Raw genomic sequence first — 47,173 nt, forward strand, 5'->3', positions numbered from 1 at the left:
GAAAAATACTTTAAAGATATTTCTCAAAACCAATGGAAGACTCTTGGAGAAGATATGATCTGGATGAGGGAAGATATATTTTGGGATTTTATGGATTATACTCATCAGCATCTAGACCCTCGGCATGTGCGGGCTGTAGAAGCCAAGCAGCGGAGCCCGTTTGAAAACCTGCGGCGTATGGAGCCAATCACCGCTTTCCAAAAAATGAAAGATGCCTTGTGGATTGATGAGCTGATTGAAGACAAGCGAATTTGCTCGTATTATCAGCCGATTGTATCGGTTGATCATGAATGCGTGCATATCGTTGGCCACGAAATTTTATCAAGAGGATTAGAAGAAGACGGAAGTATTATACCTCCTTTTAAAATGTTTGAAGCTGCTCAAATAAGAAATAAAACCTTCGCTCTTGACCGAGCCTGCCGCTTAGAAGCTGTAAAAAATGCTAGTATTATTGATCATCAGCTGATTTTTATTAACTTTATTCCTACAGCAATATATAACCCTGAGCATTGCTTAGCATCTACATTTACGTTAATTAAAGAATTGAATATAAAGCCCGAGCAAATTGTGTTTGAAGTGATTGAAACGGAGGATGTTCAAGATATTGAGCATTTAAAAAACATTTTGAATTATTATCGCTCCCACGGATTTAAATATGCTTTAGATGACGTAGGAGTTGGCTATAATACGCTGAATCGGCTTTTAGAAGTGGAGCCTGACGTCGTGAAATTGGCATTTGAATTCACAAACGGAGTCAGTAAGAATGAGAAGCAGAAAAAAGTGGCCCAAGAGATGTTAGCTATCACCCATAAAATGGGGGCACAGGCTCTTGCAGAAGGGATAGAAACAGAAGCAGATTTAAAATGCCTGATAGAGATGGGTTATGATTTGTTTCAAGGGTATTATTTTGCAAAGCCTAATCCTAAACCGTTAAAAGAGATTCATTCTATTTACGTTTAGCAGCAAAAAGCAGAAGAACAGAAACTTCTGCTTTTTGTATGAACGAAAGTAAGAATACTCAAAAAATAAACAATTCACTTTCATTTTGCTAAATAGTTTACAGAGAAAGAGAAGTGCTATAAGATGATAAATATTAATTCTTAGTATTTCTATCAGAAAAGGAGTGGATGATGTGGCACAAACGTTGCACTCATCATATAAATCAAAGCCAACTACTGTTGTAACAGAATTAAGCCCTATGCAAAAGCCGTTATTTGCAGGAGGGGTTATAGCAGCGGTTATTTTACTTCTAGCGATTGTGCTAACGACTGATTGGACGCAAGGTGTGTTATTTATTATCGGTCTAGCACTAGGAATGACGCTTCTGTACGCACGTTTTGGCTTTACATCAGCATTTCGCCGACTCGTATCTGTCGGCAACGTTCAAGGCTTGCAAGCGCATATGCTTATGCTAGCGATTGCGTCAACGCTGTTTGCTATTATTTTAAGTACAGGCTTTAGCTTTACAGGGGTAACGCCAAAAGGATATGTTTCACCTGTAGGAGTCAGCGTGATAGTTGGTTCGTTTATGTTTGGAATTGGCATGCAGTTAGGAAATGGATGTGCCTCAGGAACGCTGTATTCGTTAGGCGGTGGCTCTTCTTCCATGATTTTAACGCTTTTAGCCTTTATTATAGGCTCTATGTTCGGGGCGTATCATTTGCCATTTTGGCAAAAACAACCTTCGCTTCCTCCTATTTCATTAGCTGAATCGACAGGCCTTGGTTATTTTGGTGCTTGGATTGTACAGCTTATCGCGTTTGCAGCGATTTACTGGATTACGATTCAAATTGCCAAAAAGAAAAATCCGCCTATGATGAAGCAGCTTCCTACGACAAAAGGATGGAAAAAGATCATTCGCGGCTCTTGGCCTCTATTCACTGCAGCGATTGTACTGGCTGTATTAAATGCATTAACGCTGGCTGTGAGAGGAAATCCTTGGGGTATTACTTCTGCCTTTGCTTTATGGGGCGGAAAAGCAATGATGGCAGCTGGAATAGATGTATCAAGCTGGGGATTTTTCCAAGGTGCAAATGGAGAAGCGCTAACGCAAAGTGTGCTGGCAGACTCTACCAGCGTATTGAATTTTGGGATCATACTAGGCGCTTTCATTTCAGCGACGGCTCAAGGAACGTTCAAACCAGGAAAGATTAAACCTGGCGTTGCAGGAGCAGCTGTTGTTGGAGGCCTTTTAATGGGATATGGTGCGCGTCTTGCTTTTGGCTGTAATATTGGCGCTTACTTTGGCGGCATTGCTTCATTTAGTCTTCACGGATGGGTATGGATGGTTATGGCGATGCTAGGCACAGGCTTAGCACTATTTATCCGCCCGTTATTTGGACTCAAAAATCCTAAATCTAATGATTCGATTTGTTAAGTTTAAATAAAACCTTCTTTGCATGAGCAAAGGAGGTTTTTATTTTAGGTGATGTTTGGAATCGCTCTGCTATTTTGTGAATCACTTGAAGTTTAGTACAGCTCATCGGCTTTCTGCGCATCGTTTCCGCTACTTTTCTCTTAGCTAAAATCTCTTGTTCTAACCCAAAAAGAATATAAAAACTTCCTTTTTTTATAAAAACTTCACTGATTTTGCCGATAAAACAGGAAGATTGTATGTATTTGGCGAAATGTACATTAAACACCATGTCCAAACACAGTTATTAAAACGTAAAAAGGGGTTTTAACGTTACATGAACAAGTATTTAAAAAAAGCTGTTATTTATGGAAGTTTGTGTTTTTTATTGGGAGCGTGCGGAGGAGCAGGAGAACAAACCTCTTCTGAGCCGCAGAAAAAAGAAGAAACAGTAAAGTCTAAAGAAGAAGCTAGTAAAAAAGAGAAAAAAGACGCAATCAATACAACCATTAAAGTTAGCGCAGCAGGAGATTTTACCTTAGGAAACGATGAAAGCTTTGGGTACGATTCTACTTTTAACGACGTAGCAGCAAGAAATGGCCTGCCGTATTTTACGCAAAATGTAAAATCGATCTTTGAGCAAGATGACTTAACAACGGTTAATTTAGAAACAACGCTGACAACTGCGACGGAAAAAGCAAGTAAAACATTTCGTTTTAAAGGTGATCCTTCGTTTGTAAATATTTTAAAACAAGGAAGTATTGAAACCGTTAACTTAGCTAATAATCATACTCGTGATTATTTACAGCAAGGATATGATGATACACGAGAAAACTTAAAGAAAAGCGGAATAGGCTATTTTGGCTATGAAGATACATATATCACAACGGTAAAAGGAGTCAAAGTAGGATTGCTTGGATATCCGGGCTGGGATGACACAAAAGAAGTAAGAAGTCAGATTAAAGATGGAATTAAGTCTTTAAAAGAGAAAGGCGCCAAAATTATCATTGTGCATTTCCACTGGGGATCTGAACGACACTATGTTCCTGATGCAGCGCAGCAGGCATTGGCAAAGTATACAATTGATAACGGAGCAGATTTAATTTTAGGTCATCACCCTCACGTTGTTCAAGGAATTGAAGAGTACAAAAATAAATTTATTGTCTATAGCTTAGGAAACTTTATGTTTGGCGGAAACAAAAACCCAAGTGATAAGGACACATTTGTATTTCAGCAGACGTTTACGATTAAAGATGGAAAGCTAACGACAAACAAAGACATCAATGTGATTCCATTCCGCATTTCTTCCACAACGGCGCGAAACGACTACCGACCTACGCCTTTAACAGGAGCAGAAAAGGACCGGGTGAAAAATAAACTGATTGATGTTTCCAATCAAATCAAACAGGGAAAGTGGACGGTTTACGACGAAGATAGTAAATGAAGCTCTCGGTAGTGAGGGCTTTTTTTTATAAAATAAAGCGATATACATCCAAATAAATGATATAATGTAAAAAAATAGATTAAAGGTGGAACTATGGTTAATATAGGTGATATTATTTTTCAAATTCTTATGCTGCTGATCCTTATAGGAGGAGCAGGGATAATTATTGCATTTATTATAGGCTTAAAAAGGTTGATTCAAAAGCAGGGGGCAAATGAAAAAAGGCTTCAGAGAATGGAGCAAAAGTTAGATGATATGCTGAAAAATAAAGAGTCATGACTATACAGAAGCACTGTTAACACATCAGTGCTTCTGAACTTGACATTTTATAAAAAAGCAGTAAGATATGTATACATCGTTTATATAGGGAGGAAGTTACATGGCAAAGTCAAAAGCAAAAAAAATGCGTGATAAAATGACGCGTGAAGGAAAACGAAATCCAGAATTAAACCGCAGCCTGTTTATATTTGCAGACATGGAAACGCGCAAAACCAAAACAAAGAAGGAAAAACTTCAGCATCAGCATACAAAACATAAAAAACGATTATCAGACGGAGCGTACAGTACCGGAGATGATCGTTTTTTATTGCGTTTCAGACATCTACAAAATGAAAAAAGAGCTTTTTGACTATCTATCTTCACTTTGCCTCAAACATTTTTACTGTAAACTTTCACAAAAAACCCTTATGATAGGAAAAGAAGGAGATGAACTAAGAATGCTTACGATTGAAAAAGTACCTAAAAGCCAAGCGGGCGTTTTGCAAAATTTGTATTCTCTTTATCTCCATGATTTATCTGCGTATACACCTTCTTTAGATATTCGCGAAGATGGAGCTTTTCATTTTGAAGAGCTGCCCTTGTTTTGGAAAGTAGAAGGCCTCTCGCCATACTTTATTAAAGTAGATGATAAGCTGACGGGCTTTTTTTTACTTCTTGAACAGCCCGCACTTCAGCAAGAAGCAGATTACTGCATCAATGATTTTTTTATCTTAAACAAATACCGAAAGCAGGGTATTGCTTCTGAAACGGTAAAAGACATTTTCTCTCATCGAAAAGGAACGTATATGATTATTGAGCTTGCAGGCAATAAGCGGGCTATTTCATTTTGGAAACATATTTATGAAAGCTTACATATTTCCTTTCAAGAAAAGAAAATTGAACTTGACGGAGAGCCAACTCTTATTCAAACGTTTAGTGTGTAAAACCTTTCTGGAAAACAGAAGGGTTTTTTATTTAAACTAAATATTAACAATTTTCAACAAATTATGTATAATTAAAGATGCTTGTCGACATTCATTCACAGGAGCATTCCTGTAAAGGAGGAGTAAAATGAAAGCGTTATCTAATTTCTTCACGGCGCTTGTTCAGCGCTTTTTACCTGATCCGTTTGTATTTGCTTTAATCCTGACGCTGATTTTATTTGTATCAGGTATTGTTTTTACTCCTCACGGGCCGATTGAGATGGTTCAGTTTTGGGGAAGCGGCTTTTGGAATCTTCTTGCATTTGCGATGCAAATGAGCTTAGTGCTTGTCACAGGACATGCGCTTGCTAGCTCGCCGCTTGTAAAGAAGTGGCTTGTGAACATAGCACTGTTAGCCAAAACTCCGGCGCAAGGGGTAATTCTGGTCACGCTCGGCGCAGCTATGGCTTGTATGATTAACTGGGGGTTTGGCTTAATTGTAGGGGCGCTGTTTGCGAAAGAAGTAGCGAAGCGTGTGCCGGGGTCTGATTATCGATTTTTAATTGCCTGTGCTTACATAGGTTTTTTAACATGGCACGGAGGCTTGTCAGGTTCGATTCCTCTTGTCGCTGCTACACCTGGAAACCCAATGGAAAAAGCGGCTGGACTTATTCCGCTGTCAGACACGATTTTTACAGGGTACAACTTATTTATTACTCTCGGATTATTAATTGTCCTTCCTATTATGACAAGACTGATGATGCCGACGGGAAAAGAAGTGGTAGAAATTGATCCAAGACTTTTGGCAGAAGATGAAATGGCTCCGGCTACAGTTGTTGAGACAACTTCTTCTAAGCCAACATTTGCTGTACGCATGGAAAACAGCAGGTTTTTAAGTCTAACAATTGCACTTCTTGGGTATTCATATTTAATTTATTATTTTGCTACAAACGGTTTTAAAATGGATATCAACACAGTGAATTTATTGTTTTTTACGACGGGTATTTTACTTCACCGCACGCCTTTATCCTATATGAATGCCGTTTCCAATGCTGCGAAAGGAACCGCTGGGATTGTGATTCAGTTTCCGTTTTATGCAGGTATACAAGGCATGATGGAGCTATCAGGCTTGGGCGGGAAGCTAACGAACGCATTTATCTCGATTTCAAATGAAACGACATTTCCGTTTCTTGCGTTTTTAAGTTCTGGCGTTGTGAACTTTTTTGTTCCGTCAGGAGGAGGACACTGGGTTGTACAAGGACCTTTTATTATGCCGGCAGCTGAACAGCTCGGCGTAGATCCGGGAGTCGCTGCGATGGCCATTGCTTACGGAGAAGCATGGATGAATATGGCGCAGCCGTTTTGGGCACTACCTGCACTAGCTATCGCAGGGCTCGGAGCACGCGATATAATGGGCTACTGCGTGACGACCTTAATTGTATCAGGCTTTATTTTTGCTATAGGACTAACGTTTTTTTAATACGAAAAGGTCAGCTGAAAAGCTGACCTTTTTTCATTACTTTTTTCTTTCCCAAGCGTATCTATCTACTTTATAAACCAACTTCGCGCGCACTCCAGTCCCAAAATTCTTCTGCAAGCCGTCCATTTTTTGCTCTTGAAGAAGGAGGAGTCACGCGTTTTTTATAAAAATAAGCGCCGCTAATATGCGTCACTTCAGGACTGTCTGCTAAATAAATAGCTGTTTCGGCACCTTGAAGAGGCGTTAAAAAGAAAGGGCGAAGCACGGCGTGAACGCTTTTTCCAAAACCCGTTTGACGATTAACGCCGATAGCGGTAGACACGGCTCCGGGGTGAAGGCAATTTACGGTTACAGAGGTGTCTTTTAACTTTTTACTTAAATGAACCGTAAATAAGTTATTTGCTAATTTAGACTGAGAGTATCCTCGCCATATTCCGAATCCCGTTGTTAAATGAGGGTTGGTGAGGTCTATTTTTCCCGCTTTATGAGCACCGGAGCCAACGTTTATAATGCGTCCCTGTTGAGCTTTTTTCAGCGGATCTAAAAGCAAATTAGTTAATAAAAAGTGACCCAAATGATTGACACCAAGCATCATTTCAAATCCGTCTTGTGTTATTTCCCGCTTAATTGTCACGACGCCCGCGTTATTAATCAGCACATCAAGTACACTGTAGCGAGACGTAAAGTCTTCACTGAAAGCCCGGATACTGTCAAGAGAACCTAGGTCACAGGTCATAAGAGATATGGAATCCGATCCGCTTTGGCGCTTAGCTTCTTCTAAAGCGGCATTTCCTCTTTCTTCATTTCGGCATATCATAATGACTTCGAATCCTTTTTTAGCTAGTTCAATCGTTGTGGCCAGCCCCATTCCTGAATTGGCACCTGTAATTAGCGCTCGTTTTGCTGTCATGCGTATGTTCCTCCCAACTACATCTTTTTTCTAGTGTATAAGATAAGAAGATATGTCGTCCACTTCTAGCTTTTTCTTTTATTTCTTTCATGCTTTAGAAAAGTATGTAAAATGTGCACAGGGGAGAAAATGTTGCACAAAGGTCAATATTTTACACCCTACTCGTCAATTAAAGCGGTTTCATAAATAGCGGATTTCGCTAAAATAAGACATAGGGAGGTGCTAGTAAGATGAATAGCCAAAGTAAATTACAGGAGACAGAATATGTTCCTTTAGAGCAAGAACTTAAAAGAGAACCATCCATTAATACGAAAAAACGTAAAAATTTGAAAAATGTAGGTTTATTTGCTCTATTTGTAGGACCCGCACTTTTAGCGTTTTGTGTGATTGTACTTATACCATTTTTTACAGGGATTTATTACTCATTTACAGACTGGAACGGAGTAAACGGCACGATTAACTGGGTGGGGCTTGATAACTTTAAGTACTTGTTCACCGAAGATAAGCAGTTTCAGCAGTCGTTTTGGATCACAACAAAATATACGGTCGTTGCGATTATCTTAACGAATGTGGTTGGGTTCGTGTTAGCAATCCTTGTTACTCAAATGTTAAAAACACGAAACATTTTACGTACGGTTTTCTTTATGCCGAATTTAATTGGCGGACTTTTACTAGGATTTGTATGGCAGTTCATTTTCGTAAAAGGATTTGCATCTATCGGACAAATCACGGGAATCTCGCTTTTTGAACTTCCTTGGTTGGGAGACGCAAAAACAGCATTTTGGGGCATCGTGATTGTAAGTGTATGGCAAGGAGCAGGTTATATCATGCTTATTTACACAGCAGCACTGCAAAACGTACCGCAAGAGCTGATTGAAGCAGCAAAAATTGACGGAGCAAGCAGATGGCAAATTCTTCGTCACATTACAATTCCAATGGTAGCGCCGGCAGTAACGGTTTGTTTATTCTTAACGATTTCATGGTCATTTAAAGTATTTGATGTCAACTTATCATTAACAAACGGTGGTCCATTCAAATCAACAGAAATGTTAGCGCTTAACATTTATACAGAAGCATTTGTGAATAACAGATACGGTCTAGGTGAAGCAAAAGCCTTAATTTTCTTCATCGTCGTAGCAGCGATTACGATTATTCAAGTAACATACACCAAGAAGAAGGAGGTTGAATCGTAATGGGAAACAAATATACGAGCAAAACCTTTATTGTTGAAATTTTAGCGGTCCTGCTTGGACTGGTGTTCTTGGTTCCCTTTTATTACGTGCTTTCAAACTCACTGAAGTCATTTGCAGAAATTTTATCAAACACATCGGCACTGCCAACAACGATTCAGTTTCAAAACTTTGTTAATGCATTTAACCAAATGAACTACTTAAAAGTGCTTAGCAACTCGCTAATCATTACAGTCATCAGTAACGCAGTTCTAGTCACCTTCTGTTCAATGGCAGCTTACATGCTGGTTCGAACAAAGAAAAAAATCAGCAGCATTATCTTTATGGCATTCGTAGCGGCAATGGTTATTCCATTTCAATCCATCATGATTCCACTTGTAAAAGTAGCAGGAAACTTAAATCTGTTAAACAGCATTTGGGGTATTGTGATCATGTACTTAGGCTTCGGTTCAGGTATGACGATTTTCTTATACCACGGATTTATTAAAGGAATTCCAGTTGAGCTAGAAGAAGCGGCAATCATCGACGGATGCTCACGTCTAGGCGTATTCTGGAGAATTGTATTCCCGTTATTAAAGCCAATTACAGTAACTGTCGTCATCTTAAACAGCCTATGGATTTGGAATGACTTCTTACTTCCGTCTCTTGTTCTGCAAGATCCTGAGCTAAGAACGATTCCGCTTGCGACATTCTTCTTCTTTGGTCAGTATACAAAGCAGTGGGATTTAGCACTAGCAGCACTTGTAATCAGTATTATCCCGCTATTAATCTTCTTCTTTGCAATGCAAAAACACATTGTTAAAGGAATTACAAGCGGTTCAATTAAATAATAGAAGCGGCAACAGGGCTGGTTTTGAGGCTGAGGCATCAAAACCAGCAGCAAATAGGGAGGAACAGAAAATGGCATTCAAAATGAAAAAATGGCCTTTAGCAGTAGGTGTTTTATCGGCTACGCTTTTATTTTCAACCGCATGTTCAAACGAAAGCGCATCTGGTAATAAAAAAAGCGGCGGAGATCAAGTAGTAGTGGATGTATTTCAAGGAAAAGTAGAAATTGCAGACCAGCTAAAAGCTCTAACTGATCAATATACAAAAGAACATCCAAATGTGAAGTTCAATATCCAAACGGTTGGTGGAGGAGCTGACGGTGCAGCAGCTTTAAAAGCGCAGTTTGCGTCGGGAAATGCACCTGACCTTTTCACAAACGGCGGATATCAAGAGGCAAAAACGTGGAAAAATAAATTAGAAGATTTATCGGATCAGCCTTGGATTGATGATGCGTACGAAAACACACTTACTCCAATGACGATGGACGGTAAAGTATATGGACAGCCGATCAGTCTTGAAGGCTATGGATTTACATATAACAAAAAACTGTTCAAAAAAGCAGGCATTAAAGAACTTCCAAAAACATATTCGGAATTAGAAGCAGCGGCTAAAAACCTAAAAGCTGCCGGTATTACGCCATTTTCTATCGGCTACGGCGAGTGGTGGGTGCTTGGAAACCACGGCTTAAACATTCCATTTGCCAGTCAAAAAGATCCGGATGCATTTATTAAAGGATTAAATGATGGCAGTACGAAAATTGCAGGAAACGAGCAGTTCAAACAGTATGTAAAGCTGCTTGATTTAACAGTGAAATATGGAAACAAAAATCCGTTAACGACGGACTATAACACGCAAGTAACGAAATTTGCGAACGGTGAAGCAGCGATGATTCAGCAAGGAAACTGGATTCAGCCAATGCTTGATAAAATTACGCCGAACATGGATGTAGGGATTCTACCTATGCCGCTAAGCGACGATGCAGCTGCATCTGACAAGCTTGCAATTGACGTTCCAAGCAACTGGGTTATTCACAAACAAGCACCAGCGGCAGATAAAAAAGCAGCAAAAGACTTCTTAAACTGGATGGTTACATCTAAAGAAGGTCAAAAAGCGCTAGTAGAAGACTTCAAGTACATTCCAGCCTTTAAGTCAATCGAAGCAAAAGACATCGGACCTTTAGGTGAAGAACTTCTTAAATACTCTAAGGAGCAAAAAACGCTTCCTTGGGAATGGACAAAATTCCCTGAAGGCGTAACGCAAAAATTTGGAGCAGATGTACAAGAATACATCGGCGGCCAAACATCTGAAGATGAGCTATTAAAATCATTAGATAAAAGATGGGCTGAGTTGAAGTAATGGAAAAGACAACCTTTGGGTTGTCTTTTTTTGCAATCAAAAGCCTAATACTTCTAGGTTTGTATCTTTATGGTAGAATTAATTGTGCATAAAAGGTTATATATTCCTATTCGGATAGAACAGTGGAAATTTTATAATGGATACACTTCCTATATAGAAACTAGAGGTGTTGTTTATGAAAATATGGAAATTAAGTACAAGTTTAGAAAGTGAGCAAATAGCCGCTGCTAACAAGGAAGATGACGAAACACTATTTAAAAATCTGCTGCAGCAAGGAGAGTATCTACATAGTAAAACAAATCTTCCAGTTGAAACATATGAAAAAGGAGAGTTAAATAACCTTTTAACTTATAAAGGTTTTGCAACTCCTCCAATTATCGATGGATATGCTGTTCAGAGCTTAGAAAAACTAATTTCTGAGTTTGTAGAATTTGTTCCTCTTACTCACCCTGAATACAAGTGCTACGCTGTTAATATTGTTAATGTGATAAACGAATGTGTGAACTATTCAGAATCAATACCTGATGATTTTGGAGGATTTGACAAGCTATCCTTTATAGAGGATAAGGTAAAGAGACAGCCAATTTTTCGAATAAAGTATACCGAACATAGTCTAGGAGATTTTCCTATTATCTCTCCAGAAATTTATGTTTCTGATGCATTTCGAGAGGTAGTGTTTGAGAACAGGCTAACCGGTTTTACTTTCTATGAAGTATGGTCATCACAGGAAGCAGAAGCTTCAGTTGAAGAGTTAAATCAATTTGTTCGGGAATCGCTCGATGAGGATGTGGAAGCTCACTTACAATCATATTATGGGCCAATTATCCGCCGTGTTGAAGCAGAATCAGCTGAGGTGACAGAGGCAGGTTTTTATGAAATGGCTCCTACAGAATCAGTGCCGTTTTATACGGTCGCAACACATGGTTATAGTACGCTTCGCCTGCCGGCACCCCCTGGATTAGACAGCGCGTACGTTGAACTGGTGATGCATGCAGATCAAGATCCGTTTGAAGATGAAAAGTACAGCTGGATTCCTCAAGTCATGCATCAAGTAGGAAGCTTTGCAGTTAACAATATGAATTGGATTGGTCAGTGGATGGTGTTTCCAAATCAAGAGCTGGATCGCTACGTGGATACCTATGAACGAACGTTAACAGGTGAAAAAGTGAAGCTGCCATTACACGTTCAACCGTATTCACCAGAAAGCGGCTTTTGTGGTGTTATGGTCGTGCCTCCTTTGCCGCAGTGCCAAGAGGCATTTATGATGCCGTATCTTGAAAACGGAAAAGAAACCCACGGAGAGTGGCCAGTCTATTTCCATACGCTTCTCCCTTTGTATGAAGAAGAAATGGAGTACTATTTCCAGCATGGACAAGAAGCTTTGCTAGAAAAGATGATGGAAAATGGTATCGAACACTTATTTAACTTACATAGACCTAATACGTTTAAGGAAAAAAGAAAAGGCTCTTTCGGCAGATTCAACAAGTGATAAATAAAAAGAGGCTGGGAAAAAAGTATGTTAGACGAAGTGAAAAACGAACCATTTATCAACCATGTTGATGAGTAGTTCGTTTTTTTGTTAGGGTAAACGTAGGTTTCACCTGTTTAGATTCTTCTAGCCGTTGATTGGAGGGCAAGACGAAGACTCCTGCGGGAAAAGCGGAACAGCTGAGACCCCGCAGGAGCGTAAGCGACGAGGAGGCTCAGCGTCCGCCCGCGGAAAGCGAAGTCTTGCACGGAAATCAACGGCGGTGTCTCAAGCGGTTCAGCTCATGTCTCTCATTTGTTCGTCTTTAGATTGGATTCAACTCGTTATGTCCTAGCCTCTTTTTATTTTGCTTCTTCTTACAAAAAGGGAGAAAACGCGCTCCTTTCTGTGTGATTACTTAACTTCTTGGCCAAAGCATAACCGCTACGCCAATCAGACACACAAGTCCGCCAAGCCAATCGTATGTATCGGGCATTTTTTTATCAACCCACCATGCCCAAAACAGGCTTAAAACAATAAAAATACCGCCGTAAGCTGCATATACACGTCCAAAGTCGGGGAACGACTGCCACGTAGCAATGACGCCGTACAGCACCAAAGCAATACCGCCCAGAAGTCCTAACCAGCTTGATGCTCCTTCGCGCAACCACTGCCAAATCAAATAGCCTCCGCCAATTTCAGCAAGACCTGCTAAGATAAAAAGAAAAATCGCTTTAATCATAACCTATACTCCTTATATCATCATTTCGTCTCTTTATTCTATCTTACTTTTTTCGTTTGATGAACCATTCGTTTGCTTTAAATAAGTACACTGGAAAGCATTCCTTTATCAATTTGTCTTCAAACCTGCTAAACTATTAATAGTATGAGTTTATGTGACTGTTTGTACGAGTGCAAAGAGCTATGTAATGACTGCTGCTCAGAGTACTTTTACAGGTAGACGTTAGCAGGAAATTGACTAATTAAAAGAATAAGACGTTTAACAGTATAAAAAAGTAAAAAGAATGCAGATATAGGGGTTTGGTAAAATGAGTTTAGATCATAAAGTGATACGCATTGAACTGCCTACGCCATTTCCAATTGGACCAGTGAATGTGTTTTTATTAAAAGCAGACAAGTTAACGTTAATTGATGCAGGTATGAAAACCAAAGAAGCGTGGAGCGTTTTTGAAGAGGCGCTTCGTAAAGAAGGATATAAAGTAACAGATATTGAACAAGTTATTCTGACTCACCAGCATCCAGATCACACTGGATTTTTAGAATGGCTGCCGAGTGATATACCGGTTTACGGTCATAAGCTTGTGGAGCCTTGGATTTTCCAAGATGAAGAGTTTGTTCAGCAGCATAATGAGCTATATCGTAATTTCCTTATGGAGTTTGGAGTCAGTGATGATGTAATGGAAGAATGGCTTCGTAAAGCAACGGCTGCAATTCAAGTATATTCACCTAAAGGGCAGAAGCTAACGGGTTATTTAAAAGAAGGCGATACACTTCCGTATGCGAGTGAGTGGGAAGTGATTGAAGCGCCGGGACATTCGTTAAGTCAGCTGATGTTTTACAATCGCAAAGAAAAAGTTGCGTTTGGCGGAGATCATATTTTGCCAAAAGTACCGTCAAACCCGTATTTAGAGCCAACCATTCAAAATCCTAAGCCAACGCCGCTATTGGACTACTTGGCGTCTCTTGAAAAAACGTTGAACTACGACATTGATTTGATTTATAGCGGACATGGTGAACCGCTTAGTGACATTCATTCTTTAATTATGGAACGTATTCAAAAGCAGCATAAATGGGCGCTGCGCGTGTTACAAGCGATGGGGCAAGGAAAGAAAACAACGCTTGAAGTCAGCGCTGCTTTTTTCCCGGATATGTATCAAAAAGCACCTGACTTTATTTTCTCAGAAGTGTACGGCCAGCTTACGTATCTAGAAAAAGAAGGCTACGTGGAATTAACAAAAAATGAAGACGGCGTCTTGCTGTGGGAAGCTGCACGCGTGCTTGCTCCTCAGTCATAACATAAAAAAACAGCTTCCATAAAGAAGCTGGTTTCTTTTGCTTATAGTGAATGCAAGCGCTCAATGCGTTTTTCAAGCGGCGGATGAGTAGAAAATAAGCGTGAGAATTTTTCTTTACCGCTAATTTTAAAAGCGGCAATTGATTTTTGACGGTCATCTACTAATGAAGTAGTATGACGAAGCGATTCTAACGCATAAATCATTTTTTCCTTGCCGCCGAGTTTAGCTGCAAGCTCATCGGCTTTGAATTCACGTCTTCTTGAATGCCAGAAAATAATTGGACTGCTTAAGATACTAAAGAGAATCTCAAATACAATCGATGTAAGGAAATAAACAACCATCGCAAACTCTTCTCGCACGAAGTTTGACACCGCTTTGGCTACTAAACGAGAGAAGAAAATAACGAATGTGTTTAATACTCCTTGCAGTAGCGTAGTTGTGACCATATCACCGCTTTTAATATGCGCTATTTCGTGGGCGATAACGCCGCTGATGGCATCGCGGTCCATTCGTTCAAGCATTCCGCTTGAAACAGCAACAAGCGAGCGTCCTTTACTTGGACCCGTTGCAAACGCGTTAACTTCCGCTGAATGATAAATTCCGACCTGCGGCATTTTTCTTAATCCTGCCACAGATGCAAGTCGGTGCGTTTCTTCTAAAACAAATCGTTCGTATTCACCTTGAGGAGAACGTTCATCAATAACTTGAACACCCATCATCCACTTTGCCATTAAGCGTGACATCATAAGAGAAATAATCGCGCCGCTGAAGCCGGCAATGACGCTAAATGCCAGCAGGCCGCCGTAACCGCCGCTTCCCATATAGCTTTGAACACCTAATAAAGATGTAATCGTTGTGATTGTAATTAATACTAAAATATTAACGAAAATAAACAGTGAAATTCGTTTTAGCACAAGTCTTCCTCCTTTAACTAATACGTGCATGATAGGTATACGGTTAGTGGAGAGGAAAGGTTTCATTTATTTATTCAAATTTACTAAAAAGATTACTATGTTAAGTGGTTTAATAAAAAAAGTAAATAAATGGTTGAATACTTACCATAAATAGGTTATTATGAGTGATGTAAAGCTATCTTGTCTTGCAAGGTAGCTTTACTTTAAAAATGTATCTTGTATAACAAGATAGTGAAAAGGAAGAAATCGATATGTCTTTGAGAAGTCAATTGTTAAAAGGAATTTTAGAAGGGTGTATCTTATCAATCATTCAAAAAGAAACGGTTTATGGCTATGAGCTATCCCAGAAGCTTCAACAATATGGATTAAATGATGTGAGTGAAGGTTCGATTTACCCCATTTTACTACGTCTTCAAAAGGAGGGATTAATAAAGGGAGAAATGAAAGCATCGCCTTCGGGTCCTAAACGAAAGTACTATCATCTTACGGCATCTGGCGAGAGCGCATTATGTGAAATCCAAGAGGAATGGATCAACATTCAAAACCCTGTAAATAAATTGTTGAATAGGAGTTTTTACGATGAACGCTAAGGAGTTAATTAAATTAAATAATAAGAAGCGAAAAGAGCTGACCAAGGAAAATGAAGAGTACTATGATAATATGCTTGTTTACATTCGAACGAGTGTGTCAGTTTCTGAACAGCAGGCTGAAGAGTTATTGATGGAGCTTTTAGATCACCTTATTGACGCACAAGCGGAAGGGAAGCGTGCTGAAGAGGTGTTTGGAGAGAACCTTAAGACGTACTGTGATGAAATGATTAAACAGTTACCTAAAGAACCCTTAAAAAGCACTGCTTTTTTTATAAGCTTTTTATTGTTACAGCTTGCAAGCTTGATGGCTATAGTAAGCGGGATAGGAAATATTGTTGTACATTATGTTAAGGATAGCAGCCAGACTGTTTATATCGGAACGGCAATCGTCACTTTTGTTATTGTTGCAGCTATTATTTCTCTTGATGTTTTTCTGCTTTTGAAATGGATACAAAAATCTGTTTACAAAATTACGAATAAGATTAAGGACTTTTTTCTACTCTTTGTCTTAATTTTTATTTCTCTTGCAGGGATGGTTTTTTTACCAAAGCTTATTCCACCTTTTGGGTATGTAATAGAAGTTGGAGGCTTCTTATATTTAGCAGCTGGTGCCGTAACACTCATCGTTTTAAGGTGGTTAAATAGTAAATATCAAATTACAAAATGAGATATAGGAAGCAGTAAAGTGTATTGTTTACTCTATAATCAAGAGCATTTTTAAAGAAATTTCATAATTTACGTCTATCTTGGGACAAGACGTACTAAAATAATAAAAAAGGTGTTCAACTCATGAACACCTTTTTGGCAACATCATTTAAAGATTACTAACTTTAGTACGCTTAAAAATTAACTTTAGGTTCTGTACCCAATTTAATTCGTTTGAAGTTTTTAATATGCTTCCATGTAATGAAAACAAAAATAACGGCTGCAAATACGATTAGTACAACATCACCTACATAAATTGATGCCAAAAAGGCAACCAATGCGCCAATAGGTGAAGATAAGGATACGTATTTAGAAATTTTGAGAGAAATTAAAAAAGCAAGAATCCCTAGAATGAAAGCTAATGGTGAAAATGCAAGGAATACACCAGCGGCAGTCGCTACAGATTTTCCTCCTTTAAACTTTGCAAAAACCGGATAGCTATGCCCAAGAATAGCAATAAATCCAGGGACAAGCATATGCAAGTGACTATTCATCATAAGCGGTAAACAGACGGCTAGCGAGCCTTTTGCTATATCGCCGATCAATACTATAATACCTGCTTTCTTTCCTAAAGTGCGAAAGGTATTAGTAGCTCCTAAGTTACCGCTTCCGTGCTTACGAACATCGGTTTTGTAAAAGCCCTTTCCAATCACTAAAGCAAAAGGAATTGACCCAATTAAATAAGCTAATAAGATAATTATAGCGTTTGTTAGTACGTTCATTGTTGGCACCTCAAATTGTGTTGTTAGTATTCATTAAAATATAAATGCAGTAAAAGTAGTCTTTTGTATGGCTAAAGGCTTCTAGTTTTTTCGGTGGAGTTTTTGTAAATTCGACTGGCTTTCTAGTGGGACAACCCAATGCTTTTTAGTATGTTAAGATATTTTTGAACTTTTAAACCTTGATACGTATTAGTATAGATTGATATGTCTATTATGAATATGTAAAAAGAAGAAAAGAGGAGAAACGAAAAGGCAAAAACAAAAAACTTGTAATACAATTTTAAAAATATACCATAAATATTTAAAGGTTAAAAGATATTTTGGGTATATTGTAGTGGAAAAAAGCGTTTTGATCATTTTTTTATGAAAAACAAGACAAAAAAATTAACAAATCCAAAAAAATATAATAAAATGTAAAACAGTGTTTCGAAATATTAACTTCTTAAAATTGAAAGGGGTTCTGCACTTGTTGTGGACAGATATCAAAGAACGAGAAGTAGTTATGTACAAAAACTGTCAGGCGAAAATTGTAGAAAAAAAAGGGCCGAATAAAATAGTCGTTCGAAATTTAGAATTCCCGGAAAAAGGCGATTGGATATCAGCCGAGCTTGATTTTGAAGCTGTTGAAAAATTTGAGAAGAGTCGAGAACACTAATACAAAAAACATTTTATAATACTTCTATTTATCATATAAGAAAAAGCCGAGCTTACATTTTGAGTTCGGCTTCTTTGTTGATGTTTACTTCATTCTCTCGACGAAGAGCTCCTCGTTATTACATGTAAAACAACGCCTTTTCCTCTCATTCATTTTCCACTATTACACTAGTCCTGTATAAAAACGTATCTTTATATGGGACTATCGATTTATTTTTAGTACACGTATTTTTGCCACTTTTTTCATATACAACCGTTCAGAAACAAAACCTCTGTGCATACATTGAAGACAAAGGGGGAGGATACATTGGGAAAAACAAGTCGTATATTGAAATGGGTCAGCGGAGGATTAGAGGCTCTTTGGGGGATTCCAATTCTAGGCGGGACCTTGGTTATTGGCCTAGCCTACGCGCCGCTTATTTTAATGCTCGCATTGCATATTGTAGGTCTAGTATTTGCCATTAAAACAAACAAAGTTCGGACAGGGCATATCATGGGAATTGTCTGTTCTGCTATTGCGTGGATTCCAATTGTCGGCATGATCATGCACATCTTAACGGCTATTTTCTTACTTATAGAAGCAGCCAAAGATAATGAACCATCTGAAGACGCAGCATAAAAGAAGAGCCGCCTGATTTTAGGTGGTTTTTTTATATTTCCAAATAAAGACTGGTAGGCTCTTTTGCTTTGAAAAATCCTTTTTATGTTAGAATATTAGAAGTATTTTCTAAAAAAGGGGGTAAACACAATAGATAAAGAAAATCAAAAGAAGAACAGATTTCTTGCCGTAGGAGTTATATTAGCCGCTCTTGTAAGTTTTATATTTCTACTATGGAGTAAAGGGTGGGTAATTCCTAATGCGATAAGTGCTAACCACTATGATGTAAAAGGCGTAGACGTATCTTCTTATCAAGGGGAGATTGATTGGAGTGTGCTGAGTAAACAAGATATTCAGTTTGCTTTTATCAAAGCAACGGAAGGAAGTTCATTTCAAGATCCTTTATTTAAACAAAACTGGGAACAAGCAAATCGCAAAAGCATGCGGATCGGAGCTTATCACTTTTTTAGTTATGATAGCAAAGGTGAAACACAAGCGGCTAATTTTATCAAAACGGTTTCTCTTAGAAATAACGATCTCCCTCCCGTGATTGATGTTGAATTTTACGGAGACAAAAAACAAAACCTTCCGTCTCAGAAACATGTATACAAGGAGCTTTCTAGCATGATTAAACGTCTTGAATCTCATTATGACAAGCGCGTCATTCTTTATACGACGCCTAAAGCGTATGACTTGTATATTAAAAACAGATATCCTGAGTGTGATATTTGGATTCGCGACGTTGTGAAAAAGCCCACTCTTGAAGAGCAGCAAGAATGGACGTTTTGGCAGTATACGGACAAAGGGCGGTTGAAAGGGTATAATGGTGAAGAGAAATTCATTGATTTAAATGTATTTAAAGGTAATAAAAGATCATTTCAAAACTATTAAACTATTAAAAAATGGAGGGGATAGGTATGCCAACTTATAACAAGCTAGTACGAGATCATATTCCAACTATTATAGAACAATCGGGAAAGACATTCAAAACACGTGTGTTGCAACGAGAAGAATATCAAACAGAGTTAATGAAAAAGGCAAAAGAAGAATTTCAAGAATATAGTGAAGCTAAAAATCATGAAGATTCAATTGAAGAATTAGCGGATTTACTTGAAGTTATGTACGCCTTGGCTGCCATTCACGGAGCAACTCCAGAACAGTTGGAAGAAGTACGTCATAAAAAGGCTGAGAAACGAGGAGGGTTTGAAGAACGAATTTATTTGATTGAGGTAGAAGATGAGCAAAGTTGAGCTAGTTACCGAACAAATCGGTCAAACGATTATAGCTGAAATAAATGTTGCTAAAAGCATTTATATTTTAACATCATTTGTAATGGAATCAGGCGTAAAGGTTATTGAAAAGGCTTTGAAGGAAGCCGTTGAGCGAGGAACCGAAGTGAAGTTGCTAGCAGGGGATTATCTATATATTACACAGCCAAGAGCATTAACGCGTTTACTAGAAATCCATCCCCGATTAGAGATAAGACTTTGGCACAGTAAAGGCAAGTCTTTTCACCCTAAAGCTTACATATTCGAAACTGAAAAAGATAGTATTCTTATTGTAGGGTCCTCTAACTTATCTGCGTCTGCTTTAACTAGTGGGGTAGAATGGAGCGTAAAGGTTCAGGATCATCAGGAGGCTTCATCGTTTGAAAAGGCAACTGAAGAATTCATGCGTCTATTTTATCATGACCAGACTATTCCAATAAATGTAGAAACTATAGAAACATATAAGGATAATTATGAAAAGTACAGAGAAACGAATCCTTTGATAGTAAAAGAATGGACTGAATTAGAGGAAACAGAGCTTATGATTCCAGAAGTTAAAAGAGCTAATCAGCCCGTACAGGTAAGCGAGGGAGCTAAAAATTATGGTGATATTCACCCTAGACCCGTTCAACATCTTGCTTTAGAGGCATTGCAACAAACTCAAGAAGAAGGTTATAAAAAGGCAATGGTTGTATTAGCTACAGGTCTTGGAAAAACATATTTAGCAGCTTTTTTTGCTAAGAAATTTAAGAAGGTTCTATTTATTGCCCATCGAGAAGAGATTTTAAAGCAAGCGGAATCTACGTTTAAGCATATTATGCCTTCTAAAATGACAGGCTTGTATTACGGGCAAAAGAAGGATGAAAAAGCCGACTTTTTATTTGCTTCGATTTACACACTAGGTAGAACTAAACATTTAAAACGATTTAACCCAGAAGAATTTGATCTAATTGTAGTGGATGAATTTCATCATGCTGCAGCTAATACATATCAAAATGTTATAACGTATTTTGAGCCACTCTTTCTATTAGGTATCACTGCTACGCCAGATCGAATGGATCAAAAAGATATTTATGGATTATGTGAAGGAAATGTTGCATATCAATTGCATTTTATAGAAGCAATTCAAAAGCAGTGGCTGACGCCATTTCATTATTATGGTATATACGATGAAACTGATTACTCAGCAATTACTTGGCTTGGTACAAAATATGACCGTAAAGAATTATTAGCAGTGCAAGTGAAGGTGGAAGTTGCAGAAAAGGTAGTAGAAGCATGGAAAAAACATAGACAAACAAGAACAATTGGATTTTGCTCGTCAATTGAACAAGCTGACTTTCTTGCTTCTTATTTTGTGAGACAAGGCTTTGGAGCAATAAGCCTTCATTCAAAAACATTAGGAATATCTCGGCAAGAGGCGATAGAATCTCTAGTAGAAGGAAAGATTGACATCGTCTTTACTGTAGACCTTTTTAACGAAGGAGTAGATATTCCTTCAGTTGACACACTTTTAATGGTAAGGCCTACTGAATCACTCACTATTTTTACTCAACAGATTGGCCGGGGGTTGAGACTTCATCCTAATAAAACACACTGTACAATCATTGATTTAATTGGAAATTATCGCAATGCTGATATAAAACTTCAGCTATTTCATGGGGATATTAAAGAGGTGGATAAGAAAAAAGGATTAATTATTCCTACAGTGCCAACATCATGTGAATTCCATATCGATGTAAAAGCGGTTGATTTGTTGAAAGAACTTGCAAAAAAGCGTCAACCAAGAAAAGAGCAACTTTACTCTGCCTATATTCAGTTAAAGCAGGAATTAGGAAGGCGACCTACTTATAAAGAATTACATTTAAATGGAAGTGAGCATTCAATTGCTTACAAGCAAGAATTTAAAACATTCATTGGTTTCTTGAATTGGGCAAATGAGTTAAGTGAGAAAGAGAGAAAGATATTTTTACGTTATGAGTCGTGGCTTATAGAGGTTGAACGTACGTCGATGTCGAAAAGCTACAAAATGATTGTTTTAAAATATATGCTAGAACGCGGCATAGAACATTGGTTGAGTTTTATTACACCTAAGGAGGTCGCACCATTTTTTCATAAATATTTAATGGGAAAAACGTATCGAAGAAAAGTTGATTTTTCTGACAAACTTACTCAGAAACTTTGGGAATATGATGAAAAAAAAGTTGCCAAATTGATTGCTACAATGCCAATGACAAAGTGGAGTGGAAGTTCAAAAGGACTTGTAGAGTTTGAAGATGGAGTTTTTCGCTTTAACCTGGATGTAGAAGAAGCTGATAATAGCACTTTGTATAAATGGACTAAAGAAATTTGTGAGTATCGACTTGCTCAACACTTCGAAAAAAAACAGTGAAAATTCAAATTAAATCCCAACGTATACGAAGTATCTTTTGAATTAAGGATTTTAATTTTTATATTTCATCTACCTCTTGAAATTTTGTTCATCAAACAAGTAAACTAAAGACATAAGTTTGGTAAAATTGGGATAAGAAATTCATGAGGTAAGGGAGAACAAGTCGATGGAGATGGATCAAGAGAAATTTAATAAAGTGATTGAAGCGGCAAGGATGTATTATATTCTTGATTATAATCAAAGTGAAATTGCAAAAAAGCTTGGTGTATCAAGGCCTACGGTTTCTCGATTGCTGCAGACAGCAAAAGAAGAAGGCATTGTTCAAATTAAAATTGTGGATTCATCTATCAATAGTGAAAAATTGTCTTCTCAGCTTGAACAAAAATTCAATCTAAAAAAAGCAATCGTCACACCGGTGCCTCAATATGAAAATCACATTATTAAAAGTCATCTAGGCGTAGCAGCAGCTGACTATCTCTATGACATCGTAAAAGATGGAGATATTATTGGGGTGACGTGGGGAACAACTCTTTATCAAGTGGCCATCGATTTAAAACAAAAGTATGTGAATGACGTGCAGGTTGTGCAGTTAAAAGGCGGAGTAAGCCATTCGGAAACGAGCACATATGCTTCTGAAATTATGTACTTATTTGGAAAGGCATACAATACGCCTCCTATGCATCTTCCTCTGCCTGTGATTGTCGATCACGTGGTAGTTAAAAAAGCAATGGAAACGGATCGTCATATTAAGCGCATTTTAGATTTAGGCAAACAAGCCAACATTGCTGTGTTTACTACGGGCCCCATCAAAACGGATTCGCTGCTTTTTCAGCTTGGCTACTTTTCCGAACAAGATGTAGAGATGATTTCCTCCCGAGCGGTAGGAGACATTTGTTCACGCTTTTTTGATAAAGATGGACAAATTTGCAATGAAAGCCTGGATGAACGGACGCTTGGACTTGATTTGGAGGAGCTTAAGAAGAAAGAGTACGCCATTTTAGTAGCTGGCGGGGATCAGAAAATCGACAGCATTTACGGAGCGCTGCAAGGGAAATTTGCAAATGTGCTCGTTACGGATCAGTTCACGGCGCGCTTTTTATTAGATAAACAAGAGTAAAGGAGATGAAGACGCTGTTTTTTCAAGAGCAAAAGCTTCATCGAATTGAAATAGTAGAAGATATTGTATCTTATTCTGCGTCATCTCTGCAGGCACAGCGAAACAGGTATCCTTTTCAAGGGGACGTCTCAAAAGACGGGGTAATTGCTAAAGGAACCACGGGCTATATTATTAAACGGTGGGGAAGAATGTACTTTTCTCCTGATGCTAATCAAAAAGGAATTGAACGATTTACGCCGCCTGATCAGCCATATGTATTAATTCCTTATAAAAAGGTAAAGAATAAGTACAGAATCGTATTGTCATTTGTGATAAAAGCTGAAAAATAAGGGAAGACTTCCGAGTGCGGAAGTCTTTTTTTATTCACTAAAACAGCGGCTATAAATATTTTTGAACAAATGTAAATATATCTGTTTACAATTGTTCAAAGCTATTATATAGTAAGGGTGTAAGTTGTTGAAAACGTTTTAGTGGATGCACAATATGCAGATACTTTTAGGGGGAAAACGTCATGAGAATGGTTGACTTAATTGAAAAAAAACGTAATGGACATGAATTAAATAAAGAAGAAATCGATTTTATTATCGAAGGTTATACAAAAGGGGATTTACCTGATTATCAGCTATCGGCATTTGCGATGGCGATTTACTTTCAAGGAATGACGCAGGAAGAACGCGTAAATTTAACGCAAGCAATGGTTGAATCAGGCGATCAAATCGACTTATCAAAAATTGAAGGTATTAAAGTAGACAAACACAGCACAGGCGGCGTAGGTGATACAACAACACTTGTATTAGGACCTTTAGTAGCTGCGGTTGATGTACCGGTTGCCAAAATGTCTGGCCGCGGCTTAGGACACACTGGCGGTACGATTGATAAACTAGAAGCAGTGCCTGGCTTCCACGTTGAAATTACAAACGAAGAATTCATTCGTTTAGTAAATACAAATAAAATTGCCGTTATCGGCCAAAGCGGAGACTTAACGCCAGCGGATAAAAAACTTTATGCGCTTCGTGATGTAACAGCAACGGTTGATTCGATTCCGTTAATTGCAAGCTCAATTATGAGTAAGAAAATTGCCGCTGGAGCAGATGCCATTTGCTTGGACGTGAAAACGGGGAACGGCGCATTCATGAAGAAGCTTGAAGACGCTGAAGAATTAGCAAAAGCAATGGTTGAAATCGGAAAAGGCGTAGGCCGAAACACAAAAGCAATCATCTCAGATATGAGCCAGCCTCTAGGATTTGCGGTTGGTAATGCGCTTGAAGTGAAAGAAGCTATCGACACGTTAAAAGGCGAAGGCCCTGAAGATTTAACGGAGCTTTGCTTAACATTAGGAAGTCATATGGTTGTACTTGCTGAAAAAGCAAGCAGCTTAGACGAAGCGCGTGCAATGCTTCAAGAAGTAATTAAAAACGGAAAAGCATTAGAATCATTTAAAACATTCTTAAGCGCACAGGGCGGAGACGCTTCTGTGGCAGACGATCCGTCTAAATTACCGGATGCAGCGCACAAAATTGAAGTACCAGCAAAAGAAGATGGCTACATTTCAGAAATCGTTGCAGAAAAAATTGGCGTAGCGGCAATGAAGCTAGGTGCAGGACGTGCAACAAAAGAATCTGAAATCGACTTAGCAGTTGGTATTATGCTTAATAAAAAAGTTGGAGATTCAGTGAAAAAAGGCGACGCTCTTGTTACAATCCACAGCAACAGCGAAGATGTACAGGAAGTAATGGATATCGTTTATGATTCTTACAGCACGGTCGCTGAAAAAGTAGAAGCTCCAACGTTAATTTATAAAGAAATTCATTAAGAAAGAGAGAGGAAGAACAAAATGAGTCAAAACATTACGGGTATTATTGATCATACATTATTAAAAGCAGATGCAACAGAAGAGCAAGTTACGGTTTTAGCACAAGAAGCAAAAGAATATTCATTCGCTTCAGTTTGCGTAAATCCAACGTGGGTAAAAAAAGCAGCTGAGTTATTAAAAGATGCTCCAGAAGTAAAAGTGTGTACGGTAATCGGTTTCCCTCTTGGAGCTACGACTTCAGCAGTAAAAGCATTCGAAACTACAAATGCAATCGAAAACGGTGCAGATGAAGTAGATATGGTAATCAACATCGGCGCGTTAAAAGATAAAAACTATGACTTAGTGCAAAGCGACATTCAAGCAGTAGTGGATGCTGCAAAAGGAAAAGCGCTAGTAAAAGTAATTATTGAAACAGCTCTTTTAACAGACGAAGAAAAAGCAAAAGTTTCTGAGCTAGCTGTAAAAGCTGGAGCTGATTTTGTTAAAACGTCAACAGGCTTCTCTACAGGAGGCGCAACGGTAGAAGACGTAGCGCTTATGAGAAAAACGGTTGGACCAGATGTAGGTGTAAAAGCTTCTGGCGGCGTTCGAGGCTTAGAAGATGCAAAAGCAATGATTGAAGCTGGTGCAACACGTATTGGTGCAAGCTCTGGCGTATCAATTGCAAAAGGTCAATTAAGCAACTCTGATTATTAATAAATGACAGCAGGTTAGTACTAACTAACCTGCTGTAAACTAAGCAAAGGATGATGACTGTGGAGCCAAAACAATTAATAGATGAAGCAATCGCAGCAAGCAAACAAGCACATGTACCGTATTCTCACTTCCATGTTGGTGCAGCTCTTTTAACAACCGATGGGAAGATTTATCGTGGATGCAATATTGAAAACGCTTCCTATGGATTGACGAACTGTGCTGAGCGAACGGCTATTTTTAAAGCTGTTTCAGAAGGGGACAAGCAGTTTTCAGCTATTGCAGTTGTAGGAGATACGGACGGCCCAATTTCTCCTTGCGGCGCATGCAGACAAGTATTAGCTGAGTTCTGTGATGATCACACACAAATTATCTTAGCAAACTTAAAAGGAGATTTTGTGATTACAAACATCAACGAAATCTTACCAGGCTATTTTTCATCAAAAGACTTACAAAAATAAGTAAGCAGTGGAGGATACTATGAAATATTTAATTGGCATCTTAGGGTTACTCGTTGTCTTTGGATTAGCGTATCTTGCAAGTAATAACCGTAAAGAAATCAAATATAGACCAATCGTTATTATGGTTGTGATTCAGCTTCTTTTATCAGCTTTACTTCTAAACACGAAGTTTGGCTTGATTATTATTAATGCGATTGCCAGCGTCTTTGGAAAGCTGCTTTCATATGCAAATGAAGGCGTAGAGTTCGTATTTGGAGGCATTGCGAATAAAGGATCAATGCCGTTTTTCTTAAACGTGCTGCTTCCAATCGTTTTTATCTCTGTCTTAATCGGGATTTTACAGCACTTTAAAATTCTTCCGTTCATTATGAAATGGATTGGGTTAGTTCTCAGTAAGATTAACGGAATGGGAAAATTAGAGTCTTATAACGCAGTAGCTTCTGCGATTGTAGGTCAGTCAGAAGTATTTATTACCGTTAAAAAGCAATTAGACAAACTGCCGCCAAACCGTTTATATACGCTTTGTGCATCAGCTATGTCGACTGTTTCAATGTCCATTGTCGGTGCTTATATGACAATGATTGAACCAAAATACGTAGTAACAGCAATTGTGATTAACTTATTTGGCGGATTTATTATTTCTTCTATCATTAACCCTTACACAGTAACGGATCAAGAAGATATTTTAGAGGTACAAACAGGTCATAAGCAAACGTTCTTCGAAATGCTTGGCGAATATATTATGGATGGATTTAAAGTAGCGATTATCGTAGGTGCGATGCTGATTGGTTTCGTTGCGCTGATGGCTGCGATTGATAACGTGTTTGAAATGTTATTTGGTCTATCGTTCCAGCATCTCCTTGGATATGTGTTTGCACCGTTTGCATTCATCATGGGTGTTCCTGCTTCAGAAGTTGTGGCAGCGGGTGGAATTATGGCAACAAAACTTGTAACAAATGAATTTGTGGCAATGATGAGTCTTTCAGATATGGCTTCAACATTCAGTGCTAAAACGCTTGGAATTGTATCCGTATTCTTAGTATCATTTGCTAACTTCTCATCAATTGGAATCGTGTCAGGAGCGGTTAAAGGCTTAAGTGAAAAGCAAGGAAATACAGTAGCGCGCTTTGGTCTTCGTTTACTTTATGGAGCTACGCTTGTAAGCGTACTGTCAGCGATTGTTGTCAGCTTCATTTTATAAGTGTAATAGAAACAGAAAGAAAAGCAGTTTCCTTTTCAAAAGGAATTGCTTTTTCTTTTTTACATGTAAACCGTAACTCCGCGCATCCTAAAGAAAAACATCGACACAGAGGAGGACAAGAAAAGCTGGAGGCTTTTCTTACTGAAAAATGGATCAAATTGGACTGTTGCTGTCAGGTGCAGCTTTATTTTTAAACGGACTCATGCTGCTTGGAAAAGCGGATGAAAAAAACGTAGGCGTATTTAACTTATTTGTAGGAGCTTTTCAAGTTATTGTTCCGTTTTATTTAATTATTACGTCAGACCAAAGCAACTGGATTTTATATGAAAGAACGGCAATCTTTTTATTTGGCCTTACGTATTTATATGTAGGCGTGACGGTGTTAAAAGGAATGCAGGGAACGGGGCTGGGCTATTATTCACTTTGGGTATCGATTATCGCTTTAGTGTACGTGACGGTTTCTCTTGTTCACTATCATGACGTCGTAAACGCCATTACATGGATTCTTTGGTCGTTTTTATGGTTTTTATTTTACGTGCTTAACACGAGCAAAAAAGATGTATCTGCATATGTGGGGAAAGTGGCGATTGTCCAGTCGTGGGTGACGTTAACAATTCCAGCGCTGTTTTCACTAACAGGCGTATGGGGAAATAAGGATATGTACAATATGTGGGGAATCGTGCTGGTAGCTTCCATCATTTATTTTGTATACGTAGGATACCGACTATTCTTTTCTCAGCCGAAAAAAATGATTTTGAAATAAAGTATTTACAAAAAATAGATAATAATGGTAAGATGTTAGAAATTAAATGCCGTGAAGAGAAAAGTAGACAGCGCGTATTCTTAGCAGAGAGCTCCGGAAGCTGAAAAGGAGCAAGAAAAACGCTGTTGAAACAAGCCTCTGAGCAGCGCATTGGATCTAACGTGATAGTGCGACGGCTGCTTCCGTTACAAAGCTAGAGTATAAGCGAAAGCCGTACTCGATAAGGTTTATATGGCGACATATGAACAAACTAGGGTGGCACCGCGATTTATAATCTCGCCCCTAAGACACATGTCTTGGGGGTGGGATTTTTTTATTGACCGAAATCAATAGTGAAGCGGAGGCCTTTCTTTTATGAAAAGTAAGCTGTTGTCTTGGAAATACCCGTGTTTATTGCTGTTTGGAATTGGCACTAGCAATATCGGCGACTGGATTTATTTAATTGCTTTAAATGTAATGATGCTTGATATGACGAATTCGCCGCTTGCGGTTTCAGGGCTATACATGATAAAGCCGCTTGCTGCGCTATGTACAAATATATGGTCTGGAAGCTTAATTGACCGCATGAACAAACGGAAGCTTATGATGGTTTTAGATTGGACGCGCGCTGGAATTATTGCTTGCCTTCCGTTTTTCTCATCCATACTGATCATTTATGTGCTGGTATTTATCATCAGTATGGCAAGTTCAATGTTTCGGCCGGCATCGATGGTTTATATCACAAAGCTTATTCCACGTGAAAAACGACAAAGATTTAATTCGCTGCGCAGTTTGATTGACTCAGGCGGTTTTCTTATTGGACCAGCCGCAGCAGGTGCGCTATTTATGATTGGAACGCCCGCGTTTGCTATCTATGCCAATGCTGCAGCGCTGCTATTGTCAGGGGGAGTTACTTTGTTTATGCCAAACCTGGATACAAAAACAGAAGTTAAAGAAAATAAGCTGTCTGTAAACACCATTAGAGAAGACTGGAAAGCGGTGTTTCGTTTCAGTAGAGCCAACAGATACATTATAACCATTTATGTATTATTCAGTTTCTTGATGGTCATGGCCACGGCAATTGATTCTCTTGAAGTTTCATTTGCAACAAAAGTCATTCATTTGTCCGAAAGCGAGTACGGGTTTTTAGTGAGCATAGCAGGTGCAGGCATTATGATTGGCGCAGTTGTGAATACACTGTTTGCTAAGAAGCTGTCAACGAATTTTCTCATAGGCGCCGGCAGTGTAGGAGTGTCGCTTGGCTATTTGCTGTATGCGTGTTCGTCTTCTTTTCAAACCATGGGAACAGGATTTTTTAGCTTATCCTTTGCGTTAGCTTTTGCAAGTGCTGGTTTTCAAACCTTTTATCAAAACAGCATTCCCGTTGACATGATGGGTCGAGTAGGAAGTATCTATGGACTGCTTGAGTCACTCCTGATCATTATCATGACTTTTTTATGCGGCATGGCTGCGCACATCTTTTCGATTCAAGGAGCTGTAATTGGTGGAAGCCTGATCATGCTTTTAAGTACAATTGTATTGTTTTTGTGCACGTTAAAGCCGGCGGTTTATAAAATAAGTGTAGTCAAAAAGCAAGGAATCTAACGCATAGGTACTAGTGGACAAATAAGCTAAGAAGCCGATAAAAAGAAATGAATACAGAATAAAGGGTGAGAAAGCACAGTGAAAATGAAAGATGCGTTAAAGAAAAAAGGAATGTTTGTTAAAAAATTATCGAATCAAGGTGAATTCTTCCGGAAGCGGTGGGAAAATGAATTTGCAGATGCTTTAAGCGCATCGCAAAAAAAGAAAATTTATATGGACCAATTTTTATGGCATGCGTTTAGCTATGAAAAGCTACCTTGTTTACAAGGAGAACAAGCGGTTCAAGCGTTTGAGCACCAAGTTAAGAACGACTGTTATTTGTTGTTTGAGCATGATGAACGAGTGCTGCAGCTATCTAAATGTAAGCATCTAACAAGCGCTGATTTAAGTGAAAATACAAACATGTATTTAGAAGATTTATATGTGGTTGATGCAGATTTCACGTGGACTTACGTGATTACCCATGAAAGCTCATGTGGACCTTACTTTTACCGCACGTAAGTAAGGATAGAGCCTGCCGTGTTTATCAACATGGTAGGATTTTTCTATAAAAGAACATTTTATTAATTAAAAGTAATTATAGGAATAAAATGGTTTTTAATATAAAATTATTGGGTATTTATTACTAACTATTATCCATCTCTCTCCTATATCTATATTACCATTTGGGATTTTTTCAAAAAATAGGATATGAAATTAATTTTTTGTATGCTAAGGTAATTACTGCTAGTAAGCTTGTCTTACAAAATTCGGTTTAAAAAGGAGGTTTTTGTATGAAATGGTATCTACATGTACTAAAAAATTATGCAACGTTTCAAGGAAGAGCAACGCGTAAAGAGTATTGGATGTTTGTCTTATTTAATTTTATTATATGGTGTGTGCTTTCAGCTATTGAACTTATAACAGATATGCCTCCGTTTTTGCGTATAGTTTATCTTGTTGCAGTGTTCATTCCATCTCTTGCTGTGACGGCACGCCGACTGCATGACATAGGAAGAAGCGGGTGGTGGCAGCTCATTACTATTATTCCGATTGCGGGAAGTATTTGTCTATTAATTCTTCTTTGTCTACGGAGTGAGTCGCAGTTAAACCGGTTTGATGTACCTAATAAAGTTGCGTAGGACTTAAACGGTTAGGTAGTTTAATTTAATAAACAAAGAGAGGGTTTAAAAATGTACTGGTATATAAAAGCGTTAAAAAATTATGCGACGTTTCGAGGAAGAGCAACGCGTACGGAGTATTGGATGTTTACATTATTTGCTTATATCTTTATGATCATTCCATATATCTTGGTTTTTATCGATTCACTTGCAGTATTTGGAGTTATTTTAGTATTACTTTACGGAGCAGCAATGATTCTGCCTTCACTTGCCGTTACTGTTCGCCGACTTCATGATACAGGAAGAAGCGGCTGGTGGTATTTAATTAACTTTGTTCCAGTTATTGGAGGCATTTGGCTGCTCATCTTACTTTGTCAAAGAAGCGAAGTAACAGCCAATATTTACGATACAGATACGCAGGCTTCTTGACCAGAGTAGTTTATTAGTTTAAAAGTTGATAAATTAATAGACAAATTATTTTTAGCTAAAAAGAAAACTCCTGTTAAAAAGGAGTTTTCTTTTTTTTATTTTCCCACACGCTGCTGGGAATTTCTTTTCGAAGAACAGGTGCAATATCATCTGCAAAGCGCTCTAGCTGTTCGCGCTGTTCTGCTTCGCTTAGACCGTCTATGCTGATGCTCAGCACTTCGTTTCCATAAGCGCGGTGATAGTCTATTATTTTTTCAATGATTTGCTCAGGGCTTCCTACTAAAGCAGGACCGTGTTGAACGATATCTTCTAGTGACGTGAACGGCGATTGATTATGTTTGGCTGCTTCTGTATTGCTAAATGCGTTATAGTACGGGCGATAGCGGCGAATTGCTTCTTCCGTTGTATCGGAAATATAGAGGCTGCTTGCCCCCGAACCGACGATGGCCTTGCGTGGATCATGCCCATAATAAGCGAAGCGTTCGCGGTAATGGTCAATCAGCGCTTTATATTTAGCCTGAGGGTGGAAGGAATTAGATGAAAATAGCGGCTCTCCGTATTTAGCTGCAAGTTCTGTAGACAGCGGGCTTGACGCACTTCCATGCCAAACGGGAATAGAAGTTTGAAACGGACGAGGCTGAGTTGTAACGTTAGTTAAAGGCGGACGATAACGGCCGCTCCACGTGACATTTTCTTCTGTCCAAAGCTGTTTTAAAAGAGCGTATCTTTCAGCAAGAGACTCCCATTGTTCTTCTTCTGTAATGCCAAAAAGCGGATAATGACGGGGATCATTGCCTTTTCCAATAATCAGTTCAAGGCGTCCACCCGACAGGTGATCAAGCGTTGCGTAATCTTCAGCTACTCGTACAGGATCTAAAATGCTTAGAACGGTAACGGTAGTAAGAAGACGAATTTGCGACGTTTTAGCAGCGATTGCACTTAAAACAACGGGAGGAGAAGAAGACAAAAAAGGAGCTCCGTGTCTTTCGCCGACTCCGTAAGCATCAAAACCTAATTTTTCTGCCAGCACTGCTTGATTTAACACATGCTGAAATTTTTCTTGAGCAGTTAATGTTTCTCCAGTAACCGGGTTCGGGATATTTTGAATAAGACTAAATAAAGCAAATTTCATACGTTTTACCTCCAAAAGATAAAATGCTGGACGACAATAAAAAAAGCAAACGTACACGCATTGCCGTGTCCATTTGCCTCCAGTTGACTGGTAGATATGCAGTTTCATTGTTTTGTTAGTTGTATCTTAAGCGGTAGACACTGAGCTGTCAAGATAATCTTTTTTTAAAACCTACTTGATTTATCGGTTAACTAGTATTATGATGTGAATAATCTTACACGAAGTAAGCCCACTGGTTAACCAGAGGCTCTTGATGAAGCAGATGCTTTATCAAGAGCCTTTTTTTATTACATAATAGAAGGATTCGGGGGAGGAACGTATGAAAAAATATTGGCTGTTTTTACTTTCAATTGTAGTAGCTGTGAGCGTGGCAGGATGCGGAACAAACGCATCTTCAAGTGCAGGAGAAAAGAAAGAAAAAGATGTTCAAACGATTGTGGTTGGAACAGGCACTCAGTTTCCTAATATTTGCTTTATCGATGATAAAGGCAAACTGACCGGCTATGATGTAGAAGTAGTAAGAGCAATCGACAAAGAGCTAAAGGATTATAAATTTGAATTTAAAACGATGGAATTTTCAAATCTGCTTCTCAGCTTAGAAAGTAATAAAATTGATATGATTGCCCATAACATGGCTCAGAACGCTGAGCGAAAGAAAAAGTTTTTATTTAATGATGAAACATATAATTATTCTCCGCTTTATGTAACAGTTCCTAAAAATCGAAATGATATTCATTCATTAAAAGATTTAGAAGGTAAAAAAATGATTGTAGGAGCTACAAGCAATGCGGCAGTTTATCTAGACAAATACAATCAAAAACACGGCAATAAAATCGATGTAGTTTATGCCGGTCAAGGTGCGGATGATGCTACTACTCAATTAAAAACAGGCCGGGCAGATGCTACGCTTGCAACACCATTTTCCATCGACTTTAGCAATCAAGCGCTGAAATTTCAGCAAAAAACGGTTGGAGATATCGTGATTAATTCAAAAGTATATTTTATGTTTAACAAAAAAGACGAAAAGTTAAAGTCGGAAGTCGATCAGGCGATTAAAAAGCTGAAAAAAGACGGTACATTAAAAAAACTCAGCACAAAATGGCTAGGAGAAGACTATACCGTGCAAAATTGACTATAGCAAAAAAGCAGCTGCCCATACAGCTGCTTTTTTTGTATGATATAAATCCAATAGATAGAAGAAACGATCTGCAAAGAAAACAAAAATTAGTGTATAGTAGAGCTATAAGTACTATAAAAGCAGGACCGCAGTAGGAGGCAATTCATTGATTACGGATTTACAGCGCGGAGATTTCTTTCAAAAAGGACATCGTTATCGCAGAAAACAAATTCATAAGCTTTATAAAGGACAGGAACAAAGCGAAATATCAACGCCGAAAGCGCATCCATATATTTTTATTTTCACAAAAGAAAGCGGAAGTGAATACGGAACAGGACACGGATGGAATAGAGATAAGACCTCTTTTTTCTATACCGGAGAAGGTCAAAGAGGATCAATGCAGCTCATTAAAGGCAATAAAGCGCTTCGTGAACATTTTTTATCAGGAAAAGCCGTTTACTTGTTTCACTACGTGGAGCCGGGAGTAGTCGAGTTTATTGATGAAGTGACGTATATTAATCATCAATTAGAAATTATGTGGGACTCAGACGGAGAGCTTCGTGAAGCCATTATTTTTGAACTTGAACGAAATCCTGTGATGGAGGAAAAAGCAGCAAAGCTGGATGTTTCAGCTTACTCAACTGAACAACTTTGTCATATAGCGCTAGGGGAAGACAAAAAGACAAATATTTATGAGCAAACCGCAGCTCTTAAACAATATGTTTACAAACGCGCAGCTGGTATTTGTGAAGCCTGCGGAGAAAGCGCGCCGTTTATCGCAAAAGATGGAAGCTCCTTTTTGCAAATGTATTATCTTTCAAAGCTGTCAGAGGGCGGGCTCGCTAAGCCAAAGGACGCTGCGGCACTATGTCCCAACTGTCATAGCCGTCTACGCTACGGGAAAGATAGTGAAGTATATAAAGAAGAGCTGATTATTAAAATTAATGAAAAAGAAGCAGGAAAGAAAAATGAGTAATATCGTCTCTTTTCATTTTATAAAAAACCGTCTCTAAGCAGGTCAGCTGCCGAGGCGGTTTTTTTGTATATAGAATGACTTCAAAAAATAAAGACAGTAAAGCGTATAAAAATAATAGAAGAACAGATAATGAAAAACTGAAGCTTTCGTTTAAAAATAGTAAAAGCTGGGGTGATGTGCTGTGGTAGACAAGTATGAGTGTGTCATTATAGGTGGAGGAATTGCAGGACTTCAAGCTGCTATTCAGCTTGGAAGATATAAGCGTAGTGTATTGGTTATTGATTCAAACGATGGACGTTCCAATCTTTGCAAAAATTATCAAAATATATTGGGGTGGCCAGAGGGAATAAGCGGTCAAACTTTAAGAGAAACGGGAAGGCAGCAAGCAAAAAGCTACGGCATTCAATTTGCAGAAGAGCGTGTCCTTCAGTGTGAAAAAGAAATAGAAGGGTTTAACGTCATTACAAACTCTGCGAACTACGAAGCAGCTACTTTACTGTTTGCGACGGGAGTAGTAGATCGGATTCCGCCTGAACTTCAGCAAGAGCTATATCCGTGCATGGGAACAACCGTATATGTATGTCCCGACTGCGATGGGTATGAAGTAAATAATAGAAGGGTATTAGTACTAGGGTCAGGAAAAGCAGGAGCCAGTTTATCTCTTACGTTAACATATTGGACAAATGACATTACATACATTAATCACGACAAAAAAGAAATTGGACCTTTAGCAGATACCTTGATGCAAAAAGGAATTACCTATAAAGAAGGGGCCATAAAAAAAGTCATAACTGAAGCAGAAAGGTTAAAAGGAGTCATCCTCGAAGACAATGAATTTATCTATGGAGAAAGAGGTTTTTTAGCGTTCGGAGGAAATAAAGTTCGAACAGAATTAGCGCATGGGCTCGGAGTAGAACTCCTAGAAAATCAGCACATTATCGTAAATCCGCGTACAAAAGAAACAAATGTTTCAAACGTGTGGGCAGCAGGAGACATTGTGGCTCATTCTGAACAAGTTACGGTAGCGATGGGAGAAGGTTTACAAGCCGCTATTTGGATACACAAACGTTTGTTAGAGCTTTATGAAAAATAATTGGTTTTTTATCCGTTTCTGACCACGCTACATTCTAAGTGGGAAAAGTCGATTTTTAGTATTTTGTTTGTAATAAAACTCTGTACAGTATTCTGTGTTCAATAACCTTTCTTAGTCTATTTTATATTACAATCGGATAAGACAAAAATAAGAAAAGTGATAATAGGTGTTTATTGGATATGCACGTGTATCAACAGGATTATAAAAATAAAAGGTATTTTCTACAAATAGAAAATACCCCCCGTTGGTTGCTACATTAAAAAGGTTAGGTTTGTTATAGCGTGACTTTATTTACCTGATAGCATGGATGATTTAGGACAATAAAAAGGGTTAGATTTTCTCAATGACCATTTAAAAGATGAACTATGTATAAATTTGAGAATAGAAACTTTGCAAAAACGAATAGAAGAAAGTATTAGAGCTTTTGATTTACGAAAAGTTGGATTTATTGTAAATGAATTGGCTAAAGACTCCAAATCTGACGTTAGTAAATATTCTGCACGTTCATTTGCCCAAGCCATAGCAACAGGACATATGAGAAGACAGGCAATGGTTAGCAGTGACTACGCAATAAAGGTAACAAATCTTTTAACACATAACTCCTTAGATTCCTCAACAAAGGAAAGGGTAAGGCAATTAAAGATAATAGATGAATTGTTAGAATCACCAAGCTGATAATCAACAATAAGAAACAAGGACACTATGTTTTATTCAATATAGTGTTTTTCTTTATTCAAAAAATCAACAATAAAGTTTAACAGAGCCTTATAAAACTATTATTTTTATAAATTAATTTGTTATTTTACTCCTTTACATAGAAGATGTGATCTTTTTATTTCTAATAAATTTTATCTTATTTAAAGTATATTAACATTAGATACTTTATTATTTACTTAATGTAACGTACTTTCTGGGAAGATAGGAAGGTAATAAAAGTAATGACCATCTTTTGAAATAAATGGGTATGATATATAATAAATCTTTAATCAAAACATTTTGAAGGGAAATATAATATGATAATTTCTAAGCCGCGTAAAAAACATAAAGTGAAGCATCTGGAACCTGCAAGTATCTTGTTCGTGGGGTTTTTAGGATTAATATTGCTCGGCACCGGCTTATTAATGATTCCTGCTGCTACAAGCGATAGACATCATCTAAGCTTTATTGATGCTCTTTTTGAAGCCACTTCTGCTGTATGTGTAACAGGCCTAGCCGTGGTAGATACGGGGACAACATTTACTTTATTTGGACAGCTCATTTTGCTTGTGCTCATTCAAGTTGGTGGCTGGGGATTCATGACTATTGGTATACTCATGTTTATTGTACTGGGTAAAAAAATAGGATTACAACAAAGATTAATACTTAAGGAATCTCTAAATGCTTTTTCGCTACAAGGCGTTATTGCATTAGTCCAACGTGTTGTGCTAATTACATTGGCTGTGGAAGGTATAGGAGCGCTTATCCTAGCTATTCGTTGGTCCCGAGAAATGAGCTGGGGAAAGGCTATTTATTATGGCATATTCCATTCTATCTCTGCTTTTAATAATGCAGGATTTGGTTTGGAACCAGATAATTTAAGCAAATGGGTAGGAGATCCAACCGTAAATATTATGATTACGTTACTTTTCATAATAGGAGGGACTGGATTTTTTGTCATTGCAGACATTTTTCAGAAACGAAACATAAGAAAGTTTTCTCTTCACACTAAAATTGTATTAGTTTCAACTATCCTACTAAATGTCGTGAGTACACTCATTATTTTTACTCTAGAATATCATAACTCTCATACTTTAGGTCAATTAAGCATGGGGGATAAATGGTGGGCAGCTTACTTTCAGGGTGTAGTTCCTCGTACTGCTGGTTTTAATACCTTGGATATCGGGGCGCTCACATTGCCTTCAAAAGTGTATATGATGGGTCTTATGTTTATTGGAGCGGCTCCAGGTTCAACAGGCGGTGGAATTAAAATAACTACGTTTGTCTTAATATTGTTTGCTTTATGGTCAGTATTGACAAATAAAGAAGAGATTAATGTTTTTCGACGCCGAATTCCTAAATCGCTTGTGTATAGAGCTTTTTCTATTGCTACTTCTGGCATTATTTTTGTTTCTATTATTTTCTTTCTACTCACAATCACAGAAAAAGGTATAGACATGTCTACCCTTTTGTTTGAAACGTTCTCTGCTTCTGGAACAGTTGGATTAAGTGCTAACTTTACAGGAGATTTAAGTCCTATAGGCCGAATTCTGATTACAATTATGATGTTTATTGGCAGAGTGGGACCTCTTACCATTGGCTTTGTACTTGCGATTCGTTCAAACAAACAATCTAAAATTAGGTATGCAGAAGAAAAGATTCTTATTGGTTAAAAATTTATTTTAAATATATAATTTGGTCAACATATTCATGATTTAGGCACAAGTAGCCTAAACCACGAATATCTCTTTTTATTATGAACAAACTACTCAAGGTGCTGAGAATTATCTTCGATCTAAATCTCATTAACCTGTAGAAAAACTCCCTATTTATTGGAGGGAGTTTTGTCTAATTTTAAACTGTATATGATTTTAGTTAACATAAAACGTATTATCGGTACAAAAAAGAAGGCGACTATTTATATAGTCGCCTTCTTTTTTGAGTTTGTCCTTTATCCTGGTATATTTGCATAAAACTTAGACTCTAAAATCATTTTTAAAAGTTCCGTATCGTCCATATTTTCAAGGGGAAACTAGCTGAAACAAGTACTGAGAGGAGGATAACGGGTGAAACGATTAATGGCCGCCACAGCTCTTGTCCTATGGTTAGTAGGAGGAATGGCCACTTATACAGAAGCTGCTCCCCAATCATCCATTAAGCAGAAGCATACGGATTTCTATGATGCCTTTTTGATGCTGCTGAATCCTTATGCGGAGAAAGCGATTCGAACGAAATACCCTGATCGTAGTTATAGTTTGTGGAATGCAGATATTTTGAGTGTGAAGCGTGTATCGGGTGGATTCTCGAACTATGATTTCGTGGTGAAGGTGAAATACGACACGTTTACAGGTCCGCATAATCCACCTGAAGGCCCTGTGGTGATCACATTTTCGGTGAAAAATGAGGTCAAGGTTCTAAAAGTTGAAGGGTAACGGCTGAAAAAAACGTGAGAGAACTTGTTCTTCAATCTTCATTTTTCCTATGCATAGGATATACAAATCCAGTTAACATAGTCACTCTTATCGTTAGAAATAAAAAGCAGACCTTTAATTAAAGATCTGCTTCTTTTCTTTGTTCTTTTTTCTTGAAAATACCAATCAATAACACTATAAGTCCTATTACGAAAATTACGGGAAAGATATACCACATTATTAAGGCTGCCCATCCGTTTTCTGCAATAACTGCGTATGTTAAACCAATCGCGAAAGATAAAAACGGTGCAATAGCCAACATTAGCGCTATTCCCCAAACAATGTATTTTCGTTTTTTCGTTTTTCCCTTGCTTAGTTGATAAGCTATCATCGCTCCTATAATTGCAATACCATAACCTACTACAAATGGCATTCTACCATTCCTCTCTTTTTGATTTCTATAATTTTACAATAATGGTAATTGAAGTAACAATAAAGGTTATTACTGGATGTGACTTCTCTGCACCAAAAAGAGCATCTCATATCTTAATGAGATGTTCTTTTTACAAGTCATTGTTCTATCTTTTCCTTTTGTCCAACAATCCAAGCTAATGATAAAATTGAAACCGTTATTACAACTGCAGTTAACATACCTATATACACCTCTTTTTCCTTATAATTACATTGTAACATACAATTAAAATAGAATTTAAGGGTGTATATCATATACAAAATCAGTTTACATAATGTCTCTTTCCGGCAGACATAAGAAAAACAACCTCTTGGGCGCCAAGGGGTTGTTCACTTTAACATTTTCTAATTTATACAGGATTTTATACATTGTTGATTTATTAGTATTTATGATTAGCATGAACGAAGAAAGAATGAGTAAAAAAACTACCTTTTATACATCATTCCCCTTTATAACAGGGTCATCTCAAGGGAAATTAAGAAAATAACAAGCCCTAAAATGACAGAAACCATATTGAACCACCATTTATTTCGTGATCTAAGAATCAATAGGCCAGCAAGTATTACCATTAAATATTTAGAAATAGTTTCGTTTATATGCAATACCTCAGGTAAAAAGATGGCTGATAAATAAAAACCAACAGCTAGTATCAAAGAGTTTCTAACTAAAATGAACAATATAAGTACACTCCGTTCAATATTTTTAAATATAAATTTTACAACCTATATTGAATTAAGAGGTTTGGTAATCCCACTCATGACTATGTATTGTAAATAAGGTTAATTATATTTTGTTAATAATTTCTCTCTTACGGGTTCTAACTTTTTGAATTTCTTATGATAAGATTGCCGTTGCAATAAACTTTCCACTAACTTAAGAGCATCCTCTTTTCGATTCGCTTTTACATAACTATCAATAACCTCAATGTATTGTTTATCATATGGAAATTTCTCTTCTTGAACTAGTTCAAAAGCTTTATCAAAACAAAAAGTAGCATTGTTATAATCCTTCAAATAGAGGTATGTTCCTCCATTTCCAGCATGTAGACCCGCGCGCTCCGCATTGCTCAACCCTGAAATCTTTAGACCTTCATTTCTAATCTCAAGTGCTTTCTCGTATTCTCTTTCCATTTCTGCAATAATAGCCGCATTATGAAAGTGCTTAAACTTTGTTCGCTTTTTCTTAGGACGAGTGATCTTAAAGATAATCAAAATGACAATTAAATCTCTTATTACTAAAGAGGCGTCATAAACGAGATTATCAAGGCTATATTTTGCTATAGTCCTATATACTAAATGAACCACATCATAAAGAAGAGAGAAATATAACATATAAAGAAGAAATTTTTTCAATTCGTTCCCGACTTTCTATTATTAAGTTTCTTTATTATACATGATGTATGATAAAATGAGTCGATAATATGACAAATAAAGAAATTTATGGAACTAAATCATTCTATTAAACTACTAATGTCACTAAAAGATTGAATGCGAGGAAATAAGCATGAATGACTATCCTAGAGCAGGCTTAAGATTAAGGAGTGAGCCTGGCGTAGACCCAGAAGTAAGAATAGTGTGCATTAACTTTTGCAAATGGTTAAGAACACAAATGGAGTTTCCTATCCGAGTTGTTATTTACCTAAAAAAGGATTATCAAATTAAGAACCGGACGACAAAGGGGTTGGTAACAGCCACTTTCTTTGCTCCCTACGAAAAAGATGTTGAACCATATATCCGTATTGCTACTGGGGATTATAAAGACTTGATTAGAGAAAGAGGAAAAATAGATGCATTGTATGCGATGTTAGAAAGCATTGCTCATGAACTTTGTCATTATCAACAGTGGTTGGAAGATAAGGAATTAGAGGAGGAAGAAGCTGAAGAGAAAGGGTGTCAACTAGTTGATGAATATGCCGAAAACATTGATTCAATTTTAGGTTTCTAACCATCTTCAATAACATTTTATGAAGGCTTGAAATACCTAGAATATACACTAATTAAAGGGGAGGAGATAGAATGAAACCAACTATTGTAGATGAACTCATAACGAAGATTTCCTTACTCGATTCAAGCAAGGAATATGTTGAATTAGCAGTTGATTTAAACGATATTTACGAAAGTAGTAATAAACTTGATCGATTGATTACAGACACTCTTAGTTCTTCACTAGACCAAGAGAAGCTAATAGATCAATTAATTGAAATAGAGGTCGAACTTGATCATATTAATTGGCATTATAAAAGCTTGAAAAAAGAATTAAAACAATTACTCAACACGTAAAGCGAAAGAAGGTACAGATTTTGAAAAAAGATGCTATAAAATTCTTGTTATATTTTCTAGTCTTTTTTGGAGGTAATTTAATTATTAATATATTATTTAAATCTCAGGCTGATTTCCTAACGGCATTCTCTACTGCTTTTGGGGTCGCATTTGGCATAGCTGCTATAGAGATTTATACAAGAAGAAAATCCAAGGCCGTGTAATAGCCTTGGGTTTTCATTTCCGATAACTATTTTCACGTTAAATATAAGTTGTAATCGTGCAATATTTATTGTAGGAGCGTAGAGCTGATAGCGAAGCGCTAAGGTGAGTCTAAAAATAGCTAATAATAAAGGAGATACTTTATGTCTGAGTATAAAGTTAAATTAAAGAAGGTGAAGTTTTGAAAAAAGAATTTTATCTGGGAGATAGTTTTTGGAGCGACGATAGCAAATATAAGCGTATAGATTATCCGATAAATGATGAAATCATAAAGCAAGCTGAAGTTATTTTAGGTGTTAAGTTACCTAGTTCATTATTGGATTTACTGAAAATAAGAAATGGTGGGGGATTAAACTACCCATACTTTATGTTACCTGATGGCGATACAGAAAGTATTCCTTATGGAGGAAGAGCAAACATTGATTCAATTGACCCTATACATTTTGAAAATGATGATATAAGTATCTTATCTTCCAAAGAACTATTAAAAGAAGTCAAACTCACAGGTGAATTTGTGGTTTTGTGGACGGATTTTCACTATTGGGTCTTGTTGGATTATCGTAATAGATCACAAGATCCTACTGTTATATATATCGCAGAAAACTTCTCAGCTTCAACAAACGATACTACAGAATGGGAGTATATCAAAATAGCAGATACTTTCGATGATTTTCTAAAGCAATTATTTCGTGTACCCGCCCTAGATCCAAAACAATTAAAAAGTAGTTATAGCCGCAAAGAATGATTAAGCTAAACAAGCTTTTTAGAAACTACATTTTTTACTATAATCCTATTTTCATTGGTTAAATATATATTGTTTAACCTTTACAGTATATAATGTGGTATATCATTTACTTTTAATGTAATTCATGGAGGGAATTTTGTATAAATTAAAGTGCATTCCATTTTTTGTGTTTATTATTTTGTTCCTGCAAGGCTGCGAAGACTCATTAAATAAAAAAAGTAGTCGTGAACAAGAAGAAACTACCTTAATAGAAGATATAGAGAAAGAGGAAGAGGCCATGAAAACCGTCTATGATAAAGCTAAATGGCATTATGAAGGAGATTTCCCGAGTAACTTGAGTGAAAAGCAGGCATTCGTTCATACTGGAATGTATCTCGGTTGGATTATTGAAGAAAACTTATATAGCAAAGAATTTGAAGAAGAGGCTGCGCAAGAAATTATAGAGTTTAAACAAAAGAACATGACCGGAACTGAAATATATATGGAATGGGATGGCGTCTTTGCCAGCGATATGCTGAATGCGGAAGGAAAGGCCTTTACAACAGATTACTTTGATTTCGATAAAGGTACTTATTTAGATGATTATGAAGCTATATTTCCTCATATAAAATCCCTTTATGAGGTAGAAGATACGTGGAATAATTATGAGGCTATTAATACAAAGATTAATGAGCGTTTTGATACTTGGAAGCATACAAAGGAAGAAAATAAAGGTGATAAGTTATTTACGGTTGATTCATATATTGGTTCATTAAAGAAAACACTTGAACAAAATGAAGATAAGTTAATTAACAATATCGAAAAAGTACATACTTTTCATTATTATAAGGACATTGACTTACTGAACTTTGAAATCTTCATTCAGCCATTTGATTTGTCTATTAGGATGTTTTCTATGGACAATGAAGCGAATGAAGTTTTCTATGAAGGAAACAACCGTGCCATTTTTTCAGGTAGTTATGAGCTACTTGAAGAGTTTGAATACTATGAGCTAGCCGACGAGCATTCAGATGAGTTTTGGGATTTTTATGAACAAAATGAAGAAGAAATATCTGCTGCTGAGAAAGAATTGATTTCAAAATGGTTTATCACTTGTTGGAATAAAGCTGGCGATAATGGAATAAATCTGCCTGTTTATCTAGATTTTCATGATGATATAGAATCTTTTGATTTAAAGAAGAACGAATGGATCGATAGTGAAGACAAATGGTCTGACGAAAATAGCAACTAAATTCATTGTACACGTAAAAAGAAGCCAAACAATCGTAGTGGCTTCTTTTTAATATCCATAATCACATTCTAAAAAATGAAAAATTATATGTTCGCAAAAGTATACCTTTACGGACTTTTCTTTTATATAAGGAATCTATCACTTTGATCGTTCGTTTTCGTTTTAAAGCAAATTACGAACGTCTTCATATGTTTATGCACTTTTATGAACGTTTTTGATGAAATAAAAGGAGTTTGATATTTGAATAAATAAGTTAGATTGGAAAAGCTGGCGCAGGGAAAGCAATTTCAATACCTCAAGTAGTATTGGACGGTCCTAAAGAAATTGTTGATAGAAGACGCATCTATGTTATTATGTATACTAATGCTCTAAGAGACCGTATAAAAAATTATCAAATTAAATAAGAAGATACCTAAGCAGTTAGATACTAAAACCTTGCAGTTCCTCTTATTAAGAAAGTTTATCCCTCCATTGCACCACCTTTTTTATGAACAGCAATTTATAAAAGGAGCACAGATGAAATTGTTACTTAATTAAACGTAGCGAAGTCTTATATAGCTGTTATATCAAATGATTCAAGGGAATACATGTTAATTATACGAATGATTCATCACCTACTATAAGTAAGTATTAAAACGTTGAATTATGTAGTTTGACTTAGAGTGCAAGCGGCAAATATCTTACAAGGTGGTATATCTATTGAAAGTTGAAACACGTAGCGTTGAATTTGTTCCAGTAGACGAACGTCATGGAAAAGCAAAAGGTTTGTTCCCCATTTGGTTTGGAGCAAACATGCACATTACAACTCTTGTAACAGGTGCATTACCAATTAGTTTAGGTCTTAATTTATTTTGGAGTTTCGCAGCTATTATACTTGGAACCTTATTGGGTGCTATTTTCATGGCTTCACATTCTGCTCAGGGACCTAAACTTGGAATTCCTCAAATGATTCAAAGTCGAGCACAGTTTGGAGTAATCGGAGCTATTTTTCCGTTATTTCTTGTAATGTTCGTGTATTTAGGTTTTTTCGCAAGTAGTAGTGTGCTTGCAGCACAAACATTAAACAGTTTAATACCCATTAATCAAAGCTGGGCTATAATAATCTTAAATATTCTTTGTTTTATTGTTGCAATTTTTGGCCATGATTTAATTCATAAAATGCAGAAAGTATTATCATGGTCTTCATTTGTTGTGTATCTAGCAGCAACAATTATTATATTTCAGTTACCACTTCCGACAGGAAGTTTTTCATTAAGCGGTTTGGATTTACCTGTATTTTTACTCGCTATCAGCATTGTAGCAACATGGCAATTAGCATATGCACCATACGTGGCAGACTATTCACGCTATCTGCCCGTTAATACATCAACTGCACAAACCTTTTGGTATAGTTACCTGGGTACATTTGTAGGGACTGTATGGATGATGATTTTAGGAGCAACTTTAACAACTACTATTCCTAATTTCCTTGATCATTCTGGTGGGAATTTAGCTCACTTATTCGGAAGTTTTGCTATCTTTATGTATTTGATCATTATTTTTGGTCAACTAGCTATTAATGTTTTTAATTTATATGGTGCTTTCATGTCAACCATTACAACTATAGAACCCTTTTGGAAGCTGAAAGTAACACAAAAAGTTAGAGTAGGGATGATGTTTTGTGTTACATTGGCAGGTACTATCCTATGTTTATTAGGCCAAAGTAATTTTCTATCATTTTTCTTAAATTTTATCTTTTTCATTAGTTATTTCTTGATTCCTTGGACGTCTATCAATCTTGTGGACTACTACTTATTACGCCGTGGTCAATATAATGTGAAAGATATCTTTGATGTAAATGGTCAATACGGAAAAATAAACGGAATCACTTGCATGGCATTTGCTGTATCAATTATTGCAGAGGTTCCTTTTATTAACACATCATTCTACATTGGTCCTATAGCAAAGGCATTCGGGGGCGCAGATATTGCGTGGCTAATTGGAATAATAGTTCCTGCAATCTTATATTATTTTCCGATGAAACAAAAGTTAAATAAAGAGATTTGTGGTAACTGAACTCGAAAGAAAGGCCTGTATCTAAACAGATACAGGCCTTTCTTTAACCCATGAAAAGAGAATAAACATTCTTTCTTTAACCCATGAAAAGAGAATAAACATTCTTTTTTTATGTAACAAAAACGAGATGCAAACGATTATGCATCCCGTCATGTGAAGAAGGAAAAAAATAGCTTTTAATGCAGCATATGATCTTTAAGGAACACCTCATTTACGTAATTACATTGCCTAATGAAACAGTCACTTGAAAAAGTATATTCTCTTTAACAAACACCTCATTTAAGCATTGAACTAAAAAAATATACAATGTGAACGAAATCGTTCTTGGTCTGGGACAAACACCTCATTTGCATAGTTATAAATGAACGTTATTGTCTACCCATTATATATATTCTTACTACGCTCATGACTACCATCCCCTTATGAATCAAACATACATCGATTTACAATAAGGTTTTCTAAAATATGCCTGCTGTAGACACCTCATCCCAAATGTAAGAAGCTTTGTAATGATTAGTTGTAATCAATAACTTGTTTTCCTTCTTCCTTAAATAGAATATCCCAATAGCCCATTTATAATTCAGTAAAGCTAACAGGGGTTTTTTGGATTACATGCACCCTTTATTTATAACAAAGATTAAATAAAGAAGCTTTATTATGAATAGCTATAATAAATAGAGATATGTATGTACTTATTCATTTTATTTGATGTGTTGGAGCATCAAATAGCTATGCCACTTATGCCCTATCATAAATTTTTGATAGGGGAAAGGTGAGTAGATAGAATTTGTTAAAGGTATTGTTTTCCTTATTTGCTATCAACTCTACTATATGTTACACTACAGATAACTTATTTTTGTTCGGTATATTGAGAAAAGAAAAAACCTAATTAGAAGTTTTTATCTTGAAATAGTATGTTTGGGCAAGATTGGTAATACATTTGTGGAGTATTCCACAGCAGGAGGCAACATTATGACACAAGGTACAGTAAAATGGTTTAATGCAGACAAAGGTTTCGGTTTCATCGAAGTTGAAGGCGGAGAAGATGTATTCGTTCATTTCAGTGCTATTCAAGGTGAAGGTTTCAAATCATTAGAAGAAGGTCAAAAAGTTACTTTTGATATCGAAGAAGGTCAACGTGGAGCACAAGCTGCTAACGTTCACAAAGCATAATTAAAAGTGATAACAAAAAAGGCTCCTTATAAAGGAGTCTTTTTTTATGGTCTTATAATTAGCAAACTATGATTTATCTACTATTAGTTCAATGGAAATAAAAAAAGAATGTTTTTTTAGAAAAACTATTGACGTTTCATTTGATATGTTTTATTATTATTAAGCGTCGTTGAAACGACAACTTATGATTTGAACATTGAACTTTGAAAACTGAACAAAGCGACAAACGTCAACGTTAAATTTTATTTTTTAATTGAGCAAGTCAAACATTTCTTCGGAGAGTTTGATCCTGGCTCAGGATGAACGCTGGCGGCGTGCCTAATACATGCAAGTCGAGCGAACTGA

Annotated in this window: 49 protein-coding genes, 1 rRNA gene, 2 pseudogenes and 1 other annotated feature (1 of these 53 cut by a window edge); of the genes and pseudogenes, 45 read left to right on the forward strand and 7 right to left on the reverse strand. The window is 37.1% G+C overall.

Annotated elements, in window-relative coordinates; all coding sequences use genetic code 11:
* The 7 genes from ACH0CI_RS10230 to ACH0CI_RS10260 form a co-directional block, all read left to right on the forward strand.
* On the forward strand, window positions 1-960 hold the 3' portion of the coding sequence (locus ACH0CI_RS10230; RefSeq protein WP_406901354.1) for an EAL domain-containing protein. It extends 78 nt beyond the left edge of the window; the window shows 960 of its 1,038 coding nt (coding positions 79-1,038); its start codon lies off the left edge, out of view; it ends in the stop codon at window positions 958-960.
* A 172-nt stretch (window positions 961-1,132) separates the two neighbouring features.
* Entirely contained in the window at window positions 1,133-2,377 is a 1,245-nt protein-coding gene (locus tag ACH0CI_RS10235) for a YeeE/YedE family protein (protein WP_406901355.1), read from the forward strand.
* A gap of 313 nt (window positions 2,378-2,690) precedes the next feature.
* A complete protein-coding gene (locus tag ACH0CI_RS10240) occupies window positions 2,691-3,797 on the forward strand; it encodes a CapA family protein (RefSeq protein WP_406901356.1) in 1,107 nt (368 codons plus the stop codon).
* Between the two features lie 93 nt (window positions 3,798-3,890).
* Entirely contained in the window at window positions 3,891-4,076 is a 186-nt protein-coding gene (locus ACH0CI_RS10245; protein ID WP_328244906.1) for a DUF4083 family protein, read from the forward strand.
* Window positions 4,077-4,176: 100 nt separating this feature from the next.
* Entirely contained in the window at window positions 4,177-4,425 is a 249-nt protein-coding gene (locus ACH0CI_RS10250; RefSeq protein WP_406901357.1) for a hypothetical protein, read from the forward strand.
* Window positions 4,426-4,513: 88 nt separating this feature from the next.
* Window positions 4,514-4,999, forward strand: coding sequence for a GNAT family N-acetyltransferase (locus ACH0CI_RS10255; RefSeq protein ID WP_028412945.1), 486 nt, complete (start codon window positions 4,514-4,516; stop codon window positions 4,997-4,999).
* Window positions 5,000-5,126: 127 nt separating this feature from the next.
* A complete protein-coding gene (locus ACH0CI_RS10260; RefSeq protein ID WP_406901358.1) occupies window positions 5,127-6,458 on the forward strand; it encodes a TIGR00366 family protein in 1,332 nt (443 codons plus the stop codon).
* 70 nt (window positions 6,459-6,528) lie between these two features.
* Here ACH0CI_RS10260 and ACH0CI_RS10265 read toward each other — a convergent pair whose 3' ends face one another.
* Window positions 6,529-7,368 carry an SDR family oxidoreductase gene (locus tag ACH0CI_RS10265; protein ID WP_406901359.1) on the reverse strand — a complete coding sequence of 280 codons (840 nt, stop codon included), beginning with the start codon at window positions 7,366-7,368 and terminating at the stop codon, window positions 6,529-6,531.
* Between the two features lie 230 nt (window positions 7,369-7,598).
* On the opposite strand from ACH0CI_RS10265, the gene ACH0CI_RS10270 reads away from it, so the two are divergent.
* The 5 genes from ACH0CI_RS10270 to ACH0CI_RS10290 all read left to right on the forward strand — a co-directional run bounded on the left by ACH0CI_RS10270 (window position 7,599) and on the right by ACH0CI_RS10290 (window position 12,565).
* Window positions 7,599-8,561 carry a carbohydrate ABC transporter permease gene (locus tag ACH0CI_RS10270; protein ID WP_013057494.1) on the forward strand — a complete coding sequence of 321 codons (963 nt, stop codon included), beginning with the start codon at window positions 7,599-7,601 and terminating at the stop codon, window positions 8,559-8,561.
* Window positions 8,561-9,388 (forward strand): carbohydrate ABC transporter permease, encoded by an 828-nt coding sequence (locus tag ACH0CI_RS10275; RefSeq protein ID WP_406901360.1) that lies wholly within the window; start codon window positions 8,561-8,563, stop codon window positions 9,386-9,388. Before ACH0CI_RS10270 ends, ACH0CI_RS10275 begins: the two co-directional genes overlap by 1 nt.
* Window positions 9,389-9,458: 70 nt before the next feature.
* Complete coding sequence (locus ACH0CI_RS10280; RefSeq protein WP_406901361.1) at window positions 9,459-10,742, forward strand: ABC transporter substrate-binding protein; 1,284 nt, start codon at window positions 9,459-9,461, stop codon at window positions 10,740-10,742.
* Between the two features lie 175 nt (window positions 10,743-10,917).
* The gene (locus ACH0CI_RS10285) at window positions 10,918-12,231 is read left to right on the forward strand and encodes a suppressor of fused domain protein (RefSeq protein WP_406901362.1); all 1,314 of its coding nucleotides are present in this window, start codon (window positions 10,918-10,920) and stop codon (window positions 12,229-12,231) included.
* 133 nt (window positions 12,232-12,364) lie between these two features.
* Window positions 12,365-12,565: a hypothetical protein gene (locus tag ACH0CI_RS10290; protein WP_176343894.1), complete on the forward strand. Its 201-nt coding sequence runs from the start codon at window positions 12,365-12,367 to the stop codon at window positions 12,563-12,565.
* 63 nt (window positions 12,566-12,628) lie between these two features.
* Here the strand turns inward: ACH0CI_RS10290 and ACH0CI_RS10295 are convergent, their stop codons facing one another.
* Entirely contained in the window at window positions 12,629-12,952 is a 324-nt protein-coding gene (locus ACH0CI_RS10295; protein ID WP_098622552.1) for a YnfA family protein, read from the reverse strand.
* 307 nt (window positions 12,953-13,259) lie between these two features.
* Between ACH0CI_RS10295 and ACH0CI_RS10300 the strand changes: the two genes are divergently transcribed.
* Window positions 13,260-14,246 carry an MBL fold metallo-hydrolase gene (locus ACH0CI_RS10300; protein WP_335707115.1) on the forward strand — a complete coding sequence of 329 codons (987 nt, stop codon included), beginning with the start codon at window positions 13,260-13,262 and terminating at the stop codon, window positions 14,244-14,246.
* Between the two features lie 41 nt (window positions 14,247-14,287).
* Here the strand turns inward: ACH0CI_RS10300 and htpX are convergent, their stop codons facing one another.
* A complete protein-coding gene (gene htpX, locus ACH0CI_RS10305) occupies window positions 14,288-15,160 on the reverse strand; it encodes a protease HtpX (protein ID WP_335707114.1) in 873 nt (290 codons plus the stop codon).
* 251 nt (window positions 15,161-15,411) lie between these two features.
* Here htpX and ACH0CI_RS10310 point away from each other — a divergent pair, with 251 nt between their 5' ends.
* Both ACH0CI_RS10310 and ACH0CI_RS10315 read left to right on the forward strand, forming a co-directional pair.
* Complete coding sequence (locus ACH0CI_RS10310) at window positions 15,412-15,750, forward strand: PadR family transcriptional regulator (RefSeq protein ID WP_028408974.1); 339 nt, start codon at window positions 15,412-15,414, stop codon at window positions 15,748-15,750.
* Window positions 15,740-16,417, forward strand: coding sequence for a DUF1129 family protein (locus tag ACH0CI_RS10315; RefSeq protein WP_251446826.1), 678 nt, complete (start codon window positions 15,740-15,742; stop codon window positions 16,415-16,417). Before ACH0CI_RS10310 ends, ACH0CI_RS10315 begins: the two co-directional genes overlap by 11 nt.
* 172 nt (window positions 16,418-16,589) lie before the next feature.
* Here ACH0CI_RS10315 and plsY read toward each other — a convergent pair whose 3' ends face one another.
* Window positions 16,590-17,177, reverse strand: a complete 588-nt coding sequence (gene plsY, locus ACH0CI_RS10320) for a glycerol-3-phosphate 1-O-acyltransferase PlsY (RefSeq protein WP_063247784.1) — start codon at window positions 17,175-17,177, stop codon at window positions 16,590-16,592.
* Between the two features lie 466 nt (window positions 17,178-17,643).
* Between plsY and ACH0CI_RS10325 the strand changes: the two genes are divergently transcribed.
* From ACH0CI_RS10325 to ACH0CI_RS10400, 16 genes are all read left to right on the forward strand, one after another.
* Complete coding sequence (locus ACH0CI_RS10325) at window positions 17,644-17,832, forward strand: hypothetical protein (protein ID WP_406901363.1); 189 nt, start codon at window positions 17,644-17,646, stop codon at window positions 17,830-17,832.
* Window positions 17,833-18,138: 306 nt separating this feature from the next.
* Window positions 18,139-18,450 (forward strand): hypothetical protein, encoded by a 312-nt coding sequence (locus tag ACH0CI_RS10330; RefSeq protein WP_335708300.1) that lies wholly within the window; start codon window positions 18,139-18,141, stop codon window positions 18,448-18,450.
* 129 nt (window positions 18,451-18,579) lie between these two features.
* Complete coding sequence (locus tag ACH0CI_RS10335; protein WP_406901382.1) at window positions 18,580-19,320, forward strand: glycoside hydrolase family 25 protein; 741 nt, start codon at window positions 18,580-18,582, stop codon at window positions 19,318-19,320.
* Window positions 19,321-19,346: 26 nt separating this feature from the next.
* Complete coding sequence (locus ACH0CI_RS10340; protein WP_335708299.1) at window positions 19,347-19,679, forward strand: pyrophosphohydrolase domain-containing protein; 333 nt, start codon at window positions 19,347-19,349, stop codon at window positions 19,677-19,679.
* Complete coding sequence (locus tag ACH0CI_RS10345) at window positions 19,666-22,086, forward strand: DEAD/DEAH box helicase family protein (RefSeq protein WP_335708298.1); 2,421 nt, start codon at window positions 19,666-19,668, stop codon at window positions 22,084-22,086. Before ACH0CI_RS10340 ends, ACH0CI_RS10345 begins: the two co-directional genes overlap by 14 nt.
* 172 nt (window positions 22,087-22,258) lie before the next feature.
* Window positions 22,259-23,203, forward strand: a complete 945-nt coding sequence (locus tag ACH0CI_RS10350; RefSeq protein ID WP_026106623.1) for a DNA-binding transcriptional repressor DeoR — start codon at window positions 22,259-22,261, stop codon at window positions 23,201-23,203.
* Window positions 23,204-23,208: 5 nt separating this feature from the next.
* Window positions 23,209-23,532: a hypothetical protein gene (locus ACH0CI_RS10355; protein WP_335708297.1), complete on the forward strand. Its 324-nt coding sequence runs from the start codon at window positions 23,209-23,211 to the stop codon at window positions 23,530-23,532.
* Window positions 23,533-23,714: 182 nt separating this feature from the next.
* Window positions 23,715-25,016: a pyrimidine-nucleoside phosphorylase gene (locus ACH0CI_RS10360; RefSeq protein ID WP_221818109.1), complete on the forward strand. Its 1,302-nt coding sequence runs from the start codon at window positions 23,715-23,717 to the stop codon at window positions 25,014-25,016.
* 21 nt (window positions 25,017-25,037) lie between these two features.
* On the forward strand, window positions 25,038-25,712 hold the full coding sequence (gene deoC, locus ACH0CI_RS10365) for a deoxyribose-phosphate aldolase (RefSeq protein ID WP_014459662.1): 675 nt from the start codon (window positions 25,038-25,040) through the stop codon (window positions 25,710-25,712).
* Window positions 25,713-25,771: 59 nt separating this feature from the next.
* Window positions 25,772-26,170: a cytidine deaminase gene (locus ACH0CI_RS10370; protein ID WP_013057475.1), complete on the forward strand. Its 399-nt coding sequence runs from the start codon at window positions 25,772-25,774 to the stop codon at window positions 26,168-26,170.
* Between the two features lie 19 nt (window positions 26,171-26,189).
* Complete coding sequence (locus ACH0CI_RS10375) at window positions 26,190-27,371, forward strand: NupC/NupG family nucleoside CNT transporter (protein ID WP_028412960.1); 1,182 nt, start codon at window positions 26,190-26,192, stop codon at window positions 27,369-27,371.
* Window positions 27,372-27,519: 148 nt separating this feature from the next.
* Complete coding sequence (locus tag ACH0CI_RS10380) at window positions 27,520-28,134, forward strand: AmiS/UreI family transporter (RefSeq protein ID WP_013057473.1); 615 nt, start codon at window positions 27,520-27,522, stop codon at window positions 28,132-28,134.
* Window positions 28,135-28,176: 42 nt separating this feature from the next.
* Window positions 28,177-28,421, forward strand: a binding site (T-box leader).
* Window positions 28,422-28,488: 67 nt separating this feature from the next.
* Window positions 28,489-29,718: an MFS transporter gene (locus ACH0CI_RS10385; RefSeq protein WP_335708296.1), complete on the forward strand. Its 1,230-nt coding sequence runs from the start codon at window positions 28,489-28,491 to the stop codon at window positions 29,716-29,718.
* 84 nt (window positions 29,719-29,802) lie between these two features.
* On the forward strand, window positions 29,803-30,219 hold the full coding sequence (locus ACH0CI_RS10390) for a DUF4275 family protein (RefSeq protein ID WP_335708302.1): 417 nt from the start codon (window positions 29,803-29,805) through the stop codon (window positions 30,217-30,219).
* Between the two features lie 272 nt (window positions 30,220-30,491).
* Complete coding sequence (locus tag ACH0CI_RS10395; RefSeq protein ID WP_028412962.1) at window positions 30,492-30,839, forward strand: DUF805 domain-containing protein; 348 nt, start codon at window positions 30,492-30,494, stop codon at window positions 30,837-30,839.
* A gap of 51 nt (window positions 30,840-30,890) precedes the next feature.
* A complete protein-coding gene (locus ACH0CI_RS10400; RefSeq protein WP_028412963.1) occupies window positions 30,891-31,247 on the forward strand; it encodes a DUF805 domain-containing protein in 357 nt (118 codons plus the stop codon).
* Between the two features lie 73 nt (window positions 31,248-31,320).
* Here ACH0CI_RS10400 and ACH0CI_RS10405 read toward each other — a convergent pair whose 3' ends face one another.
* Window positions 31,321-32,379: an LLM class flavin-dependent oxidoreductase gene (locus tag ACH0CI_RS10405; protein WP_335708295.1), complete on the reverse strand. Its 1,059-nt coding sequence runs from the start codon at window positions 32,377-32,379 to the stop codon at window positions 31,321-31,323.
* A gap of 319 nt (window positions 32,380-32,698) precedes the next feature.
* On the opposite strand from ACH0CI_RS10405, the gene ACH0CI_RS10410 reads away from it, so the two are divergent.
* From ACH0CI_RS10410 to ACH0CI_RS10435, 6 genes and pseudogenes are all read left to right on the forward strand, one after another.
* Complete coding sequence (locus ACH0CI_RS10410) at window positions 32,699-33,511, forward strand: amino acid ABC transporter substrate-binding protein (RefSeq protein WP_025751375.1); 813 nt, start codon at window positions 32,699-32,701, stop codon at window positions 33,509-33,511.
* A 151-nt stretch (window positions 33,512-33,662) separates the two neighbouring features.
* Window positions 33,663-34,472: an HNH endonuclease gene (locus ACH0CI_RS10415; RefSeq protein ID WP_098524675.1), complete on the forward strand. Its 810-nt coding sequence runs from the start codon at window positions 33,663-33,665 to the stop codon at window positions 34,470-34,472.
* Window positions 34,473-34,653: 181 nt separating this feature from the next.
* A complete protein-coding gene (locus ACH0CI_RS10420) occupies window positions 34,654-35,565 on the forward strand; it encodes an NAD(P)/FAD-dependent oxidoreductase (RefSeq protein ID WP_335708293.1) in 912 nt (303 codons plus the stop codon).
* Between the two features lie 342 nt (window positions 35,566-35,907).
* Window positions 35,908-36,240, forward strand: a pseudogene (locus tag ACH0CI_RS10425) (putative immunity protein); the annotation flags it as partial.
* A gap of 338 nt (window positions 36,241-36,578) precedes the next feature.
* Window positions 36,579-37,934: a TrkH family potassium uptake protein gene (locus ACH0CI_RS10430; protein WP_098332910.1), complete on the forward strand. Its 1,356-nt coding sequence runs from the start codon at window positions 36,579-36,581 to the stop codon at window positions 37,932-37,934.
* Between the two features lie 393 nt (window positions 37,935-38,327).
* A complete protein-coding gene (locus ACH0CI_RS10435; protein ID WP_200508974.1) occupies window positions 38,328-38,693 on the forward strand; it encodes a DUF3888 domain-containing protein in 366 nt (121 codons plus the stop codon).
* A gap of 118 nt (window positions 38,694-38,811) precedes the next feature.
* On the opposite strand, the gene ACH0CI_RS10440 is transcribed toward ACH0CI_RS10435, so the two are convergent.
* Together ACH0CI_RS10440 and ACH0CI_RS10445 are read right to left on the reverse strand one after the other, a co-directional pair.
* A complete protein-coding gene (locus ACH0CI_RS10440) occupies window positions 38,812-39,105 on the reverse strand; it encodes a hypothetical protein (protein ID WP_215055051.1) in 294 nt (97 codons plus the stop codon).
* 818 nt (window positions 39,106-39,923) lie between these two features.
* Window positions 39,924-40,496: a tetratricopeptide repeat protein gene (locus ACH0CI_RS10445; protein ID WP_335707995.1), complete on the reverse strand. Its 573-nt coding sequence runs from the start codon at window positions 40,494-40,496 to the stop codon at window positions 39,924-39,926.
* A gap of 151 nt (window positions 40,497-40,647) precedes the next feature.
* On the opposite strand from ACH0CI_RS10445, the gene ACH0CI_RS10450 reads away from it, so the two are divergent.
* The 8 genes and pseudogenes from ACH0CI_RS10450 to ACH0CI_RS10485 form a co-directional block, all read left to right on the forward strand.
* Window positions 40,648-41,088, forward strand: coding sequence for a hypothetical protein (locus ACH0CI_RS10450; protein WP_335707996.1), 441 nt, complete (start codon window positions 40,648-40,650; stop codon window positions 41,086-41,088).
* Between the two features lie 71 nt (window positions 41,089-41,159).
* Window positions 41,160-41,423 carry a hypothetical protein gene (locus ACH0CI_RS10455; RefSeq protein ID WP_335707997.1) on the forward strand — a complete coding sequence of 88 codons (264 nt, stop codon included), beginning with the start codon at window positions 41,160-41,162 and terminating at the stop codon, window positions 41,421-41,423.
* Between the two features lie 20 nt (window positions 41,424-41,443).
* A complete protein-coding gene (locus ACH0CI_RS10460) occupies window positions 41,444-41,626 on the forward strand; it encodes a hypothetical protein (RefSeq protein WP_034275608.1) in 183 nt (60 codons plus the stop codon).
* A 179-nt stretch (window positions 41,627-41,805) separates the two neighbouring features.
* Window positions 41,806-42,369: an SMI1/KNR4 family protein gene (locus ACH0CI_RS10465; protein ID WP_182028608.1), complete on the forward strand. Its 564-nt coding sequence runs from the start codon at window positions 41,806-41,808 to the stop codon at window positions 42,367-42,369.
* A 277-nt stretch (window positions 42,370-42,646) separates the two neighbouring features.
* A pseudogene (locus tag ACH0CI_RS10470) lies at window positions 42,647-43,069 on the forward strand (DUF7832 domain-containing protein); the annotation flags it as partial.
* Window positions 43,070-44,299: 1,230 nt separating this feature from the next.
* Window positions 44,300-45,655: a purine-cytosine permease family protein gene (locus ACH0CI_RS10475; protein ID WP_335707998.1), complete on the forward strand. Its 1,356-nt coding sequence runs from the start codon at window positions 44,300-44,302 to the stop codon at window positions 45,653-45,655.
* 972 nt (window positions 45,656-46,627) lie between these two features.
* Entirely contained in the window at window positions 46,628-46,828 is a 201-nt protein-coding gene (locus ACH0CI_RS10480) for a cold-shock protein (RefSeq protein ID WP_406901366.1), read from the forward strand.
* A gap of 271 nt (window positions 46,829-47,099) precedes the next feature.
* Window positions 47,100-47,173 (forward strand): 16S ribosomal RNA (locus ACH0CI_RS10485); the annotation flags it as partial.

The organism is Priestia sp. 179-F W1.4 NHS (genome assembly GCF_045369295.1).
Classification (GTDB): domain Bacteria; phylum Bacillota; class Bacilli; order Bacillales; family Bacillaceae_H; genus Priestia; species Priestia zanthoxyli.

What these genes read in the sequence shown, in the direction of transcription:
- ACH0CI_RS10410 (WP_025751375.1), top strand. Translation starts at nt 32,699, where the DNA reads ATGAAAAAATATTGGCTGTTTTTACTTTCAATTGTAGTAGCTGTGAGC.
- ACH0CI_RS10280 (WP_406901361.1), top strand. Translation starts at nt 9,459, where the DNA reads ATGGCATTCAAAATGAAAAAATGGCCTTTAGCAGTAGGTGTTTTATCG.
- ACH0CI_RS10405 (WP_335708295.1), bottom strand. Translation starts at nt 32,379, where the DNA reads ATGAAATTTGCTTTATTTAGTCTTATTCAAAATATCCCGAACCCGGTT.
- ACH0CI_RS10255 (WP_028412945.1), top strand. Translation starts at nt 4,514, where the DNA reads ATGCTTACGATTGAAAAAGTACCTAAAAGCCAAGCGGGCGTTTTGCAA.
- ACH0CI_RS10395 (WP_028412962.1), top strand. Translation starts at nt 30,492, where the DNA reads ATGAAATGGTATCTACATGTACTAAAAAATTATGCAACGTTTCAAGGA.
- ACH0CI_RS10450 (WP_335707996.1), top strand. Translation starts at nt 40,648, where the DNA reads ATGAATGACTATCCTAGAGCAGGCTTAAGATTAAGGAGTGAGCCTGGC.
- ACH0CI_RS10455 (WP_335707997.1), top strand. Translation starts at nt 41,160, where the DNA reads ATGAAACCAACTATTGTAGATGAACTCATAACGAAGATTTCCTTACTC.
- ACH0CI_RS10250 (WP_406901357.1), top strand. Translation starts at nt 4,177, where the DNA reads ATGGCAAAGTCAAAAGCAAAAAAAATGCGTGATAAAATGACGCGTGAA.
- ACH0CI_RS10375 (WP_028412960.1), top strand. Translation starts at nt 26,190, where the DNA reads ATGAAATATTTAATTGGCATCTTAGGGTTACTCGTTGTCTTTGGATTA.
- ACH0CI_RS10430 (WP_098332910.1), top strand. Translation starts at nt 36,579, where the DNA reads ATGATAATTTCTAAGCCGCGTAAAAAACATAAAGTGAAGCATCTGGAA.
- ACH0CI_RS10380 (WP_013057473.1), top strand. Translation starts at nt 27,520, where the DNA reads ATGGATCAAATTGGACTGTTGCTGTCAGGTGCAGCTTTATTTTTAAAC.
- ACH0CI_RS10285 (WP_406901362.1), top strand. Translation starts at nt 10,918, where the DNA reads ATGAAAATATGGAAATTAAGTACAAGTTTAGAAAGTGAGCAAATAGCC.
- ACH0CI_RS10270 (WP_013057494.1), top strand. Translation starts at nt 7,599, where the DNA reads ATGAATAGCCAAAGTAAATTACAGGAGACAGAATATGTTCCTTTAGAG.
- ACH0CI_RS10480 (WP_406901366.1), top strand. Translation starts at nt 46,628, where the DNA reads ATGACACAAGGTACAGTAAAATGGTTTAATGCAGACAAAGGTTTCGGT.
- ACH0CI_RS10310 (WP_028408974.1), top strand. Translation starts at nt 15,412, where the DNA reads ATGTCTTTGAGAAGTCAATTGTTAAAAGGAATTTTAGAAGGGTGTATC.
- ACH0CI_RS10385 (WP_335708296.1), top strand. Translation starts at nt 28,489, where the DNA reads ATGAAAAGTAAGCTGTTGTCTTGGAAATACCCGTGTTTATTGCTGTTT.
- deoC (WP_014459662.1), top strand. Translation starts at nt 25,038, where the DNA reads ATGAGTCAAAACATTACGGGTATTATTGATCATACATTATTAAAAGCA.
- ACH0CI_RS10240 (WP_406901356.1), top strand. Translation starts at nt 2,691, where the DNA reads ATGAACAAGTATTTAAAAAAAGCTGTTATTTATGGAAGTTTGTGTTTT.
- ACH0CI_RS10390 (WP_335708302.1), top strand. Translation starts at nt 29,803, where the DNA reads ATGAAAGATGCGTTAAAGAAAAAAGGAATGTTTGTTAAAAAATTATCG.
- ACH0CI_RS10440 (WP_215055051.1), bottom strand. Translation starts at nt 39,105, where the DNA reads ATGCCATTTGTAGTAGGTTATGGTATTGCAATTATAGGAGCGATGATA.
- ACH0CI_RS10295 (WP_098622552.1), bottom strand. Translation starts at nt 12,952, where the DNA reads ATGATTAAAGCGATTTTTCTTTTTATCTTAGCAGGTCTTGCTGAAATT.
- ACH0CI_RS10265 (WP_406901359.1), bottom strand. Translation starts at nt 7,368, where the DNA reads ATGACAGCAAAACGAGCGCTAATTACAGGTGCCAATTCAGGAATGGGG.
- ACH0CI_RS10340 (WP_335708299.1), top strand. Translation starts at nt 19,347, where the DNA reads ATGCCAACTTATAACAAGCTAGTACGAGATCATATTCCAACTATTATA.
- ACH0CI_RS10350 (WP_026106623.1), top strand. Translation starts at nt 22,259, where the DNA reads ATGGATCAAGAGAAATTTAATAAAGTGATTGAAGCGGCAAGGATGTAT.
- ACH0CI_RS10315 (WP_251446826.1), top strand. Translation starts at nt 15,740, where the DNA reads ATGAACGCTAAGGAGTTAATTAAATTAAATAATAAGAAGCGAAAAGAG.
- ACH0CI_RS10260 (WP_406901358.1), top strand. Translation starts at nt 5,127, where the DNA reads ATGAAAGCGTTATCTAATTTCTTCACGGCGCTTGTTCAGCGCTTTTTA.
- ACH0CI_RS10300 (WP_335707115.1), top strand. Translation starts at nt 13,260, where the DNA reads ATGAGTTTAGATCATAAAGTGATACGCATTGAACTGCCTACGCCATTT.
- ACH0CI_RS10345 (WP_335708298.1), top strand. Translation starts at nt 19,666, where the DNA reads ATGAGCAAAGTTGAGCTAGTTACCGAACAAATCGGTCAAACGATTATA.
- ACH0CI_RS10275 (WP_406901360.1), top strand. Translation starts at nt 8,561, where the DNA reads ATGGGAAACAAATATACGAGCAAAACCTTTATTGTTGAAATTTTAGCG.
- ACH0CI_RS10400 (WP_028412963.1), top strand. Translation starts at nt 30,891, where the DNA reads ATGTACTGGTATATAAAAGCGTTAAAAAATTATGCGACGTTTCGAGGA.
- ACH0CI_RS10360 (WP_221818109.1), top strand. Translation starts at nt 23,715, where the DNA reads ATGAGAATGGTTGACTTAATTGAAAAAAAACGTAATGGACATGAATTA.
- ACH0CI_RS10355 (WP_335708297.1), top strand. Translation starts at nt 23,209, where the DNA reads ATGAAGACGCTGTTTTTTCAAGAGCAAAAGCTTCATCGAATTGAAATA.
- plsY (WP_063247784.1), bottom strand. Translation starts at nt 17,177, where the DNA reads ATGAACGTACTAACAAACGCTATAATTATCTTATTAGCTTATTTAATT.
- ACH0CI_RS10245 (WP_328244906.1), top strand. Translation starts at nt 3,891, where the DNA reads ATGGTTAATATAGGTGATATTATTTTTCAAATTCTTATGCTGCTGATC.